The sequence below is a fragment of the Microcoleus sp. N9_A2 genome, assembly GCF_036701775.1.
Classification (GTDB): Bacteria; Cyanobacteriota; Cyanobacteriia; order Cyanobacteriales; family Microcoleaceae; genus Microcoleus.
In genome coordinates this window covers 1-56,935 of sequence record NZ_JAUBRH010000015.1, presented here as the reverse complement: position 1 = coordinate 56,935, position 56,935 = coordinate 1, and the positions used below count along the sequence as shown (strand labels likewise).

56 protein-coding genes and 1 tRNA gene (1 of these 57 cut by a window edge) are annotated in these 56,935 nt (G+C 45.1%); 33 read left to right on the top strand and 24 right to left on the bottom strand.

Going from position 1 to position 56,935, the window contains the following annotated elements:
• A protein-coding gene (gene smc / locus QUA44_RS11925; RefSeq protein ID WP_333250963.1) for a chromosome segregation protein SMC crosses the window boundary here: on the bottom strand, window positions 1–613 show its beginning. Its footprint begins 3,278 nt before the window's first position; only the first 613 of its 3,891 coding nucleotides appear in the window; the start codon lies at window positions 611–613; the stop codon falls past the left edge of the window.
• 365 nt (window positions 614–978) lie between these two features.
• Between smc and murA the strand changes: the two genes are divergently transcribed.
• The 9 genes from murA to QUA44_RS11880 all read left to right on the top strand — a co-directional run bounded on the left by murA (window position 979) and on the right by QUA44_RS11880 (window position 8,998).
• Window positions 979–2,397 (top strand): UDP-N-acetylglucosamine 1-carboxyvinyltransferase, encoded by a 1,419-nt coding sequence (murA, locus tag QUA44_RS11920; RefSeq protein ID WP_333250960.1) that lies wholly within the window; start codon window positions 979–981, stop codon window positions 2,395–2,397.
• Between the two features lie 73 nt (window positions 2,398–2,470).
• Window positions 2,471–3,340 (top strand): M48 family metallopeptidase, encoded by an 870-nt coding sequence (locus QUA44_RS11915; protein WP_333250957.1) that lies wholly within the window; start codon window positions 2,471–2,473, stop codon window positions 3,338–3,340.
• Window positions 3,319–3,400 (top strand) — tRNA-Leu (locus tag QUA44_RS11910). Before QUA44_RS11915 ends, QUA44_RS11910 begins: the two co-directional genes overlap by 22 nt.
• 205 nt (window positions 3,401–3,605) lie before the next feature.
• Window positions 3,606–3,824, top strand: a complete 219-nt coding sequence (locus QUA44_RS11905; protein WP_333250954.1) for a hypothetical protein — start codon at window positions 3,606–3,608, stop codon at window positions 3,822–3,824.
• A 385-nt stretch (window positions 3,825–4,209) separates the two neighbouring features.
• Window positions 4,210–4,362, top strand: a complete 153-nt coding sequence (locus QUA44_RS11900) for a hypothetical protein (RefSeq protein WP_333250953.1) — start codon at window positions 4,210–4,212, stop codon at window positions 4,360–4,362.
• Complete coding sequence (locus QUA44_RS11895) at window positions 4,355–5,734, top strand: hypothetical protein (protein WP_333250951.1); 1,380 nt, start codon at window positions 4,355–4,357, stop codon at window positions 5,732–5,734. The genes QUA44_RS11900 and QUA44_RS11895 overlap by 8 nt, the downstream gene beginning before the upstream one ends.
• A gap of 45 nt (window positions 5,735–5,779) precedes the next feature.
• A complete protein-coding gene (locus QUA44_RS11890; RefSeq protein ID WP_333250949.1) occupies window positions 5,780–7,582 on the top strand; it encodes a hypothetical protein in 1,803 nt (600 codons plus the stop codon).
• Between the two features lie 259 nt (window positions 7,583–7,841).
• A complete protein-coding gene (locus tag QUA44_RS11885; protein WP_333251109.1) occupies window positions 7,842–8,717 on the top strand; it encodes a DMT family transporter in 876 nt (291 codons plus the stop codon).
• 95 nt (window positions 8,718–8,812) lie between these two features.
• A complete protein-coding gene (locus QUA44_RS11880; RefSeq protein ID WP_333250947.1) occupies window positions 8,813–8,998 on the top strand; it encodes a hypothetical protein in 186 nt (61 codons plus the stop codon).
• A gap of 164 nt (window positions 8,999–9,162) precedes the next feature.
• On the opposite strand, the gene QUA44_RS11875 is transcribed toward QUA44_RS11880, so the two are convergent.
• From QUA44_RS11875 to cysC, 5 genes are all read right to left on the bottom strand, one after another.
• On the bottom strand, window positions 9,163–10,800 hold the full coding sequence (locus QUA44_RS11875; protein ID WP_333250945.1) for an acetolactate synthase large subunit: 1,638 nt from the start codon (window positions 10,798–10,800) through the stop codon (window positions 9,163–9,165).
• A gap of 144 nt (window positions 10,801–10,944) precedes the next feature.
• On the bottom strand, window positions 10,945–12,312 hold the full coding sequence (locus tag QUA44_RS11870) for an NAD-dependent succinate-semialdehyde dehydrogenase (protein ID WP_333250943.1): 1,368 nt from the start codon (window positions 12,310–12,312) through the stop codon (window positions 10,945–10,947).
• 423 nt (window positions 12,313–12,735) lie between these two features.
• Window positions 12,736–15,063 carry a polysaccharide biosynthesis tyrosine autokinase gene (locus QUA44_RS11865; protein WP_333250940.1) on the bottom strand — a complete coding sequence of 776 codons (2,328 nt, stop codon included), beginning with the start codon at window positions 15,061–15,063 and terminating at the stop codon, window positions 12,736–12,738.
• A gap of 143 nt (window positions 15,064–15,206) precedes the next feature.
• Window positions 15,207–16,925 carry an SLBB domain-containing protein gene (locus tag QUA44_RS11860; RefSeq protein ID WP_333250937.1) on the bottom strand — a complete coding sequence of 573 codons (1,719 nt, stop codon included), beginning with the start codon at window positions 16,923–16,925 and terminating at the stop codon, window positions 15,207–15,209.
• 37 nt (window positions 16,926–16,962) lie between these two features.
• Complete coding sequence (gene cysC, locus QUA44_RS11855; RefSeq protein WP_333250935.1) at window positions 16,963–17,487, bottom strand: adenylyl-sulfate kinase; 525 nt, start codon at window positions 17,485–17,487, stop codon at window positions 16,963–16,965.
• A 331-nt stretch (window positions 17,488–17,818) separates the two neighbouring features.
• Between cysC and QUA44_RS11850 the strand changes: the two genes are divergently transcribed.
• From QUA44_RS11850 to hetR, 4 genes are all read left to right on the top strand, one after another.
• Window positions 17,819–19,621: an FAD-dependent oxidoreductase gene (locus QUA44_RS11850; RefSeq protein ID WP_333250933.1), complete on the top strand. Its 1,803-nt coding sequence runs from the start codon at window positions 17,819–17,821 to the stop codon at window positions 19,619–19,621.
• Window positions 19,622–19,717: 96 nt separating this feature from the next.
• Complete coding sequence (gene patX / locus QUA44_RS11845) at window positions 19,718–19,948, top strand: heterocyst-inhibiting protein PatX (protein WP_333250930.1); 231 nt, start codon at window positions 19,718–19,720, stop codon at window positions 19,946–19,948.
• Between the two features lie 406 nt (window positions 19,949–20,354).
• Window positions 20,355–20,579 carry a hypothetical protein gene (locus tag QUA44_RS11840; RefSeq protein WP_333250928.1) on the top strand — a complete coding sequence of 75 codons (225 nt, stop codon included), beginning with the start codon at window positions 20,355–20,357 and terminating at the stop codon, window positions 20,577–20,579.
• A gap of 745 nt (window positions 20,580–21,324) precedes the next feature.
• A complete protein-coding gene (gene hetR, locus QUA44_RS11835) occupies window positions 21,325–22,230 on the top strand; it encodes a heterocyst differentiation master regulator HetR (RefSeq protein ID WP_333251106.1) in 906 nt (301 codons plus the stop codon).
• 180 nt (window positions 22,231–22,410) lie between these two features.
• Here the strand turns inward: hetR and QUA44_RS11830 are convergent, their stop codons facing one another.
• Window positions 22,411–23,223: a TIGR00297 family protein gene (locus tag QUA44_RS11830; RefSeq protein ID WP_333250926.1), complete on the bottom strand. Its 813-nt coding sequence runs from the start codon at window positions 23,221–23,223 to the stop codon at window positions 22,411–22,413.
• Window positions 23,224–23,234: 11 nt separating this feature from the next.
• Between QUA44_RS11830 and QUA44_RS11825 the strand changes: the two genes are divergently transcribed.
• A complete protein-coding gene (locus QUA44_RS11825; protein WP_333250923.1) occupies window positions 23,235–23,672 on the top strand; it encodes a VOC family protein in 438 nt (145 codons plus the stop codon).
• A gap of 132 nt (window positions 23,673–23,804) precedes the next feature.
• Here the strand turns inward: QUA44_RS11825 and QUA44_RS11820 are convergent, their stop codons facing one another.
• Together QUA44_RS11820 and QUA44_RS11815 are read right to left on the bottom strand one after the other, a co-directional pair.
• The gene (locus QUA44_RS11820) at window positions 23,805–24,416 is read right to left on the bottom strand and encodes an alpha/beta fold hydrolase (protein WP_333250920.1); all 612 of its coding nucleotides are present in this window, start codon (window positions 24,414–24,416) and stop codon (window positions 23,805–23,807) included.
• 2 nt (window positions 24,417–24,418) lie between these two features.
• Window positions 24,419–25,036: a triacylglycerol lipase gene (locus tag QUA44_RS11815; protein WP_333250917.1), complete on the bottom strand. Its 618-nt coding sequence runs from the start codon at window positions 25,034–25,036 to the stop codon at window positions 24,419–24,421.
• Between the two features lie 317 nt (window positions 25,037–25,353).
• Here QUA44_RS11815 and QUA44_RS11810 point away from each other — a divergent pair, with 317 nt between their 5' ends.
• Window positions 25,354–25,842 carry a hypothetical protein gene (locus tag QUA44_RS11810; protein WP_333250915.1) on the top strand — a complete coding sequence of 163 codons (489 nt, stop codon included), beginning with the start codon at window positions 25,354–25,356 and terminating at the stop codon, window positions 25,840–25,842.
• Between the two features lie 105 nt (window positions 25,843–25,947).
• On the opposite strand, the gene QUA44_RS11805 is transcribed toward QUA44_RS11810, so the two are convergent.
• Window positions 25,948–27,105, bottom strand: coding sequence for a tetratricopeptide repeat protein (locus tag QUA44_RS11805; RefSeq protein ID WP_333250913.1), 1,158 nt, complete (start codon window positions 27,103–27,105; stop codon window positions 25,948–25,950).
• 13 nt (window positions 27,106–27,118) lie between these two features.
• Between QUA44_RS11805 and QUA44_RS11800 the strand changes: the two genes are divergently transcribed.
• Window positions 27,119–27,247 (top strand): hypothetical protein, encoded by a 129-nt coding sequence (locus QUA44_RS11800; protein WP_333158072.1) that lies wholly within the window; start codon window positions 27,119–27,121, stop codon window positions 27,245–27,247.
• Between the two features lie 339 nt (window positions 27,248–27,586).
• Here the strand turns inward: QUA44_RS11800 and QUA44_RS11795 are convergent, their stop codons facing one another.
• From QUA44_RS11795 to sir, 4 genes are all read right to left on the bottom strand, one after another.
• Window positions 27,587–28,051 carry a hypothetical protein gene (locus QUA44_RS11795; protein WP_333158074.1) on the bottom strand — a complete coding sequence of 155 codons (465 nt, stop codon included), beginning with the start codon at window positions 28,049–28,051 and terminating at the stop codon, window positions 27,587–27,589.
• Window positions 28,052–28,292: 241 nt separating this feature from the next.
• A complete protein-coding gene (locus QUA44_RS11790; protein ID WP_333158076.1) occupies window positions 28,293–28,727 on the bottom strand; it encodes a lysozyme inhibitor LprI family protein in 435 nt (144 codons plus the stop codon).
• A 46-nt stretch (window positions 28,728–28,773) separates the two neighbouring features.
• Window positions 28,774–29,583 (bottom strand): 16S rRNA (uracil(1498)-N(3))-methyltransferase, encoded by an 810-nt coding sequence (locus QUA44_RS11785; protein ID WP_333250907.1) that lies wholly within the window; start codon window positions 29,581–29,583, stop codon window positions 28,774–28,776.
• Between the two features lie 258 nt (window positions 29,584–29,841).
• Window positions 29,842–31,833 carry a sulfite reductase, ferredoxin dependent gene (sir, locus tag QUA44_RS11780; RefSeq protein WP_333250904.1) on the bottom strand — a complete coding sequence of 664 codons (1,992 nt, stop codon included), beginning with the start codon at window positions 31,831–31,833 and terminating at the stop codon, window positions 29,842–29,844.
• 298 nt (window positions 31,834–32,131) lie between these two features.
• Here sir and QUA44_RS11775 point away from each other — a divergent pair, with 298 nt between their 5' ends.
• Complete coding sequence (locus QUA44_RS11775) at window positions 32,132–32,380, top strand: chlororespiratory reduction protein 7 (RefSeq protein ID WP_333250902.1); 249 nt, start codon at window positions 32,132–32,134, stop codon at window positions 32,378–32,380.
• Between the two features lie 184 nt (window positions 32,381–32,564).
• On the opposite strand, the gene QUA44_RS11770 is transcribed toward QUA44_RS11775, so the two are convergent.
• Together QUA44_RS11770 and QUA44_RS11765 are read right to left on the bottom strand one after the other, a co-directional pair.
• Window positions 32,565–32,945, bottom strand: a complete 381-nt coding sequence (locus QUA44_RS11770) for a hypothetical protein (protein WP_333250901.1) — start codon at window positions 32,943–32,945, stop codon at window positions 32,565–32,567.
• Between the two features lie 118 nt (window positions 32,946–33,063).
• Complete coding sequence (locus QUA44_RS11765; RefSeq protein ID WP_333250899.1) at window positions 33,064–34,218, bottom strand: glycosyltransferase family 4 protein; 1,155 nt, start codon at window positions 34,216–34,218, stop codon at window positions 33,064–33,066.
• Window positions 34,219–34,981: 763 nt separating this feature from the next.
• Between QUA44_RS11765 and QUA44_RS11760 the strand changes: the two genes are divergently transcribed.
• The 4 genes from QUA44_RS11760 (at window position 34,982) to QUA44_RS11745 (ending at window position 39,671) form a co-directional block, all read left to right on the top strand.
• On the top strand, window positions 34,982–36,028 hold the full coding sequence (locus QUA44_RS11760) for an ABC transporter substrate-binding protein (protein ID WP_333250897.1): 1,047 nt from the start codon (window positions 34,982–34,984) through the stop codon (window positions 36,026–36,028).
• 161 nt (window positions 36,029–36,189) lie between these two features.
• Window positions 36,190–37,734: a sugar ABC transporter ATP-binding protein gene (locus tag QUA44_RS11755; protein ID WP_333250896.1), complete on the top strand. Its 1,545-nt coding sequence runs from the start codon at window positions 36,190–36,192 to the stop codon at window positions 37,732–37,734.
• Complete coding sequence (locus QUA44_RS11750; RefSeq protein WP_333250893.1) at window positions 37,731–38,735, top strand: ABC transporter permease subunit; 1,005 nt, start codon at window positions 37,731–37,733, stop codon at window positions 38,733–38,735. The genes QUA44_RS11755 and QUA44_RS11750 overlap by 4 nt, the downstream gene beginning before the upstream one ends.
• A gap of 144 nt (window positions 38,736–38,879) precedes the next feature.
• Window positions 38,880–39,671, top strand: coding sequence for an iron uptake porin (locus tag QUA44_RS11745; protein ID WP_333251104.1), 792 nt, complete (start codon window positions 38,880–38,882; stop codon window positions 39,669–39,671).
• A gap of 54 nt (window positions 39,672–39,725) precedes the next feature.
• Here QUA44_RS11745 and QUA44_RS11740 read toward each other — a convergent pair whose 3' ends face one another.
• Complete coding sequence (locus QUA44_RS11740) at window positions 39,726–40,922, bottom strand: transposase (protein WP_333250891.1); 1,197 nt, start codon at window positions 40,920–40,922, stop codon at window positions 39,726–39,728.
• 470 nt (window positions 40,923–41,392) lie between these two features.
• Between QUA44_RS11740 and serS the strand changes: the two genes are divergently transcribed.
• Window positions 41,393–42,673, top strand: a complete 1,281-nt coding sequence (gene serS / locus QUA44_RS11735; protein ID WP_333250889.1) for a serine--tRNA ligase — start codon at window positions 41,393–41,395, stop codon at window positions 42,671–42,673.
• Between the two features lie 196 nt (window positions 42,674–42,869).
• Here serS and QUA44_RS11730 read toward each other — a convergent pair whose 3' ends face one another.
• Window positions 42,870–43,889, bottom strand: coding sequence for a hypothetical protein (locus tag QUA44_RS11730; RefSeq protein ID WP_333250886.1), 1,020 nt, complete (start codon window positions 43,887–43,889; stop codon window positions 42,870–42,872).
• Between the two features lie 235 nt (window positions 43,890–44,124).
• On the opposite strand from QUA44_RS11730, the gene QUA44_RS11725 reads away from it, so the two are divergent.
• Window positions 44,125–45,993, top strand: coding sequence for a 3-oxoacyl-[acyl-carrier-protein] synthase III C-terminal domain-containing protein (locus tag QUA44_RS11725; protein WP_333250883.1), 1,869 nt, complete (start codon window positions 44,125–44,127; stop codon window positions 45,991–45,993).
• The gene (locus QUA44_RS11720) at window positions 45,993–46,919 is read left to right on the top strand and encodes a DUF6999 family protein (RefSeq protein WP_333250881.1); all 927 of its coding nucleotides are present in this window, start codon (window positions 45,993–45,995) and stop codon (window positions 46,917–46,919) included. The genes QUA44_RS11725 and QUA44_RS11720 overlap by 1 nt, the downstream gene beginning before the upstream one ends.
• 123 nt (window positions 46,920–47,042) lie before the next feature.
• Here the strand turns inward: QUA44_RS11720 and QUA44_RS11715 are convergent, their stop codons facing one another.
• Window positions 47,043–47,180 carry a hypothetical protein gene (locus QUA44_RS11715; protein ID WP_265236679.1) on the bottom strand — a complete coding sequence of 46 codons (138 nt, stop codon included), beginning with the start codon at window positions 47,178–47,180 and terminating at the stop codon, window positions 47,043–47,045.
• A gap of 315 nt (window positions 47,181–47,495) precedes the next feature.
• Here QUA44_RS11715 and msrA point away from each other — a divergent pair, with 315 nt between their 5' ends.
• The 4 genes from msrA to QUA44_RS11695 all read left to right on the top strand — a co-directional run bounded on the left by msrA (window position 47,496) and on the right by QUA44_RS11695 (window position 49,844).
• Entirely contained in the window at window positions 47,496–48,149 is a 654-nt protein-coding gene (gene msrA / locus QUA44_RS11710) for a peptide-methionine (S)-S-oxide reductase MsrA (RefSeq protein WP_333250878.1), read from the top strand.
• A gap of 313 nt (window positions 48,150–48,462) precedes the next feature.
• A complete protein-coding gene (locus tag QUA44_RS11705; RefSeq protein ID WP_333250876.1) occupies window positions 48,463–48,768 on the top strand; it encodes a hypothetical protein in 306 nt (101 codons plus the stop codon).
• A 121-nt stretch (window positions 48,769–48,889) separates the two neighbouring features.
• A complete protein-coding gene (locus tag QUA44_RS11700) occupies window positions 48,890–49,231 on the top strand; it encodes a YtxH domain-containing protein (protein ID WP_333250874.1) in 342 nt (113 codons plus the stop codon).
• Window positions 49,232–49,268: 37 nt separating this feature from the next.
• The gene (locus QUA44_RS11695) at window positions 49,269–49,844 is read left to right on the top strand and encodes a DUF948 domain-containing protein (protein ID WP_333250872.1); all 576 of its coding nucleotides are present in this window, start codon (window positions 49,269–49,271) and stop codon (window positions 49,842–49,844) included.
• Window positions 49,845–49,858: 14 nt separating this feature from the next.
• Here the strand turns inward: QUA44_RS11695 and QUA44_RS11690 are convergent, their stop codons facing one another.
• Window positions 49,859–50,707 carry an Rpn family recombination-promoting nuclease/putative transposase gene (locus tag QUA44_RS11690; RefSeq protein WP_333250870.1) on the bottom strand — a complete coding sequence of 283 codons (849 nt, stop codon included), beginning with the start codon at window positions 50,705–50,707 and terminating at the stop codon, window positions 49,859–49,861.
• 157 nt (window positions 50,708–50,864) lie between these two features.
• A complete protein-coding gene (locus QUA44_RS11685) occupies window positions 50,865–51,368 on the bottom strand; it encodes a DNA-binding response regulator (RefSeq protein ID WP_333250868.1) in 504 nt (167 codons plus the stop codon).
• Window positions 51,369–51,595: 227 nt separating this feature from the next.
• On the opposite strand from QUA44_RS11685, the gene QUA44_RS11680 reads away from it, so the two are divergent.
• On the top strand, window positions 51,596–51,811 hold the full coding sequence (locus QUA44_RS11680) for a hypothetical protein (RefSeq protein ID WP_015174146.1): 216 nt from the start codon (window positions 51,596–51,598) through the stop codon (window positions 51,809–51,811).
• 265 nt (window positions 51,812–52,076) lie between these two features.
• The gene (locus QUA44_RS11675; RefSeq protein WP_333250866.1) at window positions 52,077–54,431 is read left to right on the top strand and encodes a dynamin family protein; all 2,355 of its coding nucleotides are present in this window, start codon (window positions 52,077–52,079) and stop codon (window positions 54,429–54,431) included.
• Between the two features lie 89 nt (window positions 54,432–54,520).
• Here the strand turns inward: QUA44_RS11675 and QUA44_RS11670 are convergent, their stop codons facing one another.
• From QUA44_RS11670 to QUA44_RS11660, 3 genes are all read right to left on the bottom strand, one after another.
• Window positions 54,521–54,748, bottom strand: coding sequence for a hypothetical protein (locus QUA44_RS11670; RefSeq protein ID WP_293185432.1), 228 nt, complete (start codon window positions 54,746–54,748; stop codon window positions 54,521–54,523).
• Entirely contained in the window at window positions 54,738–54,995 is a 258-nt protein-coding gene (locus QUA44_RS11665; protein ID WP_106146435.1) for a hypothetical protein, read from the bottom strand. Before QUA44_RS11665 ends, QUA44_RS11670 begins: the two co-directional genes overlap by 11 nt.
• A gap of 96 nt (window positions 54,996–55,091) precedes the next feature.
• Window positions 55,092–55,382, bottom strand: coding sequence for a DUF433 domain-containing protein (locus QUA44_RS11660; RefSeq protein ID WP_106146433.1), 291 nt, complete (start codon window positions 55,380–55,382; stop codon window positions 55,092–55,094).
• 317 nt (window positions 55,383–55,699) lie between these two features.
• Between QUA44_RS11660 and QUA44_RS11655 the strand changes: the two genes are divergently transcribed.
• From QUA44_RS11655 to QUA44_RS11645, 3 genes are all read left to right on the top strand, one after another.
• Window positions 55,700–56,038: a hypothetical protein gene (locus tag QUA44_RS11655; protein ID WP_333250862.1), complete on the top strand. Its 339-nt coding sequence runs from the start codon at window positions 55,700–55,702 to the stop codon at window positions 56,036–56,038.
• On the top strand, window positions 56,035–56,424 hold the full coding sequence (locus tag QUA44_RS11650; protein ID WP_106146429.1) for a type II toxin-antitoxin system VapC family toxin: 390 nt from the start codon (window positions 56,035–56,037) through the stop codon (window positions 56,422–56,424). The genes QUA44_RS11655 and QUA44_RS11650 overlap by 4 nt, the downstream gene beginning before the upstream one ends.
• Window positions 56,425–56,492: 68 nt before the next feature.
• Window positions 56,493–56,894 (top strand): hypothetical protein, encoded by a 402-nt coding sequence (locus QUA44_RS11645; protein ID WP_333250860.1) that lies wholly within the window; start codon window positions 56,493–56,495, stop codon window positions 56,892–56,894.
• Window positions 56,895–56,935 lie beyond the last annotated feature (41 nt).

The following is a 56,935-nucleotide window of genomic DNA, read 5'->3' as shown; positions in this document are numbered from 1 at the left end:
TTTTGGATTTTTTATTAGTAGCGAGTAGTTGTCCGTTGTTGTCTTGAGTTGCTGCGATTTCAATCTCTTCTACGTCTTCAACAGATAACTCTTCTGATTTTCGATTTTCGATTTTCGATTTTCGATTGACAGGAGATGATTTGCCGTTGTTGTCTTGAGTTTCGGCAGTTTCTATCCCTTCGGCTTCTTCAACCGATAGAGGCGATTCTTGATTGACAGGAGATGATTGGCCGTTGTTGTCTTGAGTTTCGGCAGTTTCTATCCCTTCGACTTCCTCTGCTTCAACAGATAACTCATCTGCTGCATTTTCATCCTCATCTTCATCCCGGGCGAACCATTCCTCCCCCACATCTTCCAGGGCAAAGGTAGCAGTCACGCTAGCTTCGATCGTACCGCGTTTGTTTTGGGCGCTGTTCACCAAATCCGGCAAACGTTCAGCCCGCATTCCCTTAGAACTCGAAAGTCCGAGACAAAACAGCAAAGCGTCGAGGATGTTGGACTTCCCAGAACCGTTGGGCCCGGAAACCACAGTAAAACCGGGCAGCACGGGAATGGCCGTCGTGCCACCAAAAGATTTAAAGTTAGTTAGTTCGATCCGTTTAATGTGAACCATATGCTAGGAGTAGCTTTGGCTCTAGGTTGTTGTCACAGGGTAGCACAGGCAATGGGGCGATCGACAATGTGTTAACTTTCTGGCATTGTCGATCGAACCGATATCTTACACCTTTGTCAACAACCCAGCCGGGTTTTACTTAAAAAGTTCGTTGACAAAGGTACAACATCTGTGAACGGAGCGAACGCTACAAATGAACGTAAAGTTTGATACAGATAACTTCATGAGACTAGATGGACAATATTTGTGCGAGTAAACCTGAAAGCCTTGCCCCGATTGACTGCCAGCAAATATAATTCCGGGAATTCTTAATGTTACCCCTAGACATATAAAAACTTTCCGGTAAAATCGAACCAAAATTAATAATGTATAAAGTAACGAAGCCAATTATGGAGGGCAAACCCATTACACCAGCTCAGAACTCATCTAACCTGCCAGCTTCACCTGAAAGCGACCAACAAGTATTGCAAATTTGGGGTCGCCAGCCCCTTAAAGGACACGTCAAAATCAGCGGCGCCAAAAACTCGGCCTTAGTCGTCATGGCAGGAGCCTTGCTCTGCCCAGAGGATTGCCGCCTCCGCAACGTTCCCGGTCTAGTCGATGTCGCCCGAATGGGGCAAATTCTCTCGGCTGTAGGAGTCAAATTACAGCAGCACGGCGACGTTTTAGACATCAACGCCAGCAACCTCATAGACGCTCAAGCCCCCTACGAATTAGTCAGCCAACTGCGGGCGAGCTTCTTCATCATCGGCCCACTGCTAGCGCGTTTGGGATTTGCCAAAGTGCCCTTGCCCGGTGGGTGCGCCATCGGGGCCCGACCCGTTGAACTCCACGTTCGCGGTCTGCAAGCCCTCGGTGCCGAAGTCCACATCGACCACGGCACGGTTCACGCTTACGTCAAAGGGCCGAACCGCCGCCTGAAAGGAGCCAAAATTTATTTGGACTACCCCAGCGTTGGCGCAACTGAAACTTTGATGATGGCGGCGACTCTGGCTGAAGGAGAAACCGTGATTGAAAATGCGGCTCAAGAGCCGGAAGTCGCAGATTTGGCGAATTTCTGCCGCGCTATGGGAGCAAAAATTCAAGGTGCTGGCACGAATACGATCGTCATTTCGGGAGTTCCCAAGCTGCACGCGGTAGACTATTCAATTATTCCCGATCGCATTGAAGCCGGAACATTTTTAGTAGCAGGAGCTATCACTCACTCGGAAATCAGTTTGTCGCCGGTAATTCCCGACCACCTGACCGCAGTCATTGCCAAATTGCAGACAATTGGGGCGAAAATCATTGCAGAATCCCCCGACATTTTGCGGATAGTTCCCGGCAAAACTCACTCCGCCACAGACATCGAAACTCTGCCTTACCCCGGTTTCCCCACAGATATGCAAGCTCAGTTTATGGCTTTGCTGACGCTGAGCGAAGGAGACAGCTTAATCAAAGAAACCGTGTTTGAGAATCGCTTGCGCCACGTAGCAGAACTCAACCGCATGGGCGCCGACATTCGCCTTAAAGGTAATGTCGCGATTGTGCGCGGAGTGTCGCGGCTGTCTGGAGCGCCGGTGATAGCCACAGATTTGCGGGCTTCGGCGGCGTTAGTGCTAGCGGGACTTGCAGCCGAGGGTGTCACAACCATCAGCAGCTTGCAGCACTTAGACCGCGGCTACGAGCAGTTAGAGGTGAAACTGCAAAAATTGGGAGCTAAGTTGCGACGGGTCAAAGAGGGTACAGACCCGGCGACTGCTGAGGCTCCTGTCAATCCCGTGCGATCGAGTTTAAACTGTTAAGTAGTCAGTTGACAGTTGACAGTTGACGGTTAACTGTCAACTGTCAACTGTTGACGGTTAACTCAGGATTAAAATGTCGAACATACCGCTCCGAGGTTTAAAAGCAGACCAGTTTCGCCACCCGCTAGACTTGGAAGCCACCAACACTCTCAAACAACTGCCCGGTCTGGATTTGATCGTGCGGCAGTTGCTGGGACAACTTGGCGAACAGTTTTTCATGCTCGAAAATCTGGCTTCCAGCGTCCAAGTCGGCGAAAATCAACTGCCCCACCTGCATCAATTGCTGTTGGATGCCTGCAAAACTCTTGATTTGGAACCGCCGCAGCTTTATGTCCGCCAGCATCCGATGCCGAATGCTTACACCTTTGCGATGCGGGGAAAACAGCCGTTTGTGGTGATGCACACTTCCCTGATTGATTTGCTCACAGACGAGGAAGTTAAGGCAGTAATTGCTCACGAGTTGGGGCATTTGAAGTGCGAGCACGGAGTTTACCTGACTCTGGCTAATTTAATTGTATTGGCCGCCGGTCAATTTTCGCCTGTGGGAACCGTGATCGCGCAAGGTTTGCAGGCGCAAATGTTGGAATGGTTGCGGTGTGCGGAATTTACGTGCGATCGCGCCGCCTTGCTCGCCACCCAAGACCCAAAAGTGGTAGCATCACTGTTGATGAAACTGGCCGGAGGTTCGCCAACGTTAGCTCCGAAACTGAATGTAGATGCGTTTTTGGCGCAGGCGCGGGCCTACGATGACCTCAGCAGCACTCAACTGGGAGAAATGCTCAAACAAGCTCAGACGGCTCAGTTGTCCCATCCTGTACCAGTATTGCGCGCCAGAGAGATCGATCGCTGGGCAAGTTCAAAAGATTATGAATCTTTGCTTGCAGGAAATCGATCGGTGTGTTATGATGGTGAAACCCAAAAGGGCGGGTGGCGAAATTGGTAGACGCATCAGACTCAAAATCTGACACCGAAAGGTATGAGAGTTCGATTCTCTCCCCGCCCACTGCTAGAAAAGCTAGTGATGTCTTAATAAATAACTGTGTGCTAGGTAGCCCAGTAGCTCCAAGTGCATATCTCATCACTTGATATCCCCCTTGCTGGTGGCTGTGGTTGCTAGCCGAGTATTTTCCGAACTTCAGTTGAAATAACTCATGAGCAACCCCACTATTACTTTCATCTGCTTTTTTATGTAATAAAAACAGAAAGAGATGAGTAATCAGGCAAGCAATACACCTTCTGTGGATTTAGCTATCGTTCCAGGCACACTTTATATCCAACATTGTGTCTGGAATCAGTTAAGTAAACTGTATACTCTTGATTTAGCCACAGGTAAAGCAACATTCATCGGTGAGATCATTACAGAAGTGTATGATATTGCCTTTGTTGATTCACAACTCTATGGCATGGAGCGAGTACGAGCTCGATAAAATGCTCGTTGCTGCTGACTTCGCACCACTGAAAGATGAGAAAGATGTATCCGCTCAATAATTCGGGGCGGACTACCCACTCAGGAACGATTTTGCGTCATTTGAGGTGCATCGTTGAGCGATTTACCCCGGATTATTGAGCGGATACAGAAAGATGTTACGCTTTATTACTAAAAAAAAAATTATCTACCCTTCTAGATAGACTAAGAGTCATCCCTGGAGCGGTCAAACTTGCGACCAATTCTAGCAGATGCTGAGTTTATCAGCACTAAGGGAAATACCGTCATCAGCAACCTCGATTATGATTTCTTAACTGTTTGGCAAAACAAGTCTAATAGCAGATATCACATTAAGTGATTACCAAAAACTGAATGTAGACGAATTTTTGGCGCAGGCGCGAGCCTACGACTATCTCAGCACCACTCAACTCGGAGATATGCTCAAACAAGCTCAGACGGCTCAGTTGTCGCATCCTGTACCAGTATTGCTGGCCAGAGAGATTGATCGCTGGGCAAGTTCAAAAGATAAAGATGAGTAATCAGGCAAGCATTATATCTTCTTTGGATTTAGCTATGGTTCCAGGGACAGTGTATATCCAAGATTGTGTCTCAAATCAGTTAAGTAAACTGTATACTCTTGATTTAGCCACAGGTAAAGCAACATTCATCGGTGAGATCATTACAGAAGTGTATGATATTGCCTTTGTTGATTCACAGCTCTATGGCATCGATCGAGAAGGCGACACAACCCAGCTCGTTAAAATTGACATCAAAACGGGCCATACGACTGTCATTGGGGATACGGGCTTTGCTACAGCCGGCTTGGCTTATAATGCCCAACGTCAAACCCTTTATGCCAGCACCGCGAAACAACTGATTGCCCTTGATATCAAAACAGGAAAAGGTACACCAGTTGCTACCGTAGCTAATAAAGACTACAACTGTGGTGAAATTGCCTTTGATAGCAATGGCATAGCATATATCACATTAATTGGCTACCAAAAGAAGAAATTACTTGCTAGATGCAATCTCGATACTAGCGAAGTTAAAACTATTGGGGATACCGGATTTCCTGGTATTGGCAGTATGGAATTTGTTGGCAATGTCCTTTATGGCGTTACCGGCAGATTTTTTAACTTGGGAAAAGACGGTCAATTAATCCGCATTAATACCAAGACAGGTAAAGGCACATTAGTGGCTCAAACCAAGCCTAGCGGTCGTTGGGCGGGAATTGCGGTTTATCAACCGGCGCCAGAAGCGATCGCACCTATCACTTCAAAAGTTAACACAGAAGCTACACAGGCTGCACAAACAACTACTAAAACTCGTGAGGAAACTATGCAACTGTTAACGATTGATACCAAAGAAAACTGTTACGTTATCAATACCGCTCAGATGAATAGCTTGCAACAAAATGTTGCTAAGTCTCTGACATTAGACAAAGGAACTTTTGACATCCAAATTACCAGTGGTAGCTACAGTTATAGTGCAGACAATACCGCAGGTGAGCCTTTTGTTTTTCTCTGGATTTATGGACTTGATGGCAGTACCTTTATCAACACAAAGACAGGTGTTGAGACAGGTGGAACTTGGGCAACTTTAAACGGCTATAACGACAAATTGCAGTTAGATATCAAAGAAAAAGCTGTAGTCTGTGCTTTATTCTTTGATACCTATAGTGGTGATAATCAAGGACAAGTCACTGTTTCAATCACTGGCAATCAACAGTCTACTCCCCAAACTTTAACCGTTGATAGCAAGCAAAACTGCTATTCGCTTGATGGCAATTATCTGTCAACTCTTAAAAAAGCCAATGCTAATTCTATCGAGTTAGCTGCTGGGAACTATCGCGTCAAGATTCGGGAAAGCAATGCCACTTATGGAGCAGAAGCAAAAAATTTCCAATTATAACCTTGGGCGTTACTGTTGATTCAAGGCGGGAAATTTATCTCCAAGTTGGCAGGAATTGAAGTTAGCGAAAGTTGGTGTTCCTTAAATGGCCTCAAAGATGAGGTTATTTTTGAAGTCAAACAAAAAACAACCATCTCCGGCTTCTTTTTTGATACATACATAGAAGACAACGAAGGGCAAGTTGTTTTAGAAATCAACAACATCAGTAAGGAAGAACTAGACCAAGAAAAGGCAAAACAAAAACCTGGTATCGGCATCCCTGGTATCGGCATCCCTGAGATCGACCTCGGCGGAGGTGGTGGTACAATTATCCCTGGTGCTGAATATCCCACTATTGACGGTGGATTCAACTTTAGTTTTGACCAAGCTCAGATGGAACAGATGTGGCAGCAAATGGCAGCCCAAATCAATAGTTCCATCACAGTAACAGGCGACCCGAACGAGAAAAAAGAAGCTTATTGGGACAATTTGGAAAAATGGCTGCTTAAAGGCTATCAAACTCAAGCTAAAGACTTAGGGATGAAGGTAGCACGGCTGGAGTTTATGCTTAAGACTCTTACCCAACAAATGGAAGTTAGTTTTAATCAGAATTTCCACAATTGGTCGGGGTACTTCAACAAAAATCTCAACGACTTATTTATTTCGCGAATCCCCCGCATTGTTAGTGAGCAGGTGAATTTAAGAATCTCTGAACAAACCCAAGAGATTAAAAACTTAGTGCTGCAACAAATGCAAACCGAACTCAATGAGCGTGTTGAGTCCGTCGTTAATCTCAAAGTGTCTAATCAGACTCAAGAAGTTAAGAACCTCGTAGTTCAGCAAATGCAAACTGAACTTGAGCAACGGATTGAGAATGTAGTTAACATCAAAATGGCCCATCAGTCTACAGAGATTAATACCCAGGTAATTAATCAAATGTCGGCTAATATTGATGAGCGCATTAGTAACTCCGTTAATGTCCAAATCGCAAATCAATCTCAAGAGATCACTAATCAGGTAATTCAGCAAATCCAACATACTATCGATCAGCGTGTTGAGAATGTGGTGAGCATCAAGATTTCCGATCAAACCCAGAATGTGAAGAATCTGGTGATTCAGCAAATGCAAACTTACATCGATCAACGCATCGATAATGTCGTGAACCTCAAAGTGTCTAATCTATCTCAAGATATTAACACTCAAATTGTTCAGCAAATTCAACACGACATAGATCAGCGGATTAATGCGGTAGTTAATCTCAAAATTGCTGACCAAAGCCAAAACATTAAAAACCTGGTCATTCAGCAGATTGAATCTAACATTGATCAACGCATCAATACGGTTGTTAATCAATCTAGCACTAGCAACGTGCAGTTAGTGACTAATAATATTGTCAACGATCTTGACAATCGCATTAATGTTAGCTTGGATAACAAAATTCTCAACTTCCGTAATGATGTCTCTACGATCGTCAAAACTGAGCTGAACCAAAACTTCACGCAGAACATCAAAAATACGATTTTTGCAGAATTGAAACAGCAACAATTCTACCTAGATATGAACTTGATCAAGTCAGAAGTTGAGAACTTCTACTCTAATCTGGCACAGTTTGAGAATCAGTTCTATTTACGCATTGAACAAGGGGACACTCAACTGTATAACTGGACGCTGGAACAACTTATTGCTCTCCAAGGTTGCTTAACAGATCGTCAGGCTTTAGTGGATCTCTTTGAATCTTTCGCCAATAAACTCAAAGACGAATTAGAGAATGCTGAATGCGTTCGTCCCGATCGTTTTAGTTCTTGGGTAAGAACAGATATGCGGTCACAATTTCAACCTTCGCAATCTCCGCAATTACCACCACGTTAATCAGTAGGTAGACATATATATTGGGTGTCCGAAGAAAGGAACGAAGCAACCCAAACAGCAAGCGAATTGCTTCGTTTCTCTATTCGGACATGATGGTATTAACTTATGTTCACCGCCCACTGCTAAAAAAGCTTAATAAATCTAGGGTTCCAGGTAGGCCACCGGGAACCCTAATTTATATGCCATCGGGCATGGGGCATCGGGCATTGCGAATTGGTAACTAATGACAACAGTCAACAGTCAACAGTCAACAGATTTTATGGGTGAAATCGCCGCTTTAGGCGCTGCATTTGTCTGGGCTCTATCTTCCACAATCTGGCAGCGAGTGGGACAGCAAATCCCCGCAGTGGTGCTAAACTTGCTCAAAGGTGCGATCGCCCTTTTCATGCTCATTGCCACTGTACTAATTTTAGGCAAACCCTTACCCGCAATCAACCCCAATATTTTAGCAATGCTGCTGATTAGCGGCGGTCTAGGAATTGGCATCGGAGACACCGCTTTCTTTATCGTTTTAAAATATTTAGGCGCGAGGCGAACGCTGCTTTTAGAAACCCTATCTCCCCCTTTAACAGCTTTATTGGGCTTAATATTTTTGCAAGAAAAGTTATCGCCCATTGCTTGTACTGGCATTCTTTTAACAATCTGCGGCGTAGCGTGGGTAATTGCAGAACGAACAGCCGAAACAACCTTATCATCAAAACATCTTTGGCAAGGATTAGGTATTAGTTTATTAGGACAAACAACCCACGCCGCTGGAGCAATTTTATCCCGCGCCGCCTTCACTCAAATAGATATTGATCCCTTGTGGACGGCGGCATTGCGTTTGAGCGGTGGCATGGCAGTCATGCTGTGCTTTTTTAAGCCAACAAACCTTGAGAGTTTCAAACAATTAAAAGCCCCAAAACTTTTAGGTGCAATAATTCTGGCAGCTTTTTTAGGAACCTATCTCGGAATTTTCCTGCAACAAATTTCGCTGAAATATGCACCCGCAGGAATAGCTCAAGCGCTCAGTTCTACCAGTCCCCTATTTATACTGCCTTTAGCGGTGTTAGCGGGCGAAAAAGTGAGCATTCGGGCTGTTTTGGGGGTAGTTGGTGCGATCGGCGGAATCGCCTTATTATTGGGTTTGAAGTGATTAGATTTGATATCAATTCCGATGCCACCGGAATGATTGTTGACTGTTGACTGTTGACGGGCGGGTCGAAAAACTGAATGGTTGAGTGTTAACTGTTGACTCGATTAGGCACGGCGCCGTCTCGAAAGCAGTGGGTAATATTAATTCCGATGCTACCGGATTTGATATCACAACTCCGACAAGTGGAAACAAAACTCTACGGAGATATTGAGAAGCCAATTGCAAACGCTCACCAGAAGGAAGAGGAAGTGATTTATGCTTCTCATACTTGGGTAAAATAATTGGCAGAAGTACATTGCCGAATGTCCAGAAGTCCCCACAGTTGACCAAGGCGAAACCATAGAAGAAGCGATCGCCAATCTTAAACAAGCTACAAAACTCTATCTCGAAGAATATCCATTATTAGAGCCCCGACTTCTTTAAGAAGCCGGGGCTCTAGCTACTCTTACAAATTGCAACTCATATCCCCAGATAATTGACTGAAACGCGCATTTTCCCGATAGTCTACCGGACAGTCAATCACGCAAGGAACATCTTGAGCCAGGGCTTCTTTGAGGATGGGAATTAAATCGGTTGCAGCTTCCACTCGATAGCCTTTTAAACCCATACTTTCCGCAAATTTCACAAAATCGGGATTGCCAAATTTGACGAAATCTGAATGACCAAAATAATCTTGCTGCTTCCATTCAATTAAGCCGTAGCCGCCATCATTAAAGATCAGCGTCACAAAATTAGTACCGACTCGCAAAGCAGTTTCTAACTCTTGACAGTTCATCATAAAACCGCCGTCGCCGGTGGCTGCTATTACTTTGCGATCGGGATAAACGAGTTTTGCAGCTACCGCACCCGGAATCGCAATTCCCATCGCCGCAAATCCGTTGGAAATCAAACAGGTATTCGGGCGATCGCAATGATAGTGCCGCGCGATCCACATTTTGTGAGCTCCGACATCAGATATAAGAATATCTTCTGGGCCCAGGACTTGCCGCAAATCGTAAATGAGTTTTTGTGGCTTGATCGGGAAACCGTCGTCGGCTGCATATTGTTCGTACCCAGCGCGAATATCCGCCCGCAATTGCTTAGCAAAAGGGTCTACTTTCTCCATGCGATCGGCACGCTGCAAAATTTCATTGAGGGAATCAGAAATATCCCCCACAACTTCTATAAGAGGAATATAACTGCTGTCAATTTCTGCTGGCAAAGATCCAATGTGAATAATCGGAATTTTTCCTTCTGGATTCCACTTCTTCGGGGAATATTCAATCAAATCGTAGCCAACAGCAATCACTAAATCCGTTTCTTCAAAAGCACAACTAATGTAATCCCGTTTTTGCAATCCCGTCGTCCACAGTGCCAAAGGATGAGTGTAAGGAATTACACCTTTGCCCATGAAAGTATTAGCTACAGGAATATTCAATCGAGTAGCAAATTGTGTCAAAGCATCGCTGCCATTAGCGCGGATCGCGCCGTTTCCTACTAAAAGTAGAGGACTTTTTGCCTTGGAAATTGCCACAGCGGCTTTATTCAAGCTTTGGTAAGCACCAAAAGTTTTTTCGCGGTTGTCTTTGGTGAGCGGCATTCCTTCAGCAGGCATTGCTGCAATGTTTTCAGGTAAGTCAATGTGAACTGCTCCCGGCTTTTCACTTTGAGCTACTTTAAAGGCTTTGCGGACAATTTCTGCCGTCGTGCTGGGGCGGACAATTTGAGCATTCCACTTAGTAACTGGTGCAAACATAGCGACCAAATCTAAATATTGGTGCGATTCTATGTGCATTCTGTCTGTGCCGACTTGTCCGGTAATTGCTATTAAAGGAGCGCCATCTAAGTTGGCATCAGCAACTCCTGTCATTAAGTTAGTTGCGCCAGGGCCCAAGGTGGACAAGCAAACGCCGGCTTTGCCTGTGAGACGACCGTAAACGTCTGCCATGAAAGCGGCGCCTTGTTCGTGGCGAGTAGTAATAAATTTAATTGAAGAGTTTCTCAGGGCTTCTAAAATTTCTAAATTTTCTTCTCCGGGAAGTCCGAAGACGTATTCGACGCCTTCATTTTCTAAACATTTTACCAATAGTTGAGCTGTGTTCATTTCCGTTTTTCTCCTCGGTTAATGGGGGTTGTGGGTCTTTTTCAACCGATCGCAAAAATACTAAATGGGACTTTTTAACCCCAGGTAAAAGCAGATAAACGCAGACTTATGTAGATTTGTGCGATCGGTTGATAGAGTGGGAGCTTATTTCACCCACACTGTTTTTATGTTAACAAATTCGTGCATTCCTTGGATGCTCAATTCGCGTCCGTAACCGGAGCGTTTGATGCCGCCGAAGGGTAATCTCGGGTCGGATTTTACTAAACCGTTGATGAATACCGCGCCGGCCTCTAGTTCGGAAATAAAGCGATCGCTCTCTGAGTTTACTGTAGTCCAAGCTGACGCACCCAAGCCAAAAGATGTGCTGTTTGCGAGGGCGATCGCCTCATCAATGCCTGCAACTCGGAATACTAAAGCTACGGGCCCGAAAAATTCTTCTTGACGGGCAGAGGCATTCGGCGGAATATCTGCCAGAATAGTTGGCAAGTAGAAATTGCCGGCATTCTCTGACAATGGGCGGCCACCTGTCAGAAGTTTTGCTCCCGATTGGACGCAAGTTTGCACTTGATTGTCCAAGTCTTTGAGGATTGCGGGAGTAGCTAAAGGGCCGATATCGGTTTCGGGCAACATCGGATCGCCTACTTTTAATTGCTCCAATTTTTCGACAAATCCTGTGATGAATTCGTCGGCAATCTCTTCTGCTAAAATAAAGCGTTTGGCAGCGATACAAGATTGACCGTTATTGAGCATCCGGGATGTGACAGCAGTTGATAAAGCTACTGCTAAATCGGCGCTGGACATCACAATAAATGGGTCGCTTCCTCCCAATTCCAGCACTACTTTTTTCAAATTTTTGCCCGCATTTGCTGCCAAACTTTCACCCGCTGGTTCGCTACCGGTGAGAGTTGCTGCTTTTATACGATCGTCCGCAACGATATCAGCTACTTTGTCGGCGCCGACTAACAAAGTTTGAAAAACTCCTTCGGGAAAGCCAGCAAGCGTGAAAATTTCTTCGATTTTCAAAGCGCACTGAGGCACGTTGGAAGCGTGTTTGAGCAAGCCGACATTGCCCGCCATCAGTGCGGGCGCCGCAAACCGAAAAACTTGCCAAAATGGGAAATTCCACGGCATGACGGCTAAAATAGGGCCCAGCGGTTGGTAGCGGACAAAGCTGCTGCTAGCGTCAGTGGTTGCCGGTACGTCTGCCATAAATTGAGCCGCATTTTTGGCGTAATACCGACAAACTAAGGCGCATTTTTCCACTTCGCCGATCGCAGATTTGAGCGTTTTGCCCATTTCCAGGGTCATCATTTCAGCATAAATTTCGCGATCGCGTTCCAAGATGTCTGCAGCTTTCTGCATCCAGATGGCTCTCTGCTCAAACGGCAGTTGGCGGTATTTTTTAAAAGCTTGCTGTGCTAATTCCAGCTTAGCTTCAATGGCCTCATCGGCGATCGGCTCGAAAGTTTTCAGCGTTTCTCCCGTTGCCGGGTTGATAGTAGCAATAGCCATTGTTTCATCTCCTGTGTGAAAAACACAAAACTCCCTGCTAATTTTCAGCCTCGGCAGGGAGTTGTATCAAGGTATTACAAAATAGGAATTTACCAGCCACGTTTTCTTTCAGGTCTTGCCAATTTGCAAGTGCCGCGATTTGTTTAAATTTCTCTACTTTTAATTATAGTTCAGAGTCTCGATCGCAAATCTTAAGAAAATTTGTCTTTCTGAAATCACGCACAAATCTCGCTTAACAGGCTAGACGGCCTGTTCCACAAAAGTTAAATCTTCTTGTGGGGCGTCCCGCCCGCCCCTGACAGCTTTATTCACAATTAATCGTGCAAGATGGATGAAATATCTTGTCGGGTGTCCCGCCCGCCTTGCATTCTCAACAACAGGTCCGACGGCCTGTTCCACTACACATTTCTCAATTCCTCTCCCTCAAACAGACTGTTCCTGGACGTAATCCTGGACGTAAGACTGATAGTAATACCTGCTGCCCTTATCGTTATTCGCCACCATTCCCAACAGCGGAATTCCCGCCATTTTTAAATCCTCAAAAGCCAACAACAGCGCCTCCCGCTCAGTTTGATGCAGGCCTACTACCAGCATCAATCCGTTAGTGTGAGCCGCCAACAAATTCGCATCCGCCAAGCCCAAAAGCGGCGCAGTATCGTAAATAACCAAGTCAAAATGACTTGCTAAAGCAGCCATTAAATGCTGCATTTTTCGGGAAGAAAGCACCTTTGTCGGATCGGGAGGAACCGGGCCTGATGTTAACACAAACAAATTTTCATCGCGGGGCGATCGCACAATCACCTGTTGCACATCCACATCCTCAGCAATCACATTGTGCAAGCCTTGCCAATTCGGTAAACCCAGCATTTCGTGTACCTGCGGGCGCCGCAAATCCGCATCCACCAATAGCACTTGCTGGCCCATTGCAGCAGCCGCCCGCGCCAGATTGACTGCTACAGTAGACTTGCCGTCAGCTACTTGACAAGAAGTAATTACACAAGAATTGATTGGAGTATCAAGGTTTAGTAAACGAATATTCGCATTGAGCGAGCGAAAAGCTTCTTGAAAAGCATCCGTCGGCATCGGCGAAATTGCCACATCCACCGGGCTTGTCTCAGCAGGAGGAAGTCTCAAAATTTTATCGCTAGCAGGAATCACCCCCAACAAAGGCAGGCGAATCGACTGTTTGACATCCTCTGGAGTTTGGAACACCGTTTTATTGTTAAACCGTTCCGCCAACTGCGCCGCCAGCATACCAAACAGCAAACCAGCCAATCCCCCCAAAGCCAAATTCAAAGGCATAATCGGAGCAACAGCCATCAACTCGCCATTTTTGTAGCGCGGAATTTCCGGCTTAGCAATAACTTCCCAAGCCACCTCTTTTTTGCCCACAGCTTCAAGCTGCAAAGCTTGCTGTTTTGCCAGCAAACCATTCAGCGTATTGTTAGTCAAATCCAACTCGCGCTGCAAATCAGAATAGCGCCGCAAAATCACCGGGAATTTTTGAGAGTATTGATTCAACTGCTTAGCAGCTTGTTCCAAAACTTGATTCCGCACGCCCAGCACCTGAATTAAATTAGCAGTACCGATAAACTGCTCGATTAACTTAATCCGCACCGGATCTTGAAAAGCCAGCACTTGTGAACTTACCTTAGCCAAATCAGTTCCCAGAACCTCTTGGGCTTCTTTCTTCAACAAAGGAATCAGGTTCTTGCGCTGTTCTCGCAACAATTGCATTTGCGGAGTTTGGTCTGTAAACGTAGCCGAGTTAATCGCAATTTGCCCTTCTAATTGTTGCAATTGAGTCAGCATCGCTTGATAGCGGGGAGCTTGACTCAGAGCCGAAGCCATCAGCGCTTGCTGCTGGTTTAGTCCGAGCTGATTTTGCAGATTGGAATAGAGCAATCTCTGCTGGTTGAACTGCGTTTGCGCGTCCAATCTTTGCGCTTGAAGTTGGCTGATTTGCTGCGAAAGCTGTTGGGTTTGAATTTGCGGATCTATGAAATTGTACTGCTGCCGCAATTTTTGAATTTCTGTTTGCAGAGCTTGTTGGCGCTTTTGTTGATTGGGAATTTGCGATTTCACAAAATCCAGAGTCTGACTAATTTGAGTTCTGGTATCTTGCGCGCTATAGTTGCGGTAGCCTAGCGCAACTTTTTCCAAAACAAACTGAATTTTTTTCGGATCATAATCCCGATATCTCACTTCGATAATCTTGGTATTTTTGAAGCGATTAATTGATAACCTAGTTTCCTGAGAAAACGGCAAATTATCGGCTTTTTGGTTCAAAAGGTAATTGTAATTTATTTCGGGATACTTAGCCTGCAACTGTTTAATAATCGGCGACATTACTTGCGGGCTTTGCAAAACTTGAATTTGGGATTCGTAGTCAAAACCGGCATTTTCTGTCGTCGCGGGGGCTGCTGGTTGCAGTTTCAGATCCCCGGAGTATATTTTTGCTAAAGTATTTTGCGTAACTGCTGGTTCTACTAATAATTGAAAGCGCCCTTCGTACTCGCTTTTTTGATTCAGCGTCCAGGCGAAAACCCCGGTAGTCACTGCCGCGGCTACGCCGATGACTAAGATGGAGCGACTGCGGCAAACTTCCCAAAAACTTAACTCTTCTTCCTGTGTTTTGTCTCTGCCTAAAAATTGATCTTCTTCATAAAGGACAGAAGATATTTTTTGCAGATCAGCGGCTTTTTTATGGTTATTAAACAGTGCTAATTGAGCTCTTTTGCCTGGTTTCATTGGATTTCTACAACTTATTAGTTTAAACGTCTGTATTGGTGGCGGAGTTTTAGGAAACTGGTTGATTCCTAGATATTGCATTGCCAAACCGCAATTTTTTCTATAAAGCGGGTTTCTGAGGTCTTAATGCCAGTCTATTCAAATCACCGAAAAATATTGAACAACCGAAATATTCCTAACAGCGGGCTGAGAGGAGCGAGAGTCCCACCTACATTATCCGAGAACGTAGCGCGGCCCGATCGCTTTACCATAATTACATCATTATTTTGCAGTTTGGGATTAGTTTCTTGATTTGCTGTTGCGGAAAAATTAACCTTAACAGTTAGCTGCGAAACAGTGCCGTTAGGATTGAGGCGAATTAAATCCACCGAATCCATTTCGGCCCGCGCTTTATTAAAACCTCCTGCTGCTACCAGCGCTTGATTTAAAGTAGTGTTTGGCAGCACCGCAATCGCTCCCGGTTTCACGACTTCTCCCACAATGTTCACCTTAATCGTATCCGGTGAAAAATTAGAATTAGCAACTTGTTCGTCTTGGGTTTCATCAAGATTTTCGGCTTTGGGAACGATTACCGTATCTCCCTGTTGCAGCGCTAAATCTTGGGATACATCTCCCCCTTCCAAAAGTTGCCACAAATTCACATTAATAATTTGTTCTGTACCCGCCCGCGTCAGTCGGCGAACTTGTATTTGTCTGATATCAGCTACCGGCGTAATGCCGCCCGCCATTTTAATTGCCCTCGTTACAGTTTGCGGCAAAACAGTTTCCCCGCCGTTGGTTTCCCTGGCAGCAAACAAACCAGAATTTTCACCCATTTCATTCTCTTGTACCCTACTTTGAGCCTCTTTTGCCAAAGTATAAGTACCGGGGCGAGTTACTTCGCCCACCACAGCAATATTAATTGGTTGAGTGCTTTGTCCGGTAATGTTAGCTACTGCTAAAGTCGGTGCTTCTTGGATGTTGAGGCTAGTTACAGTGGGAATAAATATAGTATCGCCGTCGCGCAAAGTCAGATCTGCCTGCAAATCGCCGTTTTGCAATAATTCCCACAAATCCACACTAATAATTTGTTCCGGTGCGTTGCGCTGGGGGCGGCGGATTTTGATTTGTCGCACGTCTGCTGACTGCGTAATTCCGCCGGCCATTCGCAGAGCCCTCGATATCGTTGGCATTTGAGTTCCCATTTGCTCTGCTGTGCCTCCGGGGCCTGCTGTTGAGGATATTGTATAGGCTCCGGGGCGGTTAATTTCGCCCGCGATCGCAATTTGCAAAGGACGTGCCGCTAGCAGTTTGAGGGTAATCCAAGGACGTTTAAGGTATTTGCCGTATTTGTCTTTAACAGCATTAGAAGCTTGTTCTAAGGTCATCCCGTACACGGAAACGCTGCCAATTAACGGCAAACTCAGGGAACCGTCTGCCTGTACTTGGTGTTGACCGTTGGGGCCGCTGTATTCCGGGACGTTGAAGATGTCTATTTGAATACGATCGCCCGCTCCCAAAGTGTAAACTTCCGATCGTACACTTGAAGGCGCACTTGCGGGAAATCCCGGCGCTGCGGGTACTTGTACAGGAACAGGAGAACCCGTATCACCAGGAGGAGGAGGAGGAGGCATAAACTGGGCCGCCGCAGGAGATGAACCCACCGCCGCGAGCACTGACACTGTTAAACTTTGGGCAATTAAACTTTTGACAGCATTGCTTACCCAATAACCCAGCTTGCAGCTTTTGCTGGAAACGTCTCCCTCAGCCCCTCTCTTTGCAGAAAAGGGGAGAACTTCTTCCCTTGGACTCTCCGCGAAGGGGAAACAAGGGTGAGATTTTTTCTCAAGTTGCACCTTGCGCGAATAACTTTTCACCACCATCGCTTTTTGCCCCTATCCTCATCCAACCCCGCCAACATCAAATGTAACCCAACTGCTCTAACTTGGTCAGAACTTTTTTAACACTCTCTTCCACACTTTCTCGCTCTGTGTAACAAATAATCTCAGGATTAAGCGGTTCTTCATAAGGATCGTCAATTCCCGTAAAACCCTTAATTTCTCCTGCTCTCGCCTTAGCGTATAGTCCCTTGACATCGCGACCTTCGCACACTTCTAACGGCGCTGTGATATATACTTCAACAAAATTGGGCTCCATTGCTCTAATTTCGTCGCGAATTGCTCTGTAGGGGCTAATAGCTGCGGTCATTGCGACTACTCCATTGCGGCTCAGCAGGTGAGCTACAAATCCAATCCGCCGAATATTAGTATCTCGGTCTTCTTGGCTAAATCCCAAACCTTTTGACAAGTTGGTGCGAACGACATCTCCATCCAATATTTCAACTTTGCAACCTCTTGCCTTCAATTCGGGTTCGAGAGCTTTGGTGATAGTTGTCTTGCCGGAACCGCTCAGCCCGGTGAACCACAAAATAAAACCTTTTTCCATTTTCAGCCGTTAATTAGTAACTGGGAAAGTATTAAGACGTAAAACTTTATAGATGCTGTTCCCTTTTTTCTATTATCGTTATTCGCGGTGTCATATTGCCAATATTGGCGCACCAAAAATGAGAAATCAAAATTTGCGATCGCTCCTGCAGTCATTTAGTAACAAAATTGTGCGCTCGCTGCATACATAATTCCCGATTTATTATTTGTCAAGTCTTTACACAGTAAAATTTAATTCGCGATCGCCAACGCCGAACATCTATCTGTAGTGCACTCATCACCTTACTGAGCCTTTCGCAATCTAAAATCTAAAATCTAAAATGGTATTGCCCATGTCTTCGGTCTTAAAAGCAGATGTTTTGGTAGTCGGTGGCGGCACCGGCGGCACAGCAGCAGCCGTGCAAGCAGCCCGCCGAGGTGCCAAAACTATTTTAGTAAGCGAATTCCCCTGGCTGGGAGGAATGCTGACTGCAGCAGGCGTTTCTGCCCCCGATGGCAATGAATTAGCAGCTTTTCAAACCGGTTTGTGGGGCGCCTTTTTACGGGAACTCCAGCAGGGACAGCCGGGAGGTTTGGATTGGGGCTGGGTCAGTTTTTTTACTTACGATCCCCGCATCGGTGCTGAAATTTTCGCTGATTGGGTTAAATGTTTGCCGAATTTGCAGTGGATTTCTGGACAAACAGCTCAAGATGTGCTATGTGAGGGCGATCGCATTTCTGGCGTTCGGTTTGCAGATTTTACGGTTTCGGCAAAAATCACTTTGGATGCAACGGAATTGGGAGATTTGCTGGCTTTAGCGGAGGTTGGGTACCGCTGGGGTTGGGAATTCCAAGCCGAGTGGGGAGAACCCAGCGCGCCGATCGCCCCTAACGATCTCACACAACGGTATTCGGTGCAATCTCCGACTTGGGTGGCAATCATGCAGGATTTTGGCTTAGGTGCGGTTGCACCAAAAATTCCCGCGCCGCCTGTTGACAATCCCGATCAATTTACTGGTGCTTGGGACGGTTACACCCCCGAAAAATTTCTCAATTACGGCCGACTTCCGGGCGGATTGTTGATGATTAATTGGCCGATTCGAGGTAATGATTATGGTGAAGGGGTTGATCGACTAATTGCATCTGAAACATCTCGACAAGAATTCCTCCAAGAAAGTCTCTGGCACAGCCAAAGTTTCGCCCGCTGCATTCAAATGCAACTCGGCCACCGCTACGGCTTAGCACAGAACATTTTCCCCATTTCCCAGAGCGAAAATCAACAAAATTCTCCCATTCTTCCTTCCTTCGCCTTACATCCTTACTACCGAGAAAGCCGCCGTTTGCGAGGAATAAGTACAGTCAGAGAACAAGATATTTTGCCGATTGTCGGCGGTAGAGTTGCGAAATTGCCGATCAATTGTGAGGGAATTTGCGAGACAATTGCGATCGGCAACTATGCTAATGACCACCACTACCCCAGTGGCGACATTCCTCTGCAGCCAAAATCAATCCGTTGGGGCGGCCGCTGGACTGGCACTTTGTTTACAATTCCCTACAGTGCGCTAATTCCTGCGAGTACAGACGGATTGCTAGTCTGCGAAAAAAATATTTCCGTCTCTCACATCGCCAACGGTGCAACTCGCTTGCAGCCTGTTGTGATGAATATCGGACAGGCGGCGGGGATGGCGGCGGCTTTGTGCGCGGAATCTGGATGTCAGCCGCGCGATTTGCCGGTGAGGGTTTTGCAAGAAGCTTTGCTGCAAGATTCCGAGGCGAGGGCGGCAGTTATTCCTTTATTTAATTTGACACGGGATCGATCGGATTGGCTCGATTGGCAACGCTATTATCTCGATCGACCTGAAGCATATCCCGCCAGCGGCGAATGTCAGGAGTCAGTAGAGAAACAAAGCATTAAAACAGCAAATACCCCGACCCAATTTTCGGGCATTTTCCACCGCATCGGCGAACAAGACTGGACACTAACCCTGACAAGCCCAGCATCTGCGGCCGGTCAAACTTGGCAACTCGTCACTTTGGACTCGGAAACCGACAGATTTTTACAGAATTGCGAAACCGAAAAGCCTCTGACAGTATGGGGCAGGCTGAATTTTGCCGGTACTTGGCTGCTGGCAGAATCCGTAGAATTGAAGAGGTGAGGTTTTTTGCAAAGATCCGAAAATTGCACAGAAATCTATCCTGATCGATCGGGGCAAGTCTGTATCAGGTAATAGACACTGACACGGATACTACCCATGCACACCTACACTGCAATTGCTTTACTAAGCCTGTTGGGCATTACCTTGAGTGCCAGCGCCCAGAGTGCTTTTGAATGCCTAGTCGAACTGCTGGCAATTGCCACCGCTGATTATATTGTCTTGGCGCCAACTCAACAAGAAAAAGGCGATCGTTCTCCTGAAAGAGGCAGCGGACGCAGACAGTTCATTCAGCCTCATCTTTACACCCATCACATACCAGCATTTTAATGGCATGGGACGAAAGGGAGTTCCACCAATGAGTCGGTTTCGGCCGCCAGTGTCGATCGGATTTTCTGGGATTCTAGGAAAGTCAGGTTCGTCTGGCAACTGCACTTCTTGTTGACAGTCATTAGAATACTTATTCTGTGTAAAAAATGATCATCTCAAGCTTCAACCGCTATTTATCGAGAGATTTACTCTTTCGATAAATAGTGGTTTTGTATGTTCAAGGCTTTAGATACATTTCACCCTGTCAAGTTAGGCAACTAAAATTTACTGTGGGTGACACAATTTGAAAAGTTAAATAATTCTCACATCATGTTTTTTGAATAGTCTGGCAATTTCTGGGAAATCAATCCTGATGAGCAAGGGAAAAGTCCGTATCTCTAAATAGACACTGACACGGATACTACCCATGAAAAACTACACAGCAATTGCTTTATTGAGCCTGTTGGGCCTTAGCTTGAGTGCTACCGCCGCTCTATCCCTTGAATCCCCAGTCGAACAGCTAGAAACTGCCACCGCTCAATATATGTTGTCAGCGCAAACTCAACAAAGAGGAGAGCTCCCTCGCCCCAGAAGTCCACGGCGTAATTTTATGGAGCCCCGCACTGACATTCAGCCACTACAACAATTTTAATCGCATTGCCAGAAACCTAGTTCCGCAACTGACTTATTTCGAGGCTGGTTTCGATGCCGCCCGTGTCGAGTGAGCAAACTAATTTTCTGGGACTCTAATTTTTCTGGTTCGTCAGGCAACTGCACTTTTTGTTGACAGTTATTTGACAGTTATTACGAGATTTTTTTGTATTACTATTAGCGCATATTAACTGGGAGCTGCCATCTACCTAAAGATAGACTCTCGTAGGTGGCGGTTTTGTATTGAAATGTTTCAATGAAATAGGAATTACCCGCAGGACTCCGATGGTGGGGTTTTTCAACCGATATCCCAGGGCATCAACCCCGTATTTTAGTCGATCGAACCTGGTGTCGCCGTCCAGGAGTATTTAAGCACTGTTGCGATCGGAGCCGCCTCAAATTCCTCCGATCGCAACAGTTATTTACGTTCTCCCCCCCACAGGTAGGGTTTAATTTTCAACGGCTGCACTATAATAAACTTGCGATAACTAACTTATATATAGGTAAACCGTGAGCGCAAAGGGTGCAGCAATCTACTTAAATTCGCCACCAATAAGAACCACTTATGCGGTGTGGATAGCCTTTAAGCCCATGCCCCTGTTACCTCAGGGAAATTAACTAACCTGAATATTAGGGTAGCTGGCAAGCTTTCCGGCGACAGTCGGCTATGCTTGATTCGGCGCTCTCGCAATAATTTAATGGAGGATCGCAAGATGCCTCCTAGTTTGGCTATTTCGGGGATAGTGATGAAAAATGACTCTTTGGATCTGGTCAAAAGCCTCAGCCCTAGTGCAATGGATCAGATCATGCTATATCTGGCGTTTAGCGCCATGAGAACCAGTGGGCACAGGCACGGGGCGTTTCTAGACGCGGCCGCAACGGCGGCTAAGTGTGCCATTTATATGACTTATATGGAGCAGGACAACAACCTGCGGATGACCGGACACTTGCATCACATTGAGCCTAAACGGGTGAAGGTGATTGTTGAAGAAGTCCGGGAAGCTCTGACTCAGGGAAAATTGCTGAAAATGTTGGGTTCGCAAGAACCTAGGTATTTGATTCAGTTTCCTTATGTCTGGCTGGAACAGTATGCTTGGATGCCGGGACGCCCTCGCATTCCGGGAAACAATTTGACTGTAGATGAAAAAAAATATCTCGAAGGCAAGGTTCCTCCGAATCCGCCAGACGCTCAACTGATCAATTCTTTTCAGTTTATGGAGTTGATCGAGTTTCTGCACAGGCGATCGCAAGAAGATATGTCTCCAGACAGGCGAATGCCTTTGAGCGAAGCTCTAGCAGAACACATTAAGCGACGCTTGATTTATTCTGGGACAGTTACTCGTATTGATTCTCCTTGGGGAATGCCGTTTTATGCCCTCACTCGCGCTACTTACTCTCCCGCAGAGCAGGAAGAGCGGACATTTACTATGGTTGAGGATACGGCTAGATATTTCCGGCTGATGAAGGATTGGGCGGAAAAACAACCAAAGGTGATGCGAATTATGGAGACTTTGGATATTCCGCCGGAACGGCTCGACCAAGCCCTTGAGGAATTAGATGAAATTATTCGCAATTGGGCCGATCGCTATCACAAGCGGGGCGAACCGACGATGATTGTACAAATGGTGTTTGGGCCGCAAGACGACGCTTAGTTTGATTAGTTATTAATCATTAGTCATGAGTTGATTGCTTGAGACTAATGACTAATGATTAATAGCTAATAGCCCTGGACGGGGCAACCGGCCTTTGTTCCAAAAATACTGCGTTAATCGTTTGGTTTGAATTATCGTAAAAAACCCGGTTGATTGGGTAGCGAATGCGTCCAGGATGAACTAAGCTAAAAAAGCTCTCCATGTCGCCGCTAAAATAATCGCTGCGATCGCTCCTATGAGTGTATTAAAAAAATTTACCACCTCGTTCGTCAGCCACTCAAACTTTGATTGCACCGTCGCGCCAATCACACTCTCGATATTCGTAGCAATAAAAGCTGCAATAACACAAAAAACAATTCCTGTCAAGTCAATTAAACCGACGGCCCAACTTAAAAGCGCAATCAGAATTGAGCCGACAATACCTGCGATCGTTCCTTCCAAACTTACGGCCCCTTCGGTACCCCTAGGTACAGGCTGCAAGCTAGTAATCAAAAAAGTCCGCTTCCCGTAAGCTTTGCCGATTTCGCTAGCGCAGGTATCGGAAAGTTTGGTGCAAAAACTCGCCGCGTAACCCAGCAATAACAGGGAAATAGCATCTTGTGGTACAGACATCTTGCCTGTATTGCCTAAAATAGATAATGCCAAAACTCCCACAGCGCAAAGAGTAGCGGTTAAAGCCGAACCCCAGACATTTTCTGGGCCTCGGGCGCCTGAACGCTTTTCGGCTATGCCTTCTGCTTCTTTTTGGGCTTGGCCGATGCGGGTAACTCCCGATCCGACAAGAAAGTAAAACATCACCACAGCATAGCCTTGCCATCCCAAACAGCCCCAGATGAGGACGCCCAATACCCAGCCGTGAAATTGGCCAGCGGGAGTGAGCAATTTTTTAGGAGCAATGATGGCGATCGCGAGTAAAAATGTATTGAGGGCGATCGCCATCAACCAAGGATTAGACCAAGATAAATAATTAAAGAACAATTCTGAATTTTGCATTTAGTACCTCCATGAGCCAAGTCTTATTTCATCTTGCCTTCCCCGTGACCGATATTGCCCAAACCAAAGCGTTCTACGTAGACGGGCTCGGCTGCGAACTAGGTCGCGAATCGCCAAATTCTGCGATTATGGGTTTGTGTGGCCATCAAATTGTCGCCCACGTCAGCCGCGAACCTGTGACGCCTCAGCGAGGCATCTATCCCCGGCATTTTGGGTTAATTTTTACTTCCGAAGCAGACTGGGAAGCGTTGTTAGAGAAAGCCCAGCAAAACAACTTAAATTTCTATCAAGAACCGAGACGGCGATTTGTCGGTTTGCCTACAGAACACCGTACTTTCTTCTTAGAAGACCCTTTCCACAATATACTTGAGTTCAAGTATTATTGTGAAACTGAAGCAATTTTTGGTCGCAGCGAATACGCTGAAGTTGGCGATGCAGTTGACAGTTGACAGTTGACAGTTGACAGTTGACAGTTGACAGTTGACAGTTGACAGCTAGTAGGGTGCGTCAGCAGAGAGTTATTTGGTATGTCATTGAGCATCTGTATGCTGACGAACCGTACAAATGATAGTCGCCACAAGTTAATAAGAATTTTTCAATGGTTCTGAAAGTGCTTCTGCGACCGCTTTTAAACTGCTGGAATGCCTCGCCATCATGGCATGGGCGAAAACAGACAATTTTACTTCTTTGGCAGCAGATATTTGGGAACTAGAAGCGGGTACGATGATGAAATCCCAATCTGTCCAAATCGAAGTAAAATTGAGCTTTTCCAACAAGGCAGCATCTCGATTTAAATCTTCTAGAAAAGCACTGCCCGGACGCATTTGAACGCAGCCTTTTCCCCAGAGAGTGTAAGCCATCCAAGTACCACTGTGAGGAGAAGATATCGCAATAAAGCGCTGCACTCGGTTAATGCCACCTAACCTTTGTAGGTAGTAGCGAGTTACTAAACCGCCCATGCTCAATCCTACTATATCTAAATGCTGTTCTGGCGCAAAGGTTTTGTCTATATAATCTGCTATTTGTTGGGCTAATTCGTCTATGCTGGCGTTGCCCCAATGGGGCGAGAGATTGAGGGTGTAGACTGACCATCCCAGTTGGGTGAGGTAGGCAGACATTTTGTAAAAAATTCCCGATTTTCGGAAGATTCCGTGAATGAGCAAGACTGGGTTGCGGCTGAAATTGCTATTCATTTTTAAGTGGGAATTTTATTTTTAATAGGTGCTTTTAGTTCTTCAACTAATGCGTTAATACTTGGGGTTTCTGTCACCATTTGGCGGTGCAGCAAAACGTTTACTTTAACTTCTTTACCTACTGGCATTTGGGAGCTGTTCGCTGGTACAATCATTATGTCAAATGGCGTCCACATTGATGTAAAGTTTATGCGTTTGAGCATTGTCACATCTTGATTCAAATCGCGCAGCAGGCCACTATCGGGGCGCATATCCAGGTATCCTGGTAGGCGTAGGGAATAGGCGGTGAGGGTGCCGTTGTGAGGAGAAGATAGGGTGATGAAACGCTGTACGCGGTTGATTCCTCCGAGTCGCTGGACGTAGTAGCGACTGACGATGCCGCCCATGCTGTAGCCTACTATGTCTAAAGGCTGTTCTGGATCGAAGGTTTCAGAGATGTAGTCTGCAAGTTGCTTGGCTAGTAAGTCGAGGCTGAGGCTGCCGTCGTTGGGGGTGAGGTTGAGGCTGTGGACTGACCATCCAAGTTGGGTGAGGCGGGCGGACATTGTGTTGAAAATAATCTTTGTGTCCCAGATGCCGTGTATGAGGATGACGGGATTGCGATCGAGCGAACTGTTCATTTGAAAATAAAATTTCTGGCTGATTACAGCATAAATCACTCCCCTAGGGAGTTTTACCCCTACTAGGACAGCTAGCGAATCGGATCGAGGTACGATCGACAATTAGTGGGAATGGCTAACAAATTCTGAGATACTTGTAAATAAGTGCAAAGCTGTGATGGTATTTATACCTAAAATTTGCTTGGATGAGGTAGCTTAAATACAGCAAAATGTAAATTTTGATTAAGAAATGTAGACAAAAGTTGCCTTACCTCGTAGTCTAACCTTGTTGACAAGCTTGTACAAATTTCTCTAAAAGAACAAAAGGAGTAAGTCTAATGTTTGGTTTTATCAAAAATTTCTTCGGCGGTATTTTCGGCTTTTTTGGCAGACTGTTGGGCTTGAAAAAGTCTGAATATTTCCTAGATTTGGGCGAATCGGGAGCTAAGGAACCAGCAAAAGTTGCGCCTGCGAAGGCTGAGCCTGTTGCGATCGCACCGGCAAAGGTTGAGCCTGTTAAGTCTGAGAAGTCTGAGAAGTCTGAGAAGTCTGAGAAGTCTGAGAAGTCTGAACCTGTTAAGAAGGCTAAGGTAGAGAAAAAGTCTAAGAAAGAAAAGGAACCAGTCGCTAGCGTTCCTGCTAATACTCAGGAACCCGTGAAGGTACCTGCAGCGGCAGCAACTAACGGGAAAGTGCAGAGTCAAGCTGAACCAATTCGGACTTTTGCTCCTAATAATTTAATGCCGACACCAACTGGAAGTCGTCGGAGCCCTGGCCCCAGCATGAACAATTTCCGGGAAATGGCTCGTCAGGTGAAAACGAAATAGGAAATTGGGAATTGATAATAGGGAATTGGGCATTGGATAACTCCAAATGCTGGCGTTAAAAATTAAAAAAATGGCATTACTCATTTTTAATTTTAACTCTTTATTCTATTCCCTATTTTTTTCCTTTCTGAGGAAGGCTAATGCGCTGTATAGCTGAAAAGCTGAGTCCCAAGGAGTTTCGGATTTGCGATCGACTTCTATATGAGATTCGATCTTGCTCAACATATTAGTGTAATCGAGCACTGTCTCGGCAAAGGGCGTAAATTCTGACCAAACTGTAATGTCAAGCTGGCGATCGAATATTTCCAGTAAGTGATTCCAGTTAATTCTGGTGGTACTTTGAGGAATTTGTTGAGAGTTTTTGACTCTCGATATTTTGTTTTTCTGGTTCGGTAAAGTGGGGAGATCGGCTGAAGCTTTGGTGAAGTCAACTCCTTGTTGAAATTCGTAACTTTGGTCGCAAATTCGCAGAATGCAGTTTCTGCTGGGAATGTGCAAGTCACAGATTTGAGCGTAATCTTGCCTGATTTCTCTGTGGCGAAATTGCTCCTTTCTTCGGTTGGGTGAGTAGTCCATGACTTCGATGAACATCGGCAACAAGCCTTCTACTCTTTGGGTGACTTCTGACCAGCTAAATTCGATCGCACCGAGTCGTGAGAGTTTATCTTTGCAAACAACGGCTGGGGAAGAGAGAGACTGGAAGTGTTGCACTCGGAAGATTTGGATTTTTTGAATATCGCTTAGGGTTGCCCAAAATACGGGAATGCCGGCGTTGAGGAGTTCTTGACCATAAATTCGGAGTTCGGCGATGGGGCCAGTTTTGTAGAGTCTCCAGCCGCGGCTTTGGATTTGCATCCGCGTTGTGTAGGCGTCGATTTTAAATATTCTGCTGATATGTTGAATGGCTGCGGCTTTGTTTTCGGGACTCACGGGTTCGAGGATGAGGAGTCCGGGTTCGAGGTTGCTGGGGTCGTTTTTGGCGGTTTCTATGGCTTGTTGGCGGAGGTTTTGTTGTGCGGTTTCAATCCGTTGAATAGCTTGGCGGGTCTGGGAGACGATTTTGGCGTTGGTGATGTCGCGGAGTATTTGTTTGTAGGTTGTTTGGGCTTTTTCGAGGTTGTTGGTGAGTTCGTAGTAGCGGGCGATATAGTATTGTACCCACGGATTTTCGGGGGATTCTTTTTGTAGTTGTTTGATGAGTTGGGCAGCTTGTTTGTAGTCTTTACCCTCTAGGGCGGCGGCTATTTGGTTGATGTCTGTCATGGCGATTGCGGGAATGGCGTTGTTTCTATCTTGGCTGATGTTTGGTTGGTTCCGCCAGTGGTTAACAATTTTTGCTGTTGTGTTAGTTTGGGATTTTGGGCTGTTGGGAAAAATTAATATTTGGATTTTTAACCGCAGATGAACGCGGATGTGTATAGATGTATGTTGACTGGATGTAAAAAAAATATAAGTTAAAGTTGATTGGAATTAACGCTTAATGTGTAAGTACGTTTGCTTGTGCGATCGCCTCCTTTAACAATTATTTTATAAGTGCCGTTACTAGGCAATTTTACAGTGAGTTGAGACTCTCGGCGATTCTGGGAGTTACCTGTTTTTTCGGCAATATTTTTGCCGCTGGTGTCGAACAGTGTTATGTTGTGGTCGAATGCTCTGCTTTTGAGGTCGATCGTAATAGGTTGACCAGCCCGTCCTTGGAAGGCGTGTTCGCGGGATTCGCCTTCTTTTAAGGTTTCTCGGCGCTCTAGGAGGGAGAGAGAGAGGTGACTTTTGGGCGATCGACATTGCTCAAATCTAAGCGGTAATTTGTGGTTGTTGCACCAGGGCCATTTCCGTTTCTGACTGCGATGATAAAGGCTGTTTTGTTGTTGGGGTCTCGGACTATTTTGTCAATAAATTGGGATTGTATTTGTTTTGCTGTTAGAGGTTTAGGTTGGTTGAAGTTGGGTTTTGAGGTACAGAAAAGCACGGCTCCGTCTAGATAGCGGGCGGCGTAGAACCAGTAGTTTTGACCGTTAGCTGTAAACTCGTTTCTGCTAAAGATAGTGAATCTTTCAAGTTGCGGTAGTTGCTGATTGCGCTGGCAATTTTTATCGATGTAGATTTCGTTGGCTGATGGCTGTCGCTGGGCGAAAACTGCTGGTACGGTTGTGGTTACAATTGCTGAGATGAGGGTGAGGGTGAGGGTGAAGGGCGATCTGCTTTTCATAAATACTTGTTTCTCTTTATTGTTGTCAGGTCTTGTACGCTGTACTTCCTATTTTACAATAGTCCGGACAGTTTTTATATGGCCCAATGGCTTATGCTCGCTTGACTTTGACCCACTGTGGATAATTAAATCAATGTCACCTCCACCCCTGACTTACATTTAATTCGACTTTTTTATGCTCCTTGCCCCGCGTAAGCTTGTAGTATCGTTCCAAAAACTGTCCGGAGTATTGATTTTATCTCTATTTTAAATACTGTTCTAGTTCCGCAGTGCGCTGTTTCGTCATGCGCTCCAAACATTCATTAAGGAAACCTCCATAACCGGTACCGCCACGACTTTTATAAACTTCAAATTCACAGGTTTTATCTCTTAACTTAATCCACCCTAATTGTGCTTCGGAAAGTAGCGCCCGCTCGTCGCCACTTAATTGGGAAATCAGTTGTTTGTAAACCTCGTTCAGCCGTTTATCCGAGGCTTCGTACCTCAACCGAATACAAGCTCTGACTTGCACATCTCCTTGCGGGCGATCGCAATTAATCTGTTGAGCAATGGGAAAGCTCGGAGATTGTGCAGAAACTGATGTTGTACCGAAAATTGCCAAAAGCGCCTGAAGCGAAGCTATCCCGTAGGGAATCGACCAAAAGAGCGATCGACCTTTCCTCAACTCTATTTTCATTAACCTCAACCCACCTCTCTGATAAATTCTTTGTTATTTGTTGATATTAGCACTTCTCAAACACCGAGCCAATTAAAGATAAAGCCACAATCGGCGCAGTCACTGCCCTCAGAATTCTACTCCCCAAAGAAACAGTTTCAAAACCAAACTCGATCGCTCTTTTCACCTCACCCTCAGTCCATCCACCCTCCGGGCCAATAGCAATCACAATCGCTAATTCCTCTTGTTCTTGCTCCCCCCTTATTAAGGGGAGCTGGGGGGGATCGAATTCTTGCTCCCCCCTTACCAAGGGGGGCTGGGGGGGTTCTAAACCAATCAAACAATCCCACAAATGCCGATTGTCCCCGCGAGCCACACAAATATATCGATATTTTTGACCGCAATCTTTGATAGCAATATCAAACGAAACAGGCTCTAAAATCGTCGGCACAATTTGACGTTCCGACTGTTCTGCCGCCTCCGCAGCAATCCTTCTCCAGCGATCGACCTTTTGAGCACTTGGTTTGAGCAAAGTTCGATCGCTCGTTACCGGAACAATACTTGCCACACCCAACTCCGTCGCCTGTCTCACAACCTCGTCAAAGCCGTTTCCTTTGGGCAATGCCGCCATCAAAGTTATTTCCACTGGTAGCTCCATGTTTACAGCAATCTCCTCTGCTATCGAGGCAAATAACCCGGTTTCCCGTGCTTCTAGGACTGCTAACCACCAATGTCCCCGTCCGTCCATTGCAATAAATTGATCGCCCGCTTGCAAACGTAGCACTCGATTTAAATAATGCTGCTGTTCTCTAGTTAAGTCGATTTGGCGATCGCAAATTTGAGGGGCAGTAATTGCTAATCTTTGTAATTGAGGCATTGAATTTGGGATTGTTCGTTTTCTATTAGAGATTTTTTTTATTTAACCGCAGAGAACGCAGAGAACGCAGAGGAAGAGAGAATGAGAGGAGATAGATAGGCAGGCGGGGTTTCAACCGCTCATAAATAATAAAGGCAAAGCATTTACAACCAGATTTATGTTAAAAATCCAAGTTTTTTTCTGCAAATGCTCTGCCTTTATATTATTTTTGCGTGAGTTTTATTTGATGCTAGCAAAAATCGAAAATTGCAAATCGGCTTATGCTTCCTCCTTAATCTTTTTTAAATAAGTGGAAATCGCTTCTGTAGCTAGCTGTGTAATCGGCTTGCCCTGACGGGCAGCTTCTTCCTTGAGCTCGTTGTAGATTTCATCGCGGACGCTAATTCGACGGCGGACTTTGCCACCGCTAGCAGTGGCAGTCTCGTTTCCGTCATCGTTACTAGACGTAACTTCTAATTCATTAATCTCAGTTGTCATCGAGTCAGCAGATTGGTAGTTGGTTACAAATTGACGGATAGATTCTAACCCGACGCGATCGCAAAAATCGCCAAAACTCTCACTCTTTTGCCGTTTTTGCTTGAAATAAACAAAAATCGGCTCCAGAAAAGCTTCAAAATTATTGACGTGCAGCTTTTCCTCAATGGGTTTTGCCAGCCGCGTTTGGTCGGGAGAACCGCCCAGCCAAATCTGGTAGGATTCCGGAGAACTCCCGACAAACCCCAATTCTGCCATATAAGGGCGGGCGCATCCATTTGGGCAACCGGTCATCCGCACCACAAAATGCTCGTCTTCTAAACCAACTTTGGTCAAAAGTGTCCGAATTCGCTCTAAAATGCTTGGCATCACGCGCTCGGACTCGGTAATCGCCAGCCCGCAAGTCGGCATTGCCGGACAGGCCATCGCATAGCGTACTAAGGGGTCGATCGCAGTTTCTCGCTGAATGCCGCATCGATCGAGTATTCCCTGAATTTCCTGTTTGAGATCCGGCGAAATATCGTAAATCAGCACGTTTTGGTGTGGCGTCGCCAGTATCGGCAAGTTGTACTTCTGCACAATTTCCCGCAAAGCTGTTTTTAGCTGAAATGAGCCTTCATCCTTAATCCGGCCATTATCCACAGAAATGCCGACAAACAACTTGCCGTCTCCCTGTTCGTGCCAGCCCAAGAAATCCAAATACTGCCACTCAGGCAGCGGTTTAAAGGCTTCTAGCGGCTTGCCAAAATATTCTGCTACTTTTTCGCGGAACCACTGTACACCTTTGTCGTTAATCAGGTACTTCAGCCGTGCGTGCCGTCTGTCTGTGCGATCGCCGTAATCTCTTTGGGTTGCTACAATTGCCTTGACCAAATAGTAAACATCATCCTTGGCAACATAGCAAATCTCATCCGCAACCCGCGCAAAAGTCTCTTCTTTGTTGTGAGTGCGACCCAAACCGCCGCCAGCAAACACGTCAAAACCTTGCAACTCGCCAGCTTCATTGGTAATTACCACCAAGCTCAAATCCTGAGAGTACAAGTCAACCGAATTATCTCCCGGCACGGTAACGGAACACTTGAACTTCCGCGGCATATAATGCTCGCCGTAAATCGGCTCTTCTTTGTCGTCGCTAAAGATTGTGCCGTTGCCGTTTTGCTGTCTCGCCGCCTTCACTGCGGGGTCTTCCTCGGCCGAAACAGCTTTTTCGCCATCCAGCCAAATTTCGTAATAAGCACCGGTTTGCGGCGTTAGCAAATCGGCGACATTGTTGGCGTATTGCAGCGCATACTCATATTCGGGGCGATTTTTGTACGGTGCTGGAGGTGCCATGACGTTGCGGTTCAAGTCGCCGCAAGCTCCCAAGGTTGACCCCATATTTTTAATAATTGAGGAAAACACTGCTTTAAGATTTTTTTTCAACACGCCGTGCAGTTGGAAACCTTGGCGAGTTGTGACGCGAAGGGTGTGGTTGCCGTATTCTTCAGATAGCTTGTCTAAGGCTAGGTATAATTGCGGCGGAGTGAACCCGCCGGGATTGCGGGTGCGGAGCATGAACTGATAGTCTTTTTCTTGTCCTTTAACTCGATTGTCGCGGTTGTCTTGCTGGTACGAGCCGTGAAATTTGAGAATCTGAATCCCGTCTTCGGTGAAGTGGGTTGTGTCTTGTAACAGTTCAGTCGCAACGGGTTCTCGTAAATAGTTGCTGCGTTCTTTGAGACCTTCTGACTTAGAGGGCTTGCGCGCAACAGGGGTTGAAGTGGAAGATGTGATCATGGGAATGTATAGTGCCAGTTATAATTAGATACAGCCGATCGTATATTTCTTGACAATTTGACACTTGACAAATTTGCACTTGACAAATATCCTCAGAAATGCTGTGTCGGATCTGTTGAGAACTCGGTTAACAAGTAAGCTAACAAGTAAGTTAATAACGGTAATCCGGTAGGAATTCTGATGTTGTTCAATTGTAACACGATCGAGCCGGGGCTGAAAAATTGTAATTAAGAGTTTATACTTTCGATCGCTTAAGTGTACGAAACTTTAGAAATAATTAACCTCAACCTTTGAAACTATGTCACTGTATGACGAAGACACATTTGTGGTTTTAGAAACAAACCAGTCAGAGCAGTTTTTGACTGCGGCGGAACTGTTAGAAAAGCTGAAAGCAGTGTTAGCCGAGGAACACGAAGATTTGCCGCAGGACTTGCATAAAATATCTGGCGTGGAAGCTCAAGCCAAGTATTTAATTGATACTTATTGTGAATTAGATGTCGGGCCTGGAAAGTTTTTGCAGTGGTACGCAGTCCGTCTAGAAAAGTAATTTTGTCTCAGCAATTTTCACAGGCGAATATTTCACTTCTCGGACGCACTGCGACTCTGAGAAACCGGGTTTTTGGAGGTTTCTGCGCGCTAAAACGAAGTAGATTCGTGAAAAACCCGGTTTCTGCCAACCCTTGCGTAGACCCTAGACTACTGACTACTGACTACTGACTACTGACTACTGATTAATCTTCCAACTGTTGGACTGATGATACTTCAACTGCGGTAACATCGATCGTACCGGGCGGCGTCAAACGGCTAAAATGACCTTCCTCTATTTTCAGAGGTTCGCCACAATTAGCACACTGAAACTGAGTTTGATTTAAAGCTGTGAATTCGTATTGACAAACTGGACACTTGTCTTCAATTAAATTGCGTTTCAGCCACCACTGAAGCGCGAAAAATGCGACTACAGGTGTCAGCAGCAAAAAAGCTACTACAATCAATACTGATTTAACTATCCAACCCAAACCAATTGACACCAACACACACGCGATGCCCAGCAGTATCAGCCAATTGCTAATACGGGGTAGCTTTAAAGAAATTTTGGGGGTGCCTTGGTTCACGGTGGTCTCCTTGGGTGTCTTTGCACGTAGGCATAACTCTATCCTACTCAGAAAATCACGCAGTTGTTCGAGTTAATTTTCCCATCATACACGGAGAAACCGCTCTCTACGTTATAAGTTAATCAGAGTGAGAGGGTTGAAAAATTCCTTGTAAGGATTGACAAAGGGATTCAAAACTAAATCTTGCCAGGGTTTGTTCCCTCAACCAAGCGCGATCGCACCTTGGATCCTGTCCTCGCAAAATTTCCACACAAGCAACCGCTACTGCTGCCGCATCTCGGTTAGGAACTCGCCATCCCAGTTTACCATCTTGCAGCGGATCTGCCGAACCGTCCGCGTCCCCCGCCAGCACCGGTACTCCGCAAGCTAGAGCTTCCAAATAAGCTATACCGAAGCCTTCCTGGGAGGGCATTACATAAGCATCCGCCAACTGGTAATGTGCTGCTAAGTCTTCTGTCGGTACAAAACCCGCAAATATTACTCTTTGGGCAACTCCCAAATCTTGGGCGATTTTTGCTAATCTAGGGCGATCGTCCCCGCGTCCAATAACTAAGTATTTCACATTGGGAAAACTTTTGGCAATTTCCGGCAAAGCTTGAATTGTGACATCGATGCCTTTGTAAAAATCGCTCGATCGCAATCTAGCCACAGTGTTCAATATTTTAGCACCAACCAGATCGTATTTTTGTAATAAATGCAGCGGTTTGGGCCCAGTAGTAAATATATTTTTATCTACAGTACAAGGCACTATTTGGAATTTTTCGGGATTTAATTGGTTAATTTCGGAAGTACAATCGCGCGTGTACCTGCTAATCGTCCAAATGCGATCGGCTTGTCTCATTGCTGTTTGATATTTGGGCTCCAGCAGTTCCCACACTTCCTTACCGTAAGTTAAAATCGTGTAGGGAATTCCCAGCGGCTGACATAAGGTTTTAATTAGCGGTGCGAGTTTGATGTGACCGCAAAAAACCCGTTCAGGTCGTTTTTGCAGCAAACAAGTTAGCAATTTTGCGGCAAACTTAAGACGACCAAGCCAAGCGGGATGAGTTTTTATGTAAGAGAATTTGAGATTTTTTGACTCGAAGGGATTTTGGCAATCTGGAGAATCTCGCAACAGCAATATTTCAGCTTGTGGCGCTGAGTTTGTCCCTGCGGTTATGCACAGGTAAGCTTTCAGGATGTCTCGGGCGTAGGATTGAATGCCGCCTTCGCTGGAAAATATTTCTAGGAAACAGAATAGGTGATTTGTCGATCGCATCTCAGATTTAGGCATTGACAGCCCAGACAATTATTGCAGTATAGTGATTTTGCCAAAAAGGGCGATCGTCATTATCCAGAGCTTTTAAACCATATCAAGATGACTGTAATTGCAGGTTTTACAGGCAAATATTTGACTCGCCTACTCTCACCGTTGGTTTTGAGCGACTATCTGCTTTTTTACTAGGGCTTTTAACGGGCTGCATCGGTGAGTGCGAGACATTGTTTGCAGTTTACTATAGTCTACCGTAATTGACTGAAAACTTAATGATTTTTTACAATATCCTACCCCAAGCAAAATTTAAGATTTATTAAGTTGGCGCGGCGCGTCCGAGCAGACTGCGGATTAGCATATCGGTGCCGATCGAGGCGATCGCATTTTTAGTCTTTAGTAAAAGTATGGTCTATCCAAAGATAGATATCGAGCCAGGTTTGAACTGTTATCATCAGCAAACATAGAGAGTTAGATTCAATATGACTCTGCCAGGTTTTAAAAGCAATTTCTGAAATATTTTGTCGAAAATATTCTCTTAAATTTTTCTCAAAACGTAAAAGAATTAATGCTCATAAAGCATTAAAAAAAATCAACGATACTTGATTTTTTTGACAAGAAGAATGGATACTGGCTCTTCGTATTTTTTATTTTTGCAAAAGTAGTTTAACGAAACCAGCGAGAAAGTTTTACGAGCAGAAAAGAAACAAGATATCGTACAATCATGTACAAAGAAAAGCCTGCTACCTAAAACATTAGGTATTCGAGCTTAAACCTAACAAAGCTAATGTTAGGTTGGCAACGTCATATTTACGAACGACTCTCTCCAAACGGGCCTTCATGGGAGTTTGAGGTGAAACGAGTAACGATAGCACTCAGTCTTTTTAGTCTACTCAGCAGCACTCTGGCAAGTTGCACAGCAGCTTCCCGGAACGCTCAAAACGGCACACAACCAAGCAACTCCGAACTTTCATCAGTTGCTGTAGCAGTCCGCGACCTCGGCAATCCATTCTTCGTACAAGTCGGCAAGGGCGCTGAGGCCGAAGCCAAGAAACTCGGCGGTGCAAACGTGAGGACAACTCTCGTTTCCAGCGGCGACGATTTAAATCAGCAATTTAATCAAATCGAAAACTTTATTGCCTCTAATGTCAGCATTATTATACTCAATGCTGCGGACACTAAAGGCATTGCACCCGCTGTCGAAAAAGCCAAGCAAGCCGGAATTCCGATAATTGCAGTTGATACCGCCGCCGAGGGAGGCGTTGATGCCACAGTTACTTCAAATAACGTGCAAGCTGGCGAAGTAAGCTGTCAATATATAGTCGATCGCTTGAAAGGAAAAGGCAGCGTTGTGATTATCAACGGGCCTCCCGTCGCTTCAGTGGTCGAGCGAGTTCAGGGCTGCCAGAGTGTCTTCTCCAAATATCCCGATCTCAAGGTTCTTTCCAAAGATCAGAACGCTGAAGGCAGCCGCGATGGCGGGTTAAGAGTGATGAGCGATTTGCTTACTTCCTTCCCAAAAATTGATGCTGTTTTTGCAATTAATGACCCCTGTGCTATTGGTGCAGAACTAGCAGCCAAACAAGCACAAAGGAGCGAATTCTTTATTGTTGGAGTTGATGGTGCACCTGAAGCTTTAGATGCGCTCAAGCAGAACAACAGTCTATTTGTGGCTACAGCAGCTCAAGATCCCTTTCGCATGGCAGCCAAGGCAGTTGAAGTCGGCAACGACATTCGGAAAGGCAAAAAGCCAGCCAATCCAAACATTCTGATTCCAGTCGCGCTGATTACTCGCGAAAACGTCAATCAACATAAAGGCTGGACAAGCGAGTGACCTTCTTCGTGTCAAGTTAAGACTAAAACCTTGGAGGAATCCCGTTTTTACCCGAGTCTAGATTCCCCTTAAAAATGGGGACTTTGAAAAGCATCTTCTCCCCCTCTTTAAAAGGGGGATATAAGTTTAATAGTCAAGCAGATTTCCTTAAGGTATTTACGATGGTAAATAGCACTCAAGATTCAATTAAAACTAAGCCCGTCCTCGAAATGCAAGGTATTACAAAAACCTTTCACGGTTTTACAGCCTTGCACGATGTAAATATCACCATTTACCCAGGCGAAGTCCACGCCCTCATGGGGGAAAACGGTGCGGGCAAAAGTACGCTGATGAAAATTCTGGCGGGAGCTTACATAGCTGATTCAGGCGAAATCAGAATTGACGGTCAAGCTGTTAAGATGACAGACCCAGGTCAAGCCAGAAATTTAGGGATAGCGATTATTTATCAAGAACTCAATCTCGCCCACAATCTGACAGTTGCTGAAAACATTTTTATGGGCAGCGAGCTGAAGAAAGGAGGTACATTTCTAGACCAAGATGAAATGCGACGTAGGGCCGCTGAGGTATTAAAAAACCTCGATGCAAGTTTTGATGCTGGAGACCTGGTTTCCACACTTTCAATTGCCGAACAGCAGCAAGTGGAAATAGCTAGAGCGCTCAAAGATAAAAGCCGAATTTTAGTAATGGACGAGCCGACGGCAGCGCTTTCAGACCGCGAAACAGATAAGCTTTTTGAAGTGGTTCGACGCTTGCGGAATGAGGGCATTGCTATTATTTACATCAGCCACCGGATGGAAGAGATTTATGCTCTTGCCGATCGCGTGAGCGTCATCCGAGATGGCGGGTATATTGGCTCTCTTGAAAAGCACGAAATTTCTGCCAATCGCTTAGTGGAAATGATGGTGGGTCGTTCTTTACAGGATTTGTACGAAAACAAGCATCAAATAACACCGGGTGCTGTTGTTCTTGAGGTAACAAATTTAAGCGACGGCCACAAAGTAAAGCCTGCCACTTTTCAACTTCATGCGGGCGAAATTCTGGGTTTAGCGGGTTTAGTTGGCGCTGGCAGAACAGAACTTGCCCGCCTGATTTTTGGTGCAGATCGAAAGACAAGCGGTGAAATAAAACTCGAAAATCGTCATCTCAATGTCTCGACACCCAATGAAGCAATGGCCGCCGGAATTGCTTACGTACCCGAAGATCGCAAGGCTCTTGGACTATTTTTGGAGGCAACTTCGGGGGAAAATATCACCATGAATGTCCTCGATCGAGAAGCAAAAGCTGGCATTATCAACTCAAATTTTCTGTTGAAAATTGTCAATGATGCTATTAATAATTTGCAGATTCGCCTTGCAAGTCCGAGCATCAGGGCAATGGATCTTTCTGGAGGAAATCAGCAGAAGTTGCTGCTAGCGCGTTGGTTGGCTATCAACCCCAAGGTACTTTTGCTAGATGAACCGACGCGGGGTGTGGATATTGGCGCAAAAAGCGAAATTTATCGAATTATTAGCGATTTGGCAGCCAAAGGTGTAGCTATTTTGATGATTTCCAGCGAACTGCCGGAAATTGTGGGAATGAGCGATCGCGTCTTAGTGATGCGAGCAGGAAGCCTCGTCGGTGAAGTAGGTGGCTCGACTGGGGAAAAGATTACGCAAGAAAACATTATGGCTTATGCCACTGGTGCAAAAGAGGTAGTAAAATCATGAGTCAAACGGAAACAAAAACCAGCAGAAATTCAGGGAGCGATCGGCAGAAAGCAAGTAAAGCTCAAGCTTGGAGAAATTTTATTCAGGTTGCCGGTATCTTACCAATTTTGGTTGGGATCTGTATAATTTTTTCCTTGGTAACGCCCAACTTTCTTTCAGTAGGAAATTTGATCAATGTCATCCGGCAAGCATCGATCAATATTGTGCTTGCTACTGGCATGACTTTTGTGATTTTGACAGGCGGAATTGACCTTTCAGTCGGGTCAATTTTGGGCGTGACAGCAGTTGTCGGGGTGCTGGTTTCCTTAGTTCCAGGCCTCGGTTGGTTTGCCGTACCGGCTGCGTTAATAGCCGGAGTATTTTTAGGATTACTTAACGGCTCGCTAATTGCTTATTTAGGTTTGCCTCCGTTCATCGTAACCCTGGGTTCTTACACTGCTTTGCGGGGAGTGGCTTATTTAGTAGCTAACGGCACTACAGTTATCAATAGAAATCTCACTTTCGCTTGGATAGGTAACAGCTATGTTGGCCCTATTCCCTGGTTAGTTATTATCGCTTTTCTGGCAGTTTTAGCGAGTTGGTTTGTCTTGCGGCGGACTGTTCTAGGGAGGCATATTTATGCCGTGGGAGGCAACATTCGGGCAGCACGATTGACAGGTATTAAGGTGAGTCGCGTGCTGTTATTTGTCTATGGTGTGAGTGGGTTGCTTTCTGGTTTAGGTGGAATTATGAGCGCCTCGCGCCTCTACAGTGCGACGGGGATGTTGGGGCAGGGCTACGAATTAGATGCGATCGCTGCTGTAATTTTGGGAGGAACGAGCTTCACAGGTGGAATTGGTACTATTTGGGGTACTTTGCTGGGGGCTTTAATTATTGCCCTGCTCAATAATGGACTAACTCTCATGAACGTGTCTTTCTTCTGGCAGTTAGTTGTCAAAGGTTTGGTGATAATTATCGCAGTGACGATTGACAAAGTTCGCACAGGTTCAAGCGCAGCGTAAAGGTATTACTAATTCGGTGTCTCGGTTCCTGATGCGGAGCTTTTTCTTATGCAGATCCAGCATTTTTATCACCTGATTACTGCTTTTATCCTGGGTTAACCTGCTGTATTTCTACTAACATCATCCCCAACTTTTGCTGCACCAATTGATAAATTAGTTGCTCCTGAACCGTTAAATACCTTGGCAGAAGACCCCTTCGCGCAAGTGAATTCTGTCTCTCAACTCTCGGATGTAAAACCAACTGACTGGGCGTTTCAGGCGCTGCAATCTCTAGTAGAACGCTACGGCTGCATTGCCGGTTATCCCGACGGCACTTATAGAGGAAACCGCGCGACGGGGCGGTACGAATTTGCAGCAGGATTGAATAGCTGTCTCGATCGACTCAGCGAACTAATTACCACAGGAACAACCAACCTGATTACTGGGGAAGATTTAGCGATCGTCCAAAAGCTGCCAGCAGAATTTGCAACAGAATTATCAGTGTTGCGGGGTCGAGTCGATGCTCTCGATGCACGCACAGCCGAACTAGAAGCGAATCAGTTCTCGACTACAACGAAGCTGAATGCGGAAATTATCGTGGTGGTAACAGATACCTCCGGTAACAGTGTTGGGGATTCGCGCGATCGCACCAACACTATTATTGCCAACCGCGGCCGATTAAATTTTGAAACCAGCTTCACCGGTCGCGATCTGCTGAGAACCCGTTTGGAATTCGGCAACTTGGGCAGGATTGCCGATGAGACGGGTACAAATATGACGAGCAGTAATGTGCGCCGCGAGCGAGATACTTCCTATCACATTGAAGCGTTGTATCGCTTTCAGGTCAACGACAACATTTCCATCACCCCTGGTGTTTGGGCCGTTGTTAATCCTGAGAATGACAGCCGCAACGACACTCAATGGGTTTGGTTGCTCCGCACTGGCTTTAACTTTTAACCGGAAAGATATTTTATTGACACTCCCCGGCCTAAAGGCGCGAGGATTCTTGGATCATCCAGTTGATTTGCTCGTTGATGTCACCACCAGCGAGTAGAGATCAGTCTGTCCCCTAGCGTGAATTCCGGTGTGCCCCACCGTATTTAAATCAATTCCTGTATGAGCTTTCAAGCCTTTAGCTAGAATGTTTAACGCGGCATTGTGATCGCGATCTAATATCGTTCCGCAACCGCAAATATGCGTTCGGGTTGATAAAGTTTTCTTAACAATATCACCACAGTTTGAACACTTTTGAGATGTGTATTGTGGCGGAACTGCAATAACTGTTTTGCTGTACACTTTTCCAAAATACTCCAACCATTGAGCAAACTGTGACCACGCAGCATCACTAATCGACTTAGCGAGTTTATGATTCTTAACCATGTTACGCACTTGAAGGTCTTCGTAGGCTACAAAATCGTTAGACTTTACTACGCACAACGCCGTCTTAATGGCGAAGTCTTTACGCTGCCGACTAACCTTTAGGTGCTTTCTTCCTAACTTGTTGATTGCCTTTTTCCGGCTTTGGGAGCCTTTCTTTTTCCGAGAAACTCGCTTCTGCAATCTCTTTAAAGCTTTTTCGCTTTTGCGGAGACACCGAGGATTGGGAACTGTTTCGCCGTCACTATTCGTGTAGAAGTGGTTTAATCCAACATCTATGCCAATCATTTTACCAGTAGAAACGGGTTCCTCTTTTCGTTCAACGTTGATGCAGAATTGGGCATAATAGCCGTCAGCACGACGAACTACCCTGATTCGCTTAATCTCATCGGGCGCCGAGAAATGCAAATCTCTACTGCCGAGCAATCTAAATGATCCAGCGGCAAAGCCATCGGTGAAACTCAGGCATCTTTTGTCGGCAGAAAGCTTCCATCCTGATGTCTTGTACTCTACAGAGCGACTGTGTTTCTTGAATTGCGGATATCCTTTTTTCCCTGGCTTTTTGGCTTTACAATTAGCGAAGAAACGTTGAATAGCAAAAATGGCACGTTCAGCCGAAGCTTGACGCGCCATTGAGTTAAGTTTGCCCGCCCATTCAAATTCTTTCGCCACAACGGCGCATTGTTTGTACAGGTCTACTAACTTAATTCCTTGATTGTCTATCCAATGTCTAAGAGTTTTGTTTCTGACAAATTGAGCCGTCCGAATCATGTCGTCGATGATTCGATATTGCTCCGTTTTGCCCTTCAACTTAAACTCTAAAACTATCATTGGAAGAGTTTATCGCTTTTGCTAAAACTTTTACCTATAAGCCTGTATATTTAACAAGTCTTCACACTTCTTGTAATTAAAGCCGTCCTATAAGGACGGGGCTTTAGACCCAATTTTTTGGTAACCGAGCCCTGGACGCAAAAACCCAGTTTATTAACGTAATTGCCTCGTTTGAGACGATAATCGCGATAAACCGGGTTTTTTAGACCGATCGTGTATCCAGGGCTTCAAGTTCACTCCACAACAAAAAACCCCAGCCATCGCTGGCTGGGGTAGAAAATTATCAGGGTGCATCTACTAATATTTGCAACTATAACATACATTTGTGGGGTGTCACCCTTCAGGGGTGACACCCAACGAAGATTTTAAGTCAGAATAAATTATGATTCAAGATTCCAATGATTAACAAAGCTTCTATATCATCTCGTTCTGTCCCAGCCGATCTAAAATTTAAGATTTAGAATAAATCTGTGCTAGACCTCAAATTAATCCGAGAAAACCCGCAAGCCGTACAAGAAAGCCTCAACACTCGCGGAGGCAACCACGAAATCGAGCCGATCGTCCAACTAGACAAACAGCAGCGGGAGTTGGAAGGCAAGCGATCGCAACTGCAAGCCCGCAGCAACGAAATAGCCAAACTCATCGGCCAAAAAAGAAAATCGGGTTTACCCCTCGAATCTCCCGAAATTCAGACTTTGCAAGCAGAAGGCAACGCAGTCGGCACGCAGTCGAACGAATTGCAAGCAGAGGAAAAAGACTTAAAAGCTCAAATAGAAGCATTATTGCTGCCACTTCCCAACTTGCCGGGATCCTCAACGCCCTTGGGCAAAAATGAAGATGAGAACGTCGAAATCCGGCGCTGGGGAGACGAATACATTCCCCAAAATCCCGATATTTTGCCGCACTGGGAAATCGGCGAAAAATTAGGAATTCTCAACTTTGAACGGGCAGTAAAAATCGCTGGGCCCCGATTTGTCACCTTAATTGGAGCTGGTGCAGCCCTGGAAAGAGCGATTATTCAATTCATGCTTGACCGCCACACCAAAGCTGGTTATATAGAAGTGATTCCCCCACTTTTAGTTAACACTGAATCCCTCACAGCTACCGGGCAATTGCCAAAATTTGCTGAAGAAAGTTTTAAGTGCGATCAAGACGATTTGTGGTTAATTCCTACTTCCGAAGTTCCGGTTGTCAATTTGTATCGAGGTGAAATATTGACAGCAGAACAGTTGCCGATTTATCACTGTTCTTTTACTCCTTGCTTTCGCCGGGAAGCGGGAAGTTACGGCAAAGATACGCGGGGATTAATTCGGTTGCACCAATTTAATAAGGTGGAATTGGTGAAACTGGTGCATCCGAGTACCTCCGAGGCTGAACACGAAAAGCTTGTGCAGGATGCTGAGGGAGTTTTGCAGGCGCTGAAATTGCCTTATCGGGCGATCGCACTGTGTACCGGCGACTTAGGTTTCGCGGCAGCAAAAACCTACGATTTAGAGGTGTGGCTGCCATCTGCAGGCAAATACCGCGAGATTTCCAGTTGTTCCAATGTCGCAGATTTTCAAGCGCGGCGGGCGAATATTCGCTTTAAAGAAGCGGGGAAAAAAGGTACTCAATTTGTGCACGCGCTTAACGGTTCCGGTTTAGCTATTGGCCGGACAATGGCAGCTATTTTGGAGAATTACCAGCAACCCGATGGGAGGGTAAAAGTGCCGGAAGTGCTGCAATCTTATCTCGGTCGCGAGGTTTTGTAAACCTGGTTCAGAAGACCGGGCGGTTGAAGACCGGGCGGTTGAAACCGCGTCTATACGAACAAAACCCGAGCTCAGAGGGGTTGAAGGCTCGGCGGTTGAAATTACGTGATCTTCTTGAGTCCGCGCACCATCCGGACATTGTTTGTGTAGGGGCGGTTTCAACCGCCGACTCAAACGGGGTTTCTTTCTGACTTATTCACAAATTTTTGAGCGCTTCCTTAATATCCAGCGCTAAAAATCTATCCAACGCTAAATACATCCAGTAAAGAGATAGCTGAGAATCACTATTAGTCTTTTGAAACCCCAAAGCCAAGCTCATTTTTTCGTACATCGGGTGAATCATTAGCGTGTGCAAATCGCAAAGATTGGGAAAATCTTGTTTCATTTCGACCAAAACTTGCTGGATGTGTTCGAGAAAAATAACGCGGTATTCTTCTAAATATTGCGGATCTATCATCCAACTGCGGACAAATACTGACTGGCAATTTTCATCTCCAGGAAGTGCCATTGTAAAAGGATCGATCTCAGCAGAAACCGAACTTAAATGCAGGCTTTTACTGGGTGCGTTAAAAAAATTAACTTCCGATTCGGCTGCGGTGGGATAAAGTAAGTAAAAGCCGACAGGATTCAGGTTGTCGCAGCGGCGCAAAACAGCCATTCCTTTTGAATATTGGCCGGCCAAAATCCGGAGAATTTTAGCAATTTGGTAGGGAACTGCGTTAGTGCTGCGATTCATCCAGTTGTAATTGGTTGCTAGTAAATTTGCAACGGGAATTGCATCGCACCGAGGATTAAAATTATCTAATTTGAGTTTGACTGAATTTTCCGGCGGCGCGGGATCTAAAATTTCGGAAACTGGTTGAATTTGAATTGCTGTAGCGTTACCGTCAAAGTGTTTTGCGATCAATCCCAGTGCTGCTAATTTGTCTAACATCATGCCGGCGGCGCGATCGCTCCCGCGATCGGAATCGGAGTAAAATAGTTCTGCTGCTTCCCGATGAGTGCAGTGCACCTCGGTTGCTAGCAATTCCAGTTTAGCCAGCGGCGGTTTGAGGCGGGGCTGGCTTTCCTGAAGCTGTTTCACTGATAAGTAAACCCAAAGCCTTACAAAGCATTCAGCCCTAGTGCGAGTTACGCCTACTCGTTTCATCAACAGCGAAACAGCCGCGCGGCGCTGTGATTGAGAATACCAAGCATCTAGTGAAGCAATATCCATTTCAGTCGGGAAGCAGCGAAGGAACTTTAGTTACATATTGGCTCAATTTTACAAAAAACTTCACCCCGCTTCACATTACTTCTTGCTACTGTTGCTCAACTTGTCTGATTTCGCCCAACTCTACAATATAACTGGTTGATCCTTGCAAGTTCGCTGCTTCCCAAAGCACCATTAATTTTAGATATTTTCGGGCTTGATTTAACAAAGTAAATTAGCAATTTTAGAGGTTGACAGTATGTACAGTGCTTATATCAATCGGATTGGAAAATTTTTGCCCGGAAAACCAATTAATAATGATGAGATGGAGGAGTATTTGGGCAAAATTGCCGATCGCCCTTCGCGAGTCAGACAGCGAATTCTCAACAGCAACGGGATTAAACAGCGCTATTACGCGATCGACAAACAGCAGCAAACACTATATTCTAACAGCCAAATGGCAGCGTTTGCCGTCCGGGATGCGATTTCTCAGTCAAATTTGGAACCAGGGGCGATCGACTTACTAGCCTGCGCCACCACCTTACCAGACTTATTAGTACCAGGATTTGCCAGCACAGTACACGGCGAACTTTCCGAATTATCTCCCCTAGAAATAGTTTCCACTCAAGGAGTTTGCTGTGCCGGAATTACCGCCTTAAACTACGCCGCATCTCAACTCGAACTAGGCAAAAAACAAACAGCAATCGCCGTCGCCTCCGAATTTCCCTCGCGCCTGTTCAAAAACACCAAATTTGAAGCAGAAACATCAGTAAAAGCCGGAAAACCCCTACCTTTCGATACAGAATTTCTGCGCTGGATGCTATCAGACGGTGCCGGAGCATTTTTGCTGCAAAACCATCCCAATGCGACAGCAATTAGCTTAAAAATAGAATGGATTGAATTAATTTCCCACGCCAACGCCTATCCAGTTTGTATGTATTCAGGATTAGCCAGCCCCACAGCAACCAAAAGCTGGTTAGATTATTCTTCCTACCTCGATGCAGCCGCAGCGGGAGCTTTTGACTTGCGGCAAAATATTCGCTTGCTCGACAATGTAATGCAATTAGGCGTTGAAGGTTGGCTGAGATTGATTAAAGCCGGAAAAGTTTTTCCGCAGGAAATCGACTGGCTGTTGTGCCACTATTCCTCTCATTTTTTCCGGGGACAAATTGTGGAACTTCTCGAACAAGCAGGCTGCATGATTCCTGAAGAAAAATGGTTTACCAACTTGTACACCAGGGGAAACACAGGCTGCGCCTCGATTTATTTAATGTTAGAAGAATTGTTCAATTCTGGCAAATTGCAGCCGGGACAAAAAATCTTTTGTTTTGTCCCAGAAAGCGGCCGCTTTACAACAGCTTACATGATGTTAACTGTTGTGGAAAATGCCAAGAAATCTATGATTTCTCAAATCTCTAAATCCGTTGATGTTCCCGAAGCTTCGCCTCTCGAAAGTGTTAAACCGCAACAGCCCAACTCTCCGCAAGCTTATTTGTTGCGGGAGTTAGCCTGGATTTGGCTGAAGTTCGATCGCGAAATTCGTTCCGTTCCCATTGTCCGCAAATTGTACCGGGGAGAGTTTACAATAGAAGACTATCAAGCTTTGCTGTGCAATCTCCGCCCGCAAGTTGTCGAGGGTGCTCGCTGGATTGCGCGCGCTGCTTCTAACATGACTGACTTCCGCCTGCGATCGACTTTTATCGGCCACGCCCAAGACGAACACCGCGACTATCAAATGCTAGAAAAAAATTATGTTTCTGTCGGCGGAGAGTTGTCAAAAATTGTGGAATATGATAAGAATATTGGCAGCGAAGCCCTGTCAGCTTTTATCTTCCACCAAGCATCGCGGGAAAATCCGGTCGATTTAATTGGTAGTATGTTTATAATCGAAGGATTGGGAAATCGGTTGGCGGGAAAGTGGGCAAAACAAATTCAAGAAACTCTCGGTTTGCAAGACGAACAAGTATCGTTTTTAGCTTATCACGGAGCTAATGACGAGTCGCACTTAGCTAAACTAGAAAATTTAATTAATGCCGAATGGATGACGGATGATATCGCCCGCCGCATTGTCAAAACTGCCCGCGTTACTGCTCGTTTATATTTGCTGCAATTGGAGGAAATTAGCTAATGCAAGAGCTGCAAAAACAAGATACTGAAAATCTCCCGGATGAGCGGAAAATTCCTTATGCTACGAAACCTTACAACCGCCGAGATCCGAATGTTTGGGATGTCCTGTTTTGCGATCGGTCAATTCCCGTCGATTTAGTGGCAAAAGCATACATGATCCGGGATTTGCAAAACTGGACTCGCAGTTATTTGCTCATCCCAATCAAAATTATTGCTAACTTTTTGCTGGCGGTAATTATGACAACAAAGCGCCTGTTGCCATTTCAATTTCGCGCTTACACTTTAATGCACAAATCGGCTGCATTTTTCCTAAATAACTTTGTCTCGCCCGAAGCTTGTTATTTAATTGTGCGGCACATAAACGCGGGCTCGAACATTATCAACTTCTTGATTGATAACGGCCCGGACACCCAGATTGAAAAGTCAAAACTTTATCCGCGAACAGTTAGCGATTTAGCTGACAATGCGTTTCTGGAACACGACTTAATTCTGTATAACTTTGTGTGGGACTACAACCAGGCAATGCTGACAAATCCCAACTGGTTGCAGGTTGTCAAAAAACGGGGAATTAATTATGATAGCATTCAACCTGTGGAAGTTGAAATGGATTTTGAAAGACTGAGGTGGCTGAGGATTCTCGATTTAGAATCTGCCATCGAATTGTTTAAAGTGTTTTATTCTCTGTGTTTGACTAGCGACGAATTTGCGCGAGCAGTGATGTCGCTTCAGTTAGATGAAAACTTCGGAGTTTACGTCAGCGAGATTACCGGAAATTGCGACTGGAATCATGTAATTGTCAACCGCCATCCGCTAGCGCCAAACAGTCCGTTTCATGCAGCGCGCGACTTATTTTTGCACGGGATAATTTCGGAATATCTCTATCGGTATTTGGAACTGCGAAAAGAGATGAGCAATGTTTCAAAGTAAGGTGCTTAGGTAGGTGCAACGTAAGCACCTTACGAATATAATTAGCGCGTCCAATAACTTTTTGCGTAAGTCCTAAAGTTTGAAAGAATGGTTAATTTTTAGGTCAAAAATTAATAGGAAAACTCAAGCTGCTGCTAGCTGTGCTTGTTCTGCTGCTTTGGGCAAAGTCTGATTTACCACAATCCATTTGCCTGTAATTGGGTCGCGGTAAGTAATAAACGGATTAGATTTTAAAGGTTGACTGCAAGGTTTAGCGCCCATTTCTCACTCCCAATAGATGGTATTGAATAACTACTACAACACCATACCTTTAATAATCGGCTATTTTGCCTAAAATCCGCGTGATTTATAACTCAACAATAGGTGATATTTTAGGTATGTTTTGGTGACATAGAACACTGCCTAATGTGATTTAAAACTGCGTTGGCAGTGAGCAGTATCACCAAAAACCTTCCGTAAAAAAAATCTGCCTTCTGGTTTTTACCTTCTACCTTCAACAGTGCCACTATTTTCAGTGAATATCTGATATTATTAAGTAAGGTAAAGACGTTTATCAGAGATCGCCCTCACAAATTTATGGTGTTATTTGGATTTGGCAAAAAGTCGAGCCTGCCCTCTGCTCAAGAGGCATTGCCGGGACGGGCAGAGCAGATAGCGGTACCGGCAACTCACTTTGTTAACGGCAATCCGCTCAAACCTCCCTTTCCAAACGGCATGGAGATTGCCGTGTTTGGTTTGGGCTGTTTTTGGGGCGCGGAACGGAAATTTTGGCAGCAAAATGGAGTTTTTTCGACTGCTGCGGGTTACGCGGCGGGGATTACTCCGAATCCTACTTATAACGAAGTTTGCAGCGGGATGACGGGACACAATGAAGTTGTTTTGGTTGTGTTCGATCCGAAAGTAGTTAGTTACGAAACGCTGCTCAAAGTTTTTTGGGAAAGTCATAATCCGACTCAAGGAATGAAGCAGGGTAATGATTCGGGTACTCAATATCGATCGGGCATTTACACGTATTCAGCCAGCCAAAAACAGCTAGCTGAAGCTTCGCGCGATGCTTACCAGCAAGCTTTGACGCCTGCTGGTTACGGCAAGATTACTACTGAAATCATTGATGCTCCTGAGTTTTATTACGCAGAAAGCTATCACCAGCAGTATCTTGCTAAAGAACCGAACGGTTATTGCGGTTTGGGCGGTACTAAGGTTTGTTTGCCTGCTATGTCTGAGGCTTGATATTCGATCCCGCTTGATGGGGACACAATAATGTTCGTTGGTGTTAATTTAATGTCAAATGTAGTCACAGACTTATGTCTGACGATTAAGGCCTGATCCCCCCTAGCCCCCCTTCTTAAGGGGGGGACAAGAATCTTCTCAAAGTCCCCCTTTTTAAGGGGGATTTAGGGGGATCGGGCCTCGCGTCAAAGCGAGATGTCTCAGGCTTCAGACTTAATTTGACACTAATGAACACTGCTGTGTCCCTACAACATTGGGCTAGAATTCCGCCATAAAAAGCCGAATATGTTAGTAGTTTAAAAACAAGTAATAAATGCTGACTGCTGTTGTAATTATCAATCTACTAATATCTGGGGTCTGCTTTTATATAGCTGCTAAGGTGTGGAAAATCAGGCGGACGATCGCACGTTTGGAAATTCGGATCGCAGCAATCGAACGGTGTAGTAGCAATGTCCTCAGTATGTCGCCGGATTTCCTTGGTAAAAGGCAGCAAGGTACCCGCCAACTGCGACTACGTTATCAACAACTAGAATTGCAACTGCAACAGGTTCAGCAACTTTTGGGATTGCTGGGTTTGGGACGGAGGCTTTGGCTCAGGCGCGATCGACGTTTGAGGTAAGCTATCCTAAAATTGCCGCCCGTGCTAACTCCGTAGGATTTTCAACAATATTTCTACCTTTGTAAAGGGCTGCGATCGGGCAAACGCCCCTAAAATTGGTGTATGGAGAGAAGTTATAAAAATGTCAACTAAACGTTCAGGATTATTTATTGGCGGTTTGCTTGTGGGTTCTGCGATCGGGGCCGTGACGGGCTTGCTGATGGCGCCCCGAACGGGCAAGGAAACGCGGCAGATATTGAAAAAATCGGCCGATGCTTTGCCGGAGTTAGCCGAAGATTTATCGAGTAGCGTACAATTGCAGGCCGATCGACTCTCTGAATCTGCAATGCGAAATTGGGATGAAACTTTGATTAGACTTAAAGATGCGATCGCAGCAGGTTTGGAAGCCACTCAGCGGGAACGCCAAACACTGTCGGAAGCTGAAGCTGAAGTGAGTCCCCCGTCGCGCCCTCCCATCCGTTAAATGACATGAAAATCTCAACCCCCAATCCCAGATTCAAGTGAGTGATCCCATATTTTGGTTAGGACTTTCGATTTTGCTAGTGGCAGTTAGCCTGACTGCTGTTTTAGTGACTCTGATACCTGCGGTGCAAGCGCTGGCCCGGGCGGCCCGCAGCGTGGAAAAGCTCGCTGACACGCTTTCTCGCGAATTTCCGCCCACTTTGGAGGCGATTCGGTTGACGGGGCTGGAAATTAGCGAGTTGACGGATGATGTCAGCGAGGGAGTACAAAGTGCGGGCGAGGTTGTCAAACAGGTCGATCGAAGTATTGGTAGCGCCAAAAAGCAGGCGCAAAACGTGCAGGTAACTACTCGCAGCGTGGTGAGTGGGATGAAGGCTGCTTGGAAAACTTTAACTCGGAAGCCGCCGATGTCTGGGACAAATCGGCGATCAGATAGATTGTCGGCGAGTCAAAGAAGTGCGATTTCGCTGAGGGATTCGGGTTTGGATGACAGGTATTCTGGGGGTTACGCTGCGAGTGCGGGTAATGGGGAATCGCCACGGTTGAGGAATGGCGAGGGTTCTGGTTTAGCGGGGGATGCTGAAGATTTTGAGCAAGTGTCGAAGGAGTCTTGATAGTCGATCGCTTTTTACCTTGCTTGTTTCAACTTTTGAATTTCCTCAATACTCAATCCGGTTGTTTGGGCGATCCTTGCTTCATCTAACACATCCAGAAGTCCTTTGGCAATTTCGATAGCTTTTTCCTTAACAGCTTGTGAAACAGCCTGCTTCACAGCTTTAATAGTAGCATTCCGCTGGTCTTGTATGTAAATTTCCTGATGTTCTAAATCTTCCAACTCTTCGCGGGTTAAATCGGCGCGATTCGCCACTTCAAAAGCTTTCTGAATTGCCTGGACTTCTCCCATTCGTTCCGGTACAAATTCTAAACTTTTGGCATTTTTCAGGAAATATATCCACTTATCGGTGAGCGTTTCTAATTCCTCTAGTTTTTTGCCGAATTTAGGTAATTCGACAAATACTAACTCAATATCGTAAATTAGGTAGTCTACCAGAAAATCTCTTTCTTTCAGGACAAAGCGAGAAATTATTTGGTCGAGATTGGGGAACATTTCAAAGTCAGTAATAGTTAAGGCAATTACCGGATTTAGTAACGTGTAATCGGCTCCCGTGTCGAGTTGAATCGAGTAAGCTTTAGCAGCATTGTACAATATCCGCTTTTCAAAGCCTTCTACATTCAATACCTGCATTTCGATAATGACTGTTTGCTCGTTATTCAGCTTGGCTCGGATATCTAAGTAAGTATCTTTAACTCCTCTAATTTTGGGGGGTTGATAGGGATTGAGGATTTCTAAAGATTCGATCGCAGAATTGCCTTGATAGAGGATGGCGTTGAGAAAACTGATGAGGATGTCTTTGTTTTGTTCGTCGCCGAAGATTTTTTTAAAGGCAAAATCTGTTTTGGGATTGATAAATCTCATTTTTCAAACCTCCACTGTGAAGGAATCGCTCTCGATTATAATTATACCATTTATACTGTTTGATTGAGGGTCTTCTCAGATGGCATTTTTTGTAAGATTTGTGGTTGAGGCCGATCGTCCTTTAGTGAGATTAGTTGGTATAAGGGCGATCGCGCATCTAGTCTTTTTTATCCAAGTCTTCTGTTTGTGGAGTTTCTGAAGTTGAGGGGAATTCTAATCGAATGTTAATATCAATTGATATTGTATTTTTCTCAATCACACCTATACCAACTATTTTTACTAATGCTTCTGTAGGTATAGAATTATTTAGTTTAAATTCAGGAGAAGACTGAGTTTGATATCCGGCTTCCTGTAGCCGATCGCAAATATTGCGCCAATTTCCTACAGGTTCGTTAGGTAAATCTGCGAGTTTTTTTACATATTGGTATAAAGTTTTACATAAATAAACCTCTGCACTTTTGGAACTCTGAAACAGTTGGCGGGCGATTTCGGCGGGACTGCAACCGGAAAGCAATCCTCGCAGGTAGAGTTTTTCTGTTTCTGTGAGTCCCCGGCGCGATCGGGGAGAGATTTGCCGTTTAGCTTCTGCAAAAGCTTGGTAAAGTCTTTCTAAGTCCCAGTGTTTCGCGGCTTCGGCAAATAAATCTTCTTTTGATGCCATTTTCGGGTGTGGTGAGATGTGGCTAACGATAGCATAACCGAAATTGCTAGCGTTTGTTAGTTGTATGCTAACAATAGGTAGTTTAGTATTAAATTACCCACTCATTGTCTAAGTGCAAATACTTAGAAAAGCGGGAAAGTGCGATCGCGATCTTTCAAATTTTACCTGTTTAGTTAACTTTCATTAGTCAAACAGTTAGTTTTTGTCCCTTACACTGAGGTATTTCAATGGCTAAAGGTGATGAAATAGCGAAAGCCGCAGGTTCCGCTGCTGCGGGTGCTGCTGCGGGTGCTGGTGTGGTAGCTGCTTCTGGTTTTACGGCAATTGGTGCTGTTGGTGGAGGTGCTGGTATGGGTGCTGCTGCTGGCCCGGTTGGTATAGCCGTAGGTGCATTAGCAGGTTTGGCTTTTTACGGGATTAGCAAGGCTCTTTCTGACGACTAAATATTGACTCGCGCCAGGGACTTCAATTTGCACTATTGTCAATAACGGGCAAGATGCCCGTTCCACAAAGAGTGAATTTCTTGTGGGATGGGCATCCTGCCCGTCGGTTCCACAAAGAGTGAATTTCTTGTGGGATGGGCATCCTGCCCGTCCGTAAAAGGCTTATTGAGAATGGTGCAATATCTCAGTTAAAACCGACTGGAAACGCTCAGGCAATTATCTTTGTGTCTGTTCTCATATTTTATTCAATCAAGATTATTAACTTATGTCTTCTCAAGAATTTCAAGCAGCATACACCAGCATTGACAGTACAGGCACTTTCCTCTTACAATATCTCAAAGAATTCCGTGACGGACTCCGCATTCAGGGAGATGAAAGTCAAGGGCTACAAAGCATTGAAGATGAAATTAACAAAGCTTTAAAGGCTTTGCAAGATCAGAAGTATCAAGTAGCCGTCATAGCAGCAATGAAAGCTGGCAAAAGCACCTTCTTAAATTCTATCATCGGTGCTGATGTGCTGGCGAGTGAAACGGCCGCCTGTACTATCTGCCGTACAGATGTCCGACACATTAAACCGGGCGAAAATCCTAAACTTTTAGAGTATCGAGAAGGAGAAAGAAAACCAGTCATTCTTGTTGAGGGTGACGCTGGCGAAATTCAGAAAAAATTCCTGCAGCGTACCCGTGAAATCCGAGAACAAGGCAATCCTGATAACACTACACGCTTTGAGATAGAGCATCCGATTGAAGCAATTAGCCAATTATCTTCTCTCACAGGCTTTACCTTAGTTGATACTCCCGGCCCTAATGAGTGGGAGTCTGCAAACTTCAACATAAATGAACTGAAGCAGACAGCATTAGAAGCACTGCGAACCTGCAATGCCATTCTGTTTATTTTAAACTACGCTTCCTACAAAGATAATGCAGTTGCCGATTTGTTTAAGGATGTTGTTGAAAATCGTAAGGATTTTATAGCTGAGAACACGGGAAAAATTTACTTTATTTTGAATAAAGTTGACCAAAAAACAGAGAGAGACAAAGAAATTGCTGATGTCATTAAAGATTTAGAGCGAGAGTTAGTTGGCTTTGGCTTTTGCAATCCAGTTATTTACCCTGCTAGTTCTCGACAAGGACTTCTAGCGAAACTGATTCAGCAAGGAAAAGCAACTGAAAAGGAGATAAAAGATTTTGAGGATTTCTTTAGTGCCAAATATGCTGAGAGAGATGAAAAAGGTAGGAGAGTAATTCCTTTACCTGACGAGATTGCACCAAGAGCTTTGCAAGATAGCGGTATCCCGAGCATTCAAGAAACAGTCATTCAAAGGATTACGCAAAATTCTGGCTGGAATTTATTGAGTGAGGTGGTGGCAGAAATCGATAAAGCTGCTAAGGCTATTGAGGATACTCTGAATACAGAAATTAAAGGTTGGGAAATGGGGATTGAATCCCTCAAGCAAAAAGTAGAAGAGTACAGGAAACGCTCAGAAAATGCGAGGAACCGAGTTGAATTAGTAAATACAGCCGTGAAGCAACAAAAGCAAATACTAATTCAAGGATTTAGTCAAGGCATTGATGGATTTGCCAAGGGAGCTAAAGCCAAGATAAAAAGTGAGATTGATAAGATTGCCGACTCTCGTTCAGACAACTCTCCAAATCCAAAAAAAAATAAACAAATTCGTCAACTAGCCCAGGCAACATCTGATAAATTGGGCGTCGGACAAATAATAGGAGAAATGGGAGAATTAGTATTAGGATTTTTCCCTGGTTTTGGTAAGGGCTTAGGCCAAGCATTCAATTTAACTGTATCTTTGTGGGATAAGCTGAGTGAATCTGTACCTGACACTTTCAATAGCTCTGTTTCTAAACAGGCTGTTGAAAGTGAAAAATTAGATCCGTACATTATCCGGTGTAAAACCAAGGAGGAAGCTGAAAAAATTGTTAAAACAATTAATAAATTTTGCGCGCCCCACATTCAGAATTGGTGGATAGATACTCAGGATGAATTAGTTCGAGAGGGAACAAAGATTCGCAAAAAATTGGCAATAATAATTCAAGAAGAGATCCAAGAAATATCAGATGAATTATCTAATTATCTTGGTGATGCTTTAGAAGTGAAACTGAACATCAACCCGATTCAGTTTCCTAGTTTTGATTTTCCCGGAATTGATGCACGTATTAAAGATGTGCAATTAGCAGTGGTTGTAGGAAGGAGAAGGGAAGAAACAGGTAAAAAGAGTCGTTGCTGTAACTCTGATGAAGTCTATTATGCTGATGTTGATATTACGGAAAGTCGTGAGTTTTTTGATGTTGATTTACGACAGACATTAGAGTCAGTAAATGGGAAAATAGATGAGCAGATATCTAGAAACCGAAAACTTCTAAAGCGAGTTATCGATCGACAAGTTTCTACTGATTTCAAAAGTGCAGAACGGCAAATCAATGATTACATTAAAAGGTTTGAGAATGACTTCGCTCGCGTCTTGAAGGAACGGGAAACGAAAGAAGCAGAAGCGCCGGAAATTCTGGCTCGTCTTGAGTATCAAAAAGCCAAGCTTATTGAGTACCTCAGTCAATTAAGTTCGATTCGGGAATCTCTCAATAGTTGGAAGCCAGTTAAGTAAAGTTAGAGAAAGTACGATCGCGCTTATTGTCCGAAAGTACGATCGCTCTTTCATCAATCAATAAAAACTTCTGAGTTTGACCTACAAGTCTAAACGTGATAAGCAGTAATAGCAACTATTCCATCAGCACTATAAATAGCTTCAATGCGTCTAAAAGTAGGATGAGTCCACCACACTTTCAGCCGATTTCCCTGAGCCGGAGCCGTACCAATTTTACCGTAACCTGCTGTCAATAGAAGTAACTCAAATTCTGTAGAAGGCAAAGTTTTGGCAGTAATTTGAGTGATGCCGTCAAGCTTATGCTTATCAAGGGTCATAAGTACCTTGGTAAGTGCTGTAGATGCGGTAGCCAGGGAATACTAAAGCAATGCCAATTGGACTGTGAATAGTCCCCGGATAGCTTTCTTCTGGCTCGCTACCCCCAATCCGAATTTTGAGCGCACCCAGCCAAATGTAGAGCCCTGGAATTAAAGTATCTAAACTGTAGGCGATCGCCCGCATTTGAAGATCCGGGGGATTAATTGGTTTTAAATACTGTGGCTTTTCAGGTTGGGAAATAGACATGACATTGATTCCAATGTGACATAGTGCAAAAAAAATCTTGTTGATTACACTTTAACATAATCTAAGCTTCACTTTTTAATTATTAAGCTTATTTAACTATTTTCTCATAGCAGCTTTCACAGCAGGATGAATAAATTCTTCAGGAATTCGATTGCGCTCAATATAAGTATTTATTTCCTCTTGGTTATCCAAATAAAAGCTCAGTGCGTCAAAAATTTGAGCTAATTTCAGATGAGGTAAGTGCATCGGGATTTCTTCAGGAGTAATACCCAAACGCCACAATTCCACGATCGCACGAACGGAAGTTCTCGTTCCTGCGATAATTGGTTCCCCTTGCAAGATTTCAGGGTGACGTGCGACATAACGCGAAGCAGATTGTGTAGTCATGGGAGATTAACCGGACACATCGATCTTGATTATAACTTACGCTAAAACTCGGTAAAAGATTCAGGGCGGTGGTCATCCCAAGTACCAAAGTGCGCCCCTCTCCCATCTTAAATCTCACGCGGGCGATCGCCCTTTCAGTCCAAAAGCGCGCCCCTATCCCATCCTAAATCTCACGCGGGCGATCGCCCTTTCATTCCAAAAGTGCGATCGCTCCATCCAAAGAATTTATGCTGTAGAATATTTGTCAAACGCCACCCAGCAATTAGTATAATTTAATAATCAACATCAAAGCACATCAAATACAGTCAATTAATGCCATGATTGCTAACTTGCCCCTCAAGCTGCCTCACTTACCCAACAGCTTGCCAAGCGAAGGTTCTGTCCGCATTGAGTTAGTTAACGGACTTTTAATATTTAGCGCTTCTATCAAAACCCAGGAGAGAATCAAAACTTTAACTGCTCAACAACAAGCATCAAGTCTAACTTCCGAAGAACAAACAGAATTGGATGGATATCGAGAATTCATTAGCTATCTTAGTTTAGTTAATGAAACCATGAACAATGCTTTTCTATATCCTTTGCGAGGCACAGTCATTCGCTATGATGACCCCTGTGAACCAGCAGTTCCGTTGGAAGATTGGGAAGTGTTACGATGATTGTACTAGATACTCATATATGGGTTTGGTGGGTTGACGATAACCCGCGACTGACTCAAAAACATCGGGACTGGATACAACAATATCAATCTCAAGGTTTAGGAGTCAGCATCATTTCTTGCTGGGAAGTTTCTAAATTAGTAGAAATGGGAAGACTTACTTTGTCCGTTACAGTTGATGAGTGGTTAACACAAGCTTTGGCTTATCCCGGAGTGCAGCTACTCGATCTCACCATTCCGATTATTGTCGAGTCAACTAAACTCACAGGTTTTCACCGCGATCCCGCAGATCAAATCATCGTCGCAACGGCCAGGATTTGTGCGTGTCCGTTACTAACTGCGGATGCTAAAATTCTAGCATATTCTGATGTAAAGACTCTTCATTGAAAGGTGAAAAGTGCCTTCGCTGTGAAGGAAAAGCCTGGTTTCGCTGCTACTTTGAGTGAGGGAAACTCATGAAAATTCGAGAATCGGTTGGTAAGAGTCTATGGAACTCTTCTCTTGGTTGGTGTTGCGAACCTCTTGACCCCATACCGCCCGGTCATATAGCCCTAGCTGTTGAACCAACGGATATGGATCTTGTGGATTGGGATATTGAAGAAATCGGGGATAAAGCAGGTTTTGATATTGAGTACAGATACACGGGCGTGAATGACCCCAAGGATTCATCTTTAGCTTGTGTAACTCAGTTTGTCGGTATTTATGGGGACTGGTTAAAGCTCGATCGCAATTTAGAAGTTTTGATGGCGGCCGGCATCCCGCGCCCTCTATTTAAAACGCTGGCTTCCAATGACGATATCGATTTGAAACCTGTAACCGAACAGGGTAAGCGCACCTCAAACGCAGTTGCCATCTAGATTGTAGGGCTGCTACTTTTAGAGAGTTCAGGGAGCGCTGC

Excerpts from the sequence above, each read along its gene's own strand:
- QUA44_RS11785 (WP_333250907.1), bottom strand. The coding sequence starts at position 29,583 with ATGCCTCAATTACAAAGATTAGCAATTACTGCCCCTCAAATTTGCGAT.
- QUA44_RS11665 (WP_106146435.1), bottom strand. The coding sequence starts at position 54,995 with ATGTCTATTTCCCAACCTGAAAAGCCACAGTATTTAAAACCAATTAAT.
- QUA44_RS11725 (WP_333250883.1), top strand. The coding sequence starts at position 44,125 with ATGTACAGTGCTTATATCAATCGGATTGGAAAATTTTTGCCCGGAAAA.
- QUA44_RS11680 (WP_015174146.1), top strand. The coding sequence starts at position 51,596 with ATGGCTAAAGGTGATGAAATAGCGAAAGCCGCAGGTTCCGCTGCTGCG.
- QUA44_RS11795 (WP_333158074.1), bottom strand. The coding sequence starts at position 28,051 with ATGAAAAGCAGATCGCCCTTCACCCTCACCCTCACCCTCATCTCAGCA.
- QUA44_RS11705 (WP_333250876.1), top strand. The coding sequence starts at position 48,463 with ATGCTGACTGCTGTTGTAATTATCAATCTACTAATATCTGGGGTCTGC.
- QUA44_RS11885 (WP_333251109.1), top strand. The coding sequence starts at position 7,842 with ATGGGTGAAATCGCCGCTTTAGGCGCTGCATTTGTCTGGGCTCTATCT.
- QUA44_RS11720 (WP_333250881.1), top strand. The coding sequence starts at position 45,993 with ATGCAAGAGCTGCAAAAACAAGATACTGAAAATCTCCCGGATGAGCGG.
- QUA44_RS11765 (WP_333250899.1), bottom strand. The coding sequence starts at position 34,218 with ATGCCTAAATCTGAGATGCGATCGACAAATCACCTATTCTGTTTCCTA.
- QUA44_RS11830 (WP_333250926.1), bottom strand. The coding sequence starts at position 23,223 with ATGCAAAATTCAGAATTGTTCTTTAATTATTTATCTTGGTCTAATCCT.
- cysC (WP_333250935.1), bottom strand. The coding sequence starts at position 17,487 with ATGGAAAAAGGTTTTATTTTGTGGTTCACCGGGCTGAGCGGTTCCGGC.
- QUA44_RS11650 (WP_106146429.1), top strand. The coding sequence starts at position 56,035 with ATGATTGTACTAGATACTCATATATGGGTTTGGTGGGTTGACGATAAC.
- QUA44_RS11825 (WP_333250923.1), top strand. The coding sequence starts at position 23,235 with ATGAGCCAAGTCTTATTTCATCTTGCCTTCCCCGTGACCGATATTGCC.
- QUA44_RS11820 (WP_333250920.1), bottom strand. The coding sequence starts at position 24,416 with ATGAATAGCAATTTCAGCCGCAACCCAGTCTTGCTCATTCACGGAATC.
- QUA44_RS11860 (WP_333250937.1), bottom strand. The coding sequence starts at position 16,925 with ATGGTGGTGAAAAGTTATTCGCGCAAGGTGCAACTTGAGAAAAAATCT.
- QUA44_RS11755 (WP_333250896.1), top strand. The coding sequence starts at position 36,190 with ATGGTAAATAGCACTCAAGATTCAATTAAAACTAAGCCCGTCCTCGAA.
- QUA44_RS11655 (WP_333250862.1), top strand. The coding sequence starts at position 55,700 with ATGATTGCTAACTTGCCCCTCAAGCTGCCTCACTTACCCAACAGCTTG.
- QUA44_RS11730 (WP_333250886.1), bottom strand. The coding sequence starts at position 43,889 with ATGGATATTGCTTCACTAGATGCTTGGTATTCTCAATCACAGCGCCGC.
- QUA44_RS11700 (WP_333250874.1), top strand. The coding sequence starts at position 48,890 with ATGTCAACTAAACGTTCAGGATTATTTATTGGCGGTTTGCTTGTGGGT.
- QUA44_RS11865 (WP_333250940.1), bottom strand. The coding sequence starts at position 15,063 with ATGAAACCAGGCAAAAGAGCTCAATTAGCACTGTTTAATAACCATAAA.
- QUA44_RS11675 (WP_333250866.1), top strand. The coding sequence starts at position 52,077 with ATGTCTTCTCAAGAATTTCAAGCAGCATACACCAGCATTGACAGTACA.
- QUA44_RS11715 (WP_265236679.1), bottom strand. The coding sequence starts at position 47,180 with ATGGGCGCTAAACCTTGCAGTCAACCTTTAAAATCTAATCCGTTTATT.
- QUA44_RS11840 (WP_333250928.1), top strand. The coding sequence starts at position 20,355 with ATGAAAAACTACACAGCAATTGCTTTATTGAGCCTGTTGGGCCTTAGC.
- QUA44_RS11895 (WP_333250951.1), top strand. The coding sequence starts at position 4,355 with ATGAGTAATCAGGCAAGCATTATATCTTCTTTGGATTTAGCTATGGTT.
- QUA44_RS11660 (WP_106146433.1), bottom strand. The coding sequence starts at position 55,382 with ATGACTACACAATCTGCTTCGCGTTATGTCGCACGTCACCCTGAAATC.
- QUA44_RS11810 (WP_333250915.1), top strand. The coding sequence starts at position 25,354 with ATGTTTGGTTTTATCAAAAATTTCTTCGGCGGTATTTTCGGCTTTTTT.
- QUA44_RS11740 (WP_333250891.1), bottom strand. The coding sequence starts at position 40,922 with ATGATAGTTTTAGAGTTTAAGTTGAAGGGCAAAACGGAGCAATATCGA.
- QUA44_RS11760 (WP_333250897.1), top strand. The coding sequence starts at position 34,982 with ATGTTAGGTTGGCAACGTCATATTTACGAACGACTCTCTCCAAACGGG.
- QUA44_RS11685 (WP_333250868.1), bottom strand. The coding sequence starts at position 51,368 with ATGGCATCAAAAGAAGATTTATTTGCCGAAGCCGCGAAACACTGGGAC.
- QUA44_RS11670 (WP_293185432.1), bottom strand. The coding sequence starts at position 54,748 with ATGACCCTTGATAAGCATAAGCTTGACGGCATCACTCAAATTACTGCC.
- QUA44_RS11750 (WP_333250893.1), top strand. The coding sequence starts at position 37,731 with ATGAGTCAAACGGAAACAAAAACCAGCAGAAATTCAGGGAGCGATCGG.
- QUA44_RS11645 (WP_333250860.1), top strand. The coding sequence starts at position 56,493 with ATGAAAATTCGAGAATCGGTTGGTAAGAGTCTATGGAACTCTTCTCTT.
- QUA44_RS11800 (WP_333158072.1), top strand. The coding sequence starts at position 27,119 with ATGGCGTTGTTTCTATCTTGGCTGATGTTTGGTTGGTTCCGCCAGTGG.
- QUA44_RS11690 (WP_333250870.1), bottom strand. The coding sequence starts at position 50,707 with ATGAGATTTATCAATCCCAAAACAGATTTTGCCTTTAAAAAAATCTTC.
- QUA44_RS11905 (WP_333250954.1), top strand. The coding sequence starts at position 3,606 with ATGAGTAATCAGGCAAGCAATACACCTTCTGTGGATTTAGCTATCGTT.
- QUA44_RS11805 (WP_333250913.1), bottom strand. The coding sequence starts at position 27,105 with ATGACAGACATCAACCAAATAGCCGCCGCCCTAGAGGGTAAAGACTAC.
- patX (WP_333250930.1), top strand. The coding sequence starts at position 19,718 with ATGCACACCTACACTGCAATTGCTTTACTAAGCCTGTTGGGCATTACC.
- murA (WP_333250960.1), top strand. The coding sequence starts at position 979 with ATGTATAAAGTAACGAAGCCAATTATGGAGGGCAAACCCATTACACCA.
- sir (WP_333250904.1), bottom strand. The coding sequence starts at position 31,833 with ATGATCACATCTTCCACTTCAACCCCTGTTGCGCGCAAGCCCTCTAAG.
- QUA44_RS11915 (WP_333250957.1), top strand. The coding sequence starts at position 2,471 with ATGTCGAACATACCGCTCCGAGGTTTAAAAGCAGACCAGTTTCGCCAC.
- QUA44_RS11775 (WP_333250902.1), top strand. The coding sequence starts at position 32,132 with ATGTCACTGTATGACGAAGACACATTTGTGGTTTTAGAAACAAACCAG.
- QUA44_RS11875 (WP_333250945.1), bottom strand. The coding sequence starts at position 10,800 with ATGAACACAGCTCAACTATTGGTAAAATGTTTAGAAAATGAAGGCGTC.
- QUA44_RS11815 (WP_333250917.1), bottom strand. The coding sequence starts at position 25,036 with ATGAACAGTTCGCTCGATCGCAATCCCGTCATCCTCATACACGGCATC.
- QUA44_RS11870 (WP_333250943.1), bottom strand. The coding sequence starts at position 12,312 with ATGGCTATTGCTACTATCAACCCGGCAACGGGAGAAACGCTGAAAACT.
- QUA44_RS11790 (WP_333158076.1), bottom strand. The coding sequence starts at position 28,727 with ATGAAAATAGAGTTGAGGAAAGGTCGATCGCTCTTTTGGTCGATTCCC.
- QUA44_RS11850 (WP_333250933.1), top strand. The coding sequence starts at position 17,819 with ATGTCTTCGGTCTTAAAAGCAGATGTTTTGGTAGTCGGTGGCGGCACC.
- msrA (WP_333250878.1), top strand. The coding sequence starts at position 47,496 with ATGGTGTTATTTGGATTTGGCAAAAAGTCGAGCCTGCCCTCTGCTCAA.
- hetR (WP_333251106.1), top strand. The coding sequence starts at position 21,325 with ATGAAAAATGACTCTTTGGATCTGGTCAAAAGCCTCAGCCCTAGTGCA.